The 54,940-nt window shown below is 71.5% G+C and carries 56 protein-coding genes and 1 tRNA gene (1 of these 57 cut by a window edge); 28 read left to right on the plus strand and 29 right to left on the minus strand.

Annotated elements, in window-relative coordinates; translation table 11 throughout:
• The 6 genes from ACIG36_RS28780 to ACIG36_RS28805 form a co-directional block, all read right to left on the minus strand.
• Nucleotides 1–84 (minus strand): biotin carboxylase N-terminal domain-containing protein (locus ACIG36_RS28780; RefSeq protein WP_355335748.1); only part of this gene is annotated, 84 nt, incomplete at its 3' end.
• Between the two features lie 36 nt (nt 85–120).
• Nucleotides 121–1,272 carry a sensor histidine kinase gene (locus ACIG36_RS28785; protein ID WP_399933976.1) on the minus strand — a complete coding sequence of 384 codons (1,152 nt, stop codon included), beginning with the start codon at nt 1,270–1,272 and terminating at the stop codon, nt 121–123.
• Between the two features lie 155 nt (nt 1,273–1,427).
• Nucleotides 1,428–2,012, minus strand: coding sequence for a TetR family transcriptional regulator (locus ACIG36_RS28790; protein WP_399933978.1), 585 nt, complete (start codon nt 2,010–2,012; stop codon nt 1,428–1,430).
• Between the two features lie 78 nt (nt 2,013–2,090).
• Nucleotides 2,091–2,804, minus strand: a complete 714-nt coding sequence (locus ACIG36_RS28795; protein ID WP_399933980.1) for an HAD family hydrolase — start codon at nt 2,802–2,804, stop codon at nt 2,091–2,093.
• Nucleotides 2,801–3,955 carry an oxidoreductase gene (locus tag ACIG36_RS28800; RefSeq protein ID WP_399933983.1) on the minus strand — a complete coding sequence of 385 codons (1,155 nt, stop codon included), beginning with the start codon at nt 3,953–3,955 and terminating at the stop codon, nt 2,801–2,803. Before ACIG36_RS28800 ends, ACIG36_RS28795 begins: the two co-directional genes overlap by 4 nt.
• Nucleotides 3,949–4,893, minus strand: coding sequence for a ScbA/BarX family gamma-butyrolactone biosynthesis protein (locus tag ACIG36_RS28805; protein WP_399933986.1), 945 nt, complete (start codon nt 4,891–4,893; stop codon nt 3,949–3,951). The genes ACIG36_RS28800 and ACIG36_RS28805 overlap by 7 nt, the downstream gene beginning before the upstream one ends.
• 210 nt (nt 4,894–5,103) lie before the next feature.
• Here ACIG36_RS28805 and ACIG36_RS28810 point away from each other — a divergent pair, with 210 nt between their 5' ends.
• Nucleotides 5,104–5,754 carry a ScbR family autoregulator-binding transcription factor gene (locus ACIG36_RS28810; RefSeq protein WP_399933989.1) on the plus strand — a complete coding sequence of 217 codons (651 nt, stop codon included), beginning with the start codon at nt 5,104–5,106 and terminating at the stop codon, nt 5,752–5,754.
• 29 nt (nt 5,755–5,783) lie between these two features.
• Here ACIG36_RS28810 and ACIG36_RS28815 read toward each other — a convergent pair whose 3' ends face one another.
• Entirely contained in the window at nt 5,784–6,569 is a 786-nt protein-coding gene (locus tag ACIG36_RS28815; protein WP_399933991.1) for an SDR family oxidoreductase, read from the minus strand.
• Between the two features lie 256 nt (nt 6,570–6,825).
• On the opposite strand from ACIG36_RS28815, the gene ACIG36_RS28820 reads away from it, so the two are divergent.
• Both ACIG36_RS28820 and ACIG36_RS28825 read left to right on the plus strand, forming a co-directional pair.
• Nucleotides 6,826–7,497 carry a 4'-phosphopantetheinyl transferase gene (locus ACIG36_RS28820; protein ID WP_399933994.1) on the plus strand — a complete coding sequence of 224 codons (672 nt, stop codon included), beginning with the start codon at nt 6,826–6,828 and terminating at the stop codon, nt 7,495–7,497.
• Between the two features lie 174 nt (nt 7,498–7,671).
• Entirely contained in the window at nt 7,672–8,454 is a 783-nt protein-coding gene (locus ACIG36_RS28825; RefSeq protein ID WP_399933996.1) for a BTAD domain-containing putative transcriptional regulator, read from the plus strand.
• A 95-nt stretch (nt 8,455–8,549) separates the two neighbouring features.
• On the opposite strand, the gene ACIG36_RS28830 is transcribed toward ACIG36_RS28825, so the two are convergent.
• Both ACIG36_RS28830 and ACIG36_RS28835 read right to left on the minus strand, forming a co-directional pair.
• Nucleotides 8,550–10,130 (minus strand): MFS transporter, encoded by a 1,581-nt coding sequence (locus ACIG36_RS28830; protein ID WP_399933998.1) that lies wholly within the window; start codon nt 10,128–10,130, stop codon nt 8,550–8,552.
• Between the two features lie 135 nt (nt 10,131–10,265).
• The gene (locus tag ACIG36_RS28835; RefSeq protein WP_399934000.1) at nt 10,266–11,561 is read right to left on the minus strand and encodes an alpha/beta hydrolase; all 1,296 of its coding nucleotides are present in this window, start codon (nt 11,559–11,561) and stop codon (nt 10,266–10,268) included.
• 169 nt (nt 11,562–11,730) lie between these two features.
• Between ACIG36_RS28835 and ACIG36_RS28840 the strand changes: the two genes are divergently transcribed.
• Nucleotides 11,731–12,312 (plus strand): TetR/AcrR family transcriptional regulator, encoded by a 582-nt coding sequence (locus ACIG36_RS28840; protein ID WP_399934002.1) that lies wholly within the window; start codon nt 11,731–11,733, stop codon nt 12,310–12,312.
• Nucleotides 12,313–12,432: 120 nt separating this feature from the next.
• Here the strand turns inward: ACIG36_RS28840 and ACIG36_RS28845 are convergent, their stop codons facing one another.
• The 4 genes from ACIG36_RS28845 to ACIG36_RS28860 form a co-directional block, all read right to left on the minus strand.
• Nucleotides 12,433–12,876, minus strand: a complete 444-nt coding sequence (locus ACIG36_RS28845) for an ester cyclase (protein ID WP_399934005.1) — start codon at nt 12,874–12,876, stop codon at nt 12,433–12,435.
• Nucleotides 12,877–12,937: 61 nt separating this feature from the next.
• Entirely contained in the window at nt 12,938–13,642 is a 705-nt protein-coding gene (gene fabG / locus ACIG36_RS28850; protein ID WP_399934007.1) for a 3-oxoacyl-ACP reductase FabG, read from the minus strand.
• Between the two features lie 48 nt (nt 13,643–13,690).
• The gene (locus ACIG36_RS28855) at nt 13,691–14,341 is read right to left on the minus strand and encodes an HAD-IA family hydrolase (protein ID WP_399934010.1); all 651 of its coding nucleotides are present in this window, start codon (nt 14,339–14,341) and stop codon (nt 13,691–13,693) included.
• Nucleotides 14,338–15,336: a ScbA/BarX family gamma-butyrolactone biosynthesis protein gene (locus ACIG36_RS28860; protein ID WP_399934012.1), complete on the minus strand. Its 999-nt coding sequence runs from the start codon at nt 15,334–15,336 to the stop codon at nt 14,338–14,340. The genes ACIG36_RS28855 and ACIG36_RS28860 overlap by 4 nt, the downstream gene beginning before the upstream one ends.
• Nucleotides 15,337–15,641: 305 nt before the next feature.
• Here ACIG36_RS28860 and ACIG36_RS28865 point away from each other — a divergent pair, with 305 nt between their 5' ends.
• Both ACIG36_RS28865 and ACIG36_RS28870 read left to right on the plus strand, forming a co-directional pair.
• Nucleotides 15,642–16,862: a beta-ketoacyl-[acyl-carrier-protein] synthase family protein gene (locus tag ACIG36_RS28865; RefSeq protein WP_399934014.1), complete on the plus strand. Its 1,221-nt coding sequence runs from the start codon at nt 15,642–15,644 to the stop codon at nt 16,860–16,862.
• Nucleotides 16,862–18,001: a beta-ketoacyl synthase N-terminal-like domain-containing protein gene (locus tag ACIG36_RS28870; protein ID WP_399934017.1), complete on the plus strand. Its 1,140-nt coding sequence runs from the start codon at nt 16,862–16,864 to the stop codon at nt 17,999–18,001. Before ACIG36_RS28865 ends, ACIG36_RS28870 begins: the two co-directional genes overlap by 1 nt.
• 75 nt (nt 18,002–18,076) lie before the next feature.
• On the opposite strand, the gene ACIG36_RS28875 is transcribed toward ACIG36_RS28870, so the two are convergent.
• Nucleotides 18,077–18,727 carry a DUF5324 family protein gene (locus ACIG36_RS28875; protein WP_399934019.1) on the minus strand — a complete coding sequence of 217 codons (651 nt, stop codon included), beginning with the start codon at nt 18,725–18,727 and terminating at the stop codon, nt 18,077–18,079.
• A gap of 226 nt (nt 18,728–18,953) precedes the next feature.
• Between ACIG36_RS28875 and ACIG36_RS28880 the strand changes: the two genes are divergently transcribed.
• Complete coding sequence (locus ACIG36_RS28880; protein ID WP_399934021.1) at nt 18,954–19,481, plus strand: peptidylprolyl isomerase; 528 nt, start codon at nt 18,954–18,956, stop codon at nt 19,479–19,481.
• 117 nt (nt 19,482–19,598) lie between these two features.
• The gene (locus tag ACIG36_RS28885) at nt 19,599–20,459 is read left to right on the plus strand and encodes a rhomboid family intramembrane serine protease (protein WP_399934024.1); all 861 of its coding nucleotides are present in this window, start codon (nt 19,599–19,601) and stop codon (nt 20,457–20,459) included.
• Nucleotides 20,460–20,819: 360 nt separating this feature from the next.
• On the opposite strand, the gene crgA is transcribed toward ACIG36_RS28885, so the two are convergent.
• A complete protein-coding gene (gene crgA, locus ACIG36_RS28890; RefSeq protein ID WP_399934026.1) occupies nt 20,820–21,074 on the minus strand; it encodes a cell division protein CrgA in 255 nt (84 codons plus the stop codon).
• Nucleotides 21,075–21,219: 145 nt separating this feature from the next.
• On the opposite strand from crgA, the gene ACIG36_RS28895 reads away from it, so the two are divergent.
• The 6 genes from ACIG36_RS28895 (at nt 21,220) to ACIG36_RS28920 (ending at nt 25,413) form a co-directional block, all read left to right on the plus strand.
• A complete protein-coding gene (locus tag ACIG36_RS28895; protein WP_399934028.1) occupies nt 21,220–21,981 on the plus strand; it encodes a DUF881 domain-containing protein in 762 nt (253 codons plus the stop codon).
• 18 nt (nt 21,982–21,999) lie between these two features.
• Nucleotides 22,000–22,827 carry a class E sortase gene (locus ACIG36_RS28900; RefSeq protein ID WP_399934031.1) on the plus strand — a complete coding sequence of 276 codons (828 nt, stop codon included), beginning with the start codon at nt 22,000–22,002 and terminating at the stop codon, nt 22,825–22,827.
• A 71-nt stretch (nt 22,828–22,898) separates the two neighbouring features.
• A complete protein-coding gene (locus ACIG36_RS28905; RefSeq protein ID WP_399934033.1) occupies nt 22,899–23,102 on the plus strand; it encodes a hypothetical protein in 204 nt (67 codons plus the stop codon).
• Nucleotides 23,099–23,737, plus strand: coding sequence for an aminodeoxychorismate/anthranilate synthase component II (locus ACIG36_RS28910; RefSeq protein WP_399934035.1), 639 nt, complete (start codon nt 23,099–23,101; stop codon nt 23,735–23,737). Before ACIG36_RS28905 ends, ACIG36_RS28910 begins: the two co-directional genes overlap by 4 nt.
• Entirely contained in the window at nt 23,734–24,648 is a 915-nt protein-coding gene (locus ACIG36_RS28915) for a class E sortase (protein WP_399934038.1), read from the plus strand. Before ACIG36_RS28910 ends, ACIG36_RS28915 begins: the two co-directional genes overlap by 4 nt.
• Before the next feature lie 33 nt (nt 24,649–24,681).
• Nucleotides 24,682–25,413, plus strand: coding sequence for a class E sortase (locus ACIG36_RS28920; protein ID WP_399934041.1), 732 nt, complete (start codon nt 24,682–24,684; stop codon nt 25,411–25,413).
• Nucleotides 25,414–25,479: 66 nt separating this feature from the next.
• Here ACIG36_RS28920 and pknB read toward each other — a convergent pair whose 3' ends face one another.
• The 6 genes from pknB to ACIG36_RS28950 all read right to left on the minus strand — a co-directional run bounded on the left by pknB (nt 25,480) and on the right by ACIG36_RS28950 (nt 33,537).
• Nucleotides 25,480–27,504, minus strand: a complete 2,025-nt coding sequence (gene pknB, locus ACIG36_RS28925; RefSeq protein ID WP_399934044.1) for a Stk1 family PASTA domain-containing Ser/Thr kinase — start codon at nt 27,502–27,504, stop codon at nt 25,480–25,482.
• Nucleotides 27,505–27,665: 161 nt separating this feature from the next.
• Nucleotides 27,666–29,117: a penicillin-binding transpeptidase domain-containing protein gene (locus tag ACIG36_RS28930; protein WP_399934047.1), complete on the minus strand. Its 1,452-nt coding sequence runs from the start codon at nt 29,115–29,117 to the stop codon at nt 27,666–27,668.
• Nucleotides 29,114–30,517, minus strand: coding sequence for an FtsW/RodA/SpoVE family cell cycle protein (locus ACIG36_RS28935; protein ID WP_399934049.1), 1,404 nt, complete (start codon nt 30,515–30,517; stop codon nt 29,114–29,116). Before ACIG36_RS28935 ends, ACIG36_RS28930 begins: the two co-directional genes overlap by 4 nt.
• 40 nt (nt 30,518–30,557) lie before the next feature.
• Entirely contained in the window at nt 30,558–32,078 is a 1,521-nt protein-coding gene (locus ACIG36_RS28940; protein WP_399934488.1) for a Stp1/IreP family PP2C-type Ser/Thr phosphatase, read from the minus strand.
• 75 nt (nt 32,079–32,153) lie between these two features.
• Complete coding sequence (locus ACIG36_RS28945; RefSeq protein WP_399934052.1) at nt 32,154–32,687, minus strand: FHA domain-containing protein; 534 nt, start codon at nt 32,685–32,687, stop codon at nt 32,154–32,156.
• A 10-nt stretch (nt 32,688–32,697) separates the two neighbouring features.
• Complete coding sequence (locus ACIG36_RS28950) at nt 32,698–33,537, minus strand: FhaA domain-containing protein (protein ID WP_399934054.1); 840 nt, start codon at nt 33,535–33,537, stop codon at nt 32,698–32,700.
• Between the two features lie 368 nt (nt 33,538–33,905).
• Here ACIG36_RS28950 and ACIG36_RS28955 point away from each other — a divergent pair.
• From ACIG36_RS28955 to ACIG36_RS28970, 4 genes are all read left to right on the plus strand, one after another.
• Nucleotides 33,906–33,989, plus strand: a tRNA-Leu gene (locus ACIG36_RS28955).
• A 164-nt stretch (nt 33,990–34,153) separates the two neighbouring features.
• Nucleotides 34,154–35,551 carry a DUF2252 domain-containing protein gene (locus ACIG36_RS28960; protein WP_399934057.1) on the plus strand — a complete coding sequence of 466 codons (1,398 nt, stop codon included), beginning with the start codon at nt 34,154–34,156 and terminating at the stop codon, nt 35,549–35,551.
• 88 nt (nt 35,552–35,639) lie between these two features.
• On the plus strand, nt 35,640–36,452 hold the full coding sequence (locus tag ACIG36_RS28965; RefSeq protein ID WP_399934491.1) for a hypothetical protein: 813 nt from the start codon (nt 35,640–35,642) through the stop codon (nt 36,450–36,452).
• Nucleotides 36,453–36,462: 10 nt separating this feature from the next.
• Nucleotides 36,463–36,810, plus strand: a complete 348-nt coding sequence (locus ACIG36_RS28970) for a rhodanese-like domain-containing protein (RefSeq protein WP_399934060.1) — start codon at nt 36,463–36,465, stop codon at nt 36,808–36,810.
• Nucleotides 36,811–36,862: 52 nt separating this feature from the next.
• Here the strand turns inward: ACIG36_RS28970 and ACIG36_RS28975 are convergent, their stop codons facing one another.
• The 6 genes from ACIG36_RS28975 to paaA all read right to left on the minus strand — a co-directional run bounded on the left by ACIG36_RS28975 (nt 36,863) and on the right by paaA (nt 41,621).
• On the minus strand, nt 36,863–37,996 hold the full coding sequence (locus ACIG36_RS28975) for an acyl-CoA dehydrogenase family protein (protein ID WP_399934063.1): 1,134 nt from the start codon (nt 37,994–37,996) through the stop codon (nt 36,863–36,865).
• 109 nt (nt 37,997–38,105) lie between these two features.
• Nucleotides 38,106–39,191: a 2Fe-2S iron-sulfur cluster-binding protein gene (locus ACIG36_RS28980; protein WP_399934066.1), complete on the minus strand. Its 1,086-nt coding sequence runs from the start codon at nt 39,189–39,191 to the stop codon at nt 38,106–38,108.
• The gene (gene paaD, locus ACIG36_RS28985) at nt 39,192–39,692 is read right to left on the minus strand and encodes a 1,2-phenylacetyl-CoA epoxidase subunit PaaD (RefSeq protein ID WP_399934069.1); all 501 of its coding nucleotides are present in this window, start codon (nt 39,690–39,692) and stop codon (nt 39,192–39,194) included. It abuts the gene before it with no gap.
• Nucleotides 39,686–40,390, minus strand: coding sequence for a 1,2-phenylacetyl-CoA epoxidase subunit PaaC (gene paaC, locus ACIG36_RS28990; RefSeq protein ID WP_399934071.1), 705 nt, complete (start codon nt 40,388–40,390; stop codon nt 39,686–39,688). The genes paaD and paaC overlap by 7 nt, the downstream gene beginning before the upstream one ends.
• A complete protein-coding gene (gene paaB / locus ACIG36_RS28995) occupies nt 40,387–40,674 on the minus strand; it encodes a 1,2-phenylacetyl-CoA epoxidase subunit PaaB (protein WP_399934073.1) in 288 nt (95 codons plus the stop codon). The genes paaC and paaB overlap by 4 nt, the downstream gene beginning before the upstream one ends.
• Entirely contained in the window at nt 40,671–41,621 is a 951-nt protein-coding gene (gene paaA / locus ACIG36_RS29000; protein WP_399934075.1) for a 1,2-phenylacetyl-CoA epoxidase subunit PaaA, read from the minus strand. The genes paaB and paaA overlap by 4 nt, the downstream gene beginning before the upstream one ends.
• Before the next feature lie 204 nt (nt 41,622–41,825).
• On the opposite strand from paaA, the gene ACIG36_RS29005 reads away from it, so the two are divergent.
• From ACIG36_RS29005 to ACIG36_RS29015, 3 genes are read left to right on the plus strand one after another with little or no spacing between them, the layout of a single operon-like run.
• On the plus strand, nt 41,826–42,503 hold the full coding sequence (locus ACIG36_RS29005) for a DUF5819 family protein (RefSeq protein WP_399934079.1): 678 nt from the start codon (nt 41,826–41,828) through the stop codon (nt 42,501–42,503).
• Between the two features lie 44 nt (nt 42,504–42,547).
• The gene (locus ACIG36_RS29010) at nt 42,548–43,825 is read left to right on the plus strand and encodes an HTTM domain-containing protein (RefSeq protein WP_399934082.1); all 1,278 of its coding nucleotides are present in this window, start codon (nt 42,548–42,550) and stop codon (nt 43,823–43,825) included.
• A 5-nt stretch (nt 43,826–43,830) separates the two neighbouring features.
• Entirely contained in the window at nt 43,831–44,595 is a 765-nt protein-coding gene (locus tag ACIG36_RS29015; protein WP_399934084.1) for a TrmH family RNA methyltransferase, read from the plus strand.
• 46 nt (nt 44,596–44,641) lie between these two features.
• On the opposite strand, the gene paaN is transcribed toward ACIG36_RS29015, so the two are convergent.
• The gene (gene paaN, locus ACIG36_RS29020) at nt 44,642–46,348 is read right to left on the minus strand and encodes a phenylacetic acid degradation protein PaaN (RefSeq protein WP_399934086.1); all 1,707 of its coding nucleotides are present in this window, start codon (nt 46,346–46,348) and stop codon (nt 44,642–44,644) included.
• Between the two features lie 137 nt (nt 46,349–46,485).
• Here paaN and ACIG36_RS29025 point away from each other — a divergent pair, with 137 nt between their 5' ends.
• Nucleotides 46,486–48,006 carry a 3-hydroxyacyl-CoA dehydrogenase gene (locus ACIG36_RS29025; protein ID WP_399934089.1) on the plus strand — a complete coding sequence of 507 codons (1,521 nt, stop codon included), beginning with the start codon at nt 46,486–46,488 and terminating at the stop codon, nt 48,004–48,006.
• Nucleotides 48,007–48,008: 2 nt separating this feature from the next.
• Nucleotides 48,009–48,602, plus strand: coding sequence for a TetR/AcrR family transcriptional regulator (locus ACIG36_RS29030; RefSeq protein WP_399934092.1), 594 nt, complete (start codon nt 48,009–48,011; stop codon nt 48,600–48,602).
• A gap of 15 nt (nt 48,603–48,617) precedes the next feature.
• Here ACIG36_RS29030 and ACIG36_RS29035 read toward each other — a convergent pair whose 3' ends face one another.
• A complete protein-coding gene (locus ACIG36_RS29035; protein WP_399934095.1) occupies nt 48,618–49,142 on the minus strand; it encodes an Lrp/AsnC family transcriptional regulator in 525 nt (174 codons plus the stop codon).
• Nucleotides 49,143–49,312: 170 nt separating this feature from the next.
• On the opposite strand from ACIG36_RS29035, the gene pdhA reads away from it, so the two are divergent.
• From pdhA to ACIG36_RS29060, 5 genes are all read left to right on the plus strand, one after another.
• Nucleotides 49,313–50,482 (plus strand): pyruvate dehydrogenase (acetyl-transferring) E1 component subunit alpha, encoded by a 1,170-nt coding sequence (gene pdhA / locus ACIG36_RS29040; protein WP_399934098.1) that lies wholly within the window; start codon nt 49,313–49,315, stop codon nt 50,480–50,482.
• Entirely contained in the window at nt 50,479–51,525 is a 1,047-nt protein-coding gene (locus ACIG36_RS29045) for an alpha-ketoacid dehydrogenase subunit beta (protein WP_399934101.1), read from the plus strand. The genes pdhA and ACIG36_RS29045 overlap by 4 nt, the downstream gene beginning before the upstream one ends.
• The gene (locus ACIG36_RS29050; RefSeq protein WP_399934103.1) at nt 51,525–53,018 is read left to right on the plus strand and encodes a dihydrolipoamide acetyltransferase family protein; all 1,494 of its coding nucleotides are present in this window, start codon (nt 51,525–51,527) and stop codon (nt 53,016–53,018) included. The genes ACIG36_RS29045 and ACIG36_RS29050 overlap by 1 nt, the downstream gene beginning before the upstream one ends.
• Before the next feature lie 65 nt (nt 53,019–53,083).
• Nucleotides 53,084–53,935, plus strand: coding sequence for an NTP transferase domain-containing protein (locus ACIG36_RS29055; protein WP_399934105.1), 852 nt, complete (start codon nt 53,084–53,086; stop codon nt 53,933–53,935).
• A protein-coding gene (locus ACIG36_RS29060) for a molybdopterin molybdotransferase MoeA (RefSeq protein ID WP_399934107.1) crosses the window boundary here: on the plus strand, nt 53,932–54,940 show its 5' portion. The gene runs 626 nt beyond the window's last position; the window shows 1,009 of its 1,635 coding nt (coding positions 1–1,009); it begins with the start codon at nt 53,932–53,934; the stop codon falls past the right edge of the window. The genes ACIG36_RS29055 and ACIG36_RS29060 overlap by 4 nt, the downstream gene beginning before the upstream one ends.

A 54,940-nucleotide genomic window follows, 5' to 3' on the forward strand; every position in this document is an offset into this window, starting at 1 on the left:
CACACTGGCGATCCCCGCGTCCCGGCACGCACGAGCGACACGGACAGCGATTTCGCCACGGTTGGCGATAAGCACCTTACGCACAACAAACTCCTGTAGGACTGTTCGTGGAATGGGCGCTCACGCGCGCCCATGCAGCGGGACGTGAATCTCGACGCAGGTGCCTTCGCCCGGCTCGCTGTCGATGCGGAGTCGTCCGCCGATGCCTTCGAGCCGTTCGTTCATCGAGCGAAGGCCATGGGACGTGGGCGTGGGGCAGCCGGGGCGGTCCGCAGGGAATCCGACGCCGTCGTCGGTCACGCGCGCGTGGAACCAGCGGCGGGTGACGCGCATGCTGACCTTGACCCGGTTGGCCTCGCCGTGGGCGAAGGCGTTGCGCAGGCATTCGCGCACCACCAGGAAGATCTCATGCCGGTCGTTTTCGGGGACGATGAGTTCGTTGCCCGTCATCGTGATGTCGATGTCGACGCCTGTCGGCGCGGCCTTCGCCACGAAGGCCCTGAGCCCCTCACAGAGTGGGGGCGTGACCGCGTGGCTGCGGATGTTGAAGATCAGCTCCCGCGTGTGGTCCATGGCTTCCCGGACCGAGGACTTCGCTGCCATCAGGTGCTGTGAGCCCTTCGCCTCGGCCTCGTGCAGTTCGATGCGGCGCATGGCCACGGCCAGCTCACTGCCGAGTTGGTCGTGCAGATCGCGGGCGAGCCTGCGGCGTTCGCTGCGGAGACTGTCGTCGATCCTGGCCGCTTGGTCCTTCAGACGCTGCTTTATGGCCGAGTTCAGCGCACGCAGAACGCCGAATCCCCGTGTCAGAGTCGCCTTGTCGGCGTCGCGTTCCTCGTCGACGATCTGCAGCAGCGCACACTCCTTGAGCAGGGTGCAGGCCGTGGCGATCTGATCCATCCGGAGGCCCGACCACGGCGCGGCAGACGGAGCCCGGCCGCCGGTGGCGGTGCTCCCCGGGCGCGACGTCCCGGCGTTGTCCTGAGTGTCGGCGAGCAGCTGTCGGGCACCTTCCGTGAGTGCCGATCGGACCTCGGGCGACCGGCGGTCCTCGGCGTCCAGCTCGCTGGGGAGCAGGAAGTGGAAGCGGTGCAGGATCAGTTCGGCTTCGCCGGGCAGCAGTGTTGCGTGGGGCCGCGACGTGGTGATGGACGGAACGGACGCCAAGCGCCTGACTGTTCCGCTGTGCCCGGTAGTTGGAGCGGTGATCGCTCGCGTCAGGCCATCACGCAGTGCCTCGGCGAAATCCCTCCCCAGGGCGGCTTCCGACATCTTTCCCCCTTGATGTGAGGCGCCGGTAGGCGAAGCCTTCTGCCTTCACCGGCGCTTCGTTCGGTACACCTCTGTCGGTGTCGCCGCCCCCTCCAGCCCCAAGGCGCCGACTGGCGGAAAAGTAACATACCTTTGAGTAGGTATGTTTCGCGCCGTCAATGTTCCGTCAATGCGGCCGCCGCCATGCTCCAGGCGAACTCGGGCCAGGTTGAATGGATTTGATCGCCGATCGCCAGCGGCACCGACTGCTGCGCCATGACGATGGCGAGCAGCAGACGGGCGGCCGACTCCGGAGGATGGTGCCGCCCCACCTCCCCGGCGCCCTGGGCGGAGAGGATCCGGCTCGCGAAGTTCCGGTGCACGCTGCCCAGGAGTTCTCCGCCGGGATGCCCGGCGGCGGTGCGGTCCCTGCTGAGGCGGAACGCCGCCCGCACCCTGGTGTCGCTGCTCATGCTTCCGGCCAGCCCCAGGACCAGCGCCCGGAGTACCGTCACGGGCCCCGTACCCGCTGCGTCGGCCTGGCCGTTCAGCTCATCCCACACGGCCTCCCCGTGTCGCACGAGCTCGTCCGCGAGGTCGTCCTTCGTTGGGAAGTGTCCGTAGAGGGCGCCCTTGGTCATGCCGGTACGTGCCGCCACGGCCTGCATGGTCGTGTGCGCGTATCCATGTGCGGAGAACTCCTCCGCGGCCGCGTCGAGCACCCCTTCGCGTGTGCGCAGGGCTCTTTCCTGCTTCGCCACCGTCACTCCTCGTTTCGGACGACCCGTCACGCAAAAACATACCTTTGCGACGGTATTTGTGCGCGACGGGTCCGTCACTCAGAGCGTCGACACGGCTGGTCTCTCCCCACCGCCTCCCGTGGGCGTGTCCAGTGGCCCCGCGACGGCCGGAAGGACGCGCCAGCCGGGCCGGCGGGCGTGCTCCACGAGAACCGGGTCGCCACCCACGACGACGGGATGGCCCACCGCGCTCAGCATGGGCAGGTCGCTGGAGTGGTCCCCGTAGGCGAAGCAGTCGCCCGGGGCGACCGCCCAGTCGGCGAGGGTAGCGGCGACGGCCGCGGCCTTGCCCTCACCGATGACCGGTCGCAGGACTTCGCCGGTGAGTACACCCTCGGGGTCCGTGAGCTGGCGTGTGCACAGCACCAGGTCTGCCCCCAGGTCCTCGGCGACGGGCGTCAGACAGGCGGAGAAGGACCCCGACACCAGCACCACCCGGTCGCCGCGCCGCTGATGCCGCCGCAGCTCCAGCAGGGTCGTGATGACGGCCGCGTCGGGGCGCGAGCGGTACTCGGCGTACCAGGACCGGCCGGCTTCCCCGAGCCGGTCCGCCGAGACCCCGGCGAACAGGCGGTAGTAGGCGCGGTTGGCATCCGCCCTGGTCAGCCGGGAGAGGTCGGGGAGCAGCTCGACGGGATCCCGCTCCACGGGACCTTCAGTGGTCGTGACGACCCAGTGGTTCCAGAAGCTCCACATGCTCTTGCCGCTGATCAGTGTCTCGTCGACATCGAAGAACGCCACACTTCCGGTCACCGGGCACCCTCCGCACCCAGCACCGCCTGCGCGTAGTGGTCGGCCGCCGCCTCGAAGCCCAGCGCGCCGTGGGCCGCCGCCGCGGTCACGTCCCGCCATCGGCGCTGCAACGGGTCGCCCTCGGCCTGGGCCCGCGCTCCGGCGGCCTTCATCAGGCGGCCGACGGCCGTGGCGCATTGGTGCACGGCCGCGGAGGCGTCGCGGACGTTCTCGGCCACAGTCACGGGGGTCACCTCCGCCGCGTCCGCCCGGTGGGCCGCGGCTTCCAGCATCAGGCCCGCCGCGTGGATCTCGGCCGATGCTAGGGCCAGCGTCCGCCGGGCACCGGCGGTGGGGGAGGCGGGGCTTCCGTCGGGACCGCGCCGGGCGGCGACACCCGCGGTCCAGTTCCGCAGCGCCGCGTGTGCGGCACCCAACACGGGCGCCGCGAACTGCAGGCCGGCGACCAACTGGTACGGAATCGCGTGGCAGCGGGCGGCACCCGGGTCCGTACGGGCCAGGTCCGGCAGGGTGAAGGTCCGGTGCCCGGGGACGAACGCGTCGTCCACGACCACCACATGGCTGCCGGTGCCCTTGAGTCCGGCGTTGCGCCAGGTGTCGAGGACCTCGACGGCGGCCCGCGGTAGGGCGAAGACCCGGACGACCCGCTCGGCACCGGTGCCGGTGAGGCTCGACAGGAGGATCCAGTGCGCGTGGTCGACGCCGCTGGCGTACGACCAGCGTCCGGCGAGACGCCACCCGCCGTCGGTCGCGGTGGCCTCGCCCGCCGGAGGGACCACGGCGGCGGCGATGCGGACGTCGGGCGTGTCGCCCCACAGCTCGTACTGCGCGGCTTCCGGAAGGTAGGCCGCCAGGCGCCCGTGCGCGGCGTAGAGGGCGGCGCACCAGGAGGTGGACGCACAGGTCTCGCCCACGGCCGCCACTGCCCAGAGGGCGGCGGTGAACGTTCCCGCTGTACCGCCCCACCGCCGGGGGACGAAGTGCCGGGCGAAGCCCGCGTCCGTGATGGCCTCGGCGAGTTCGGGCGTCAGCCTGTGCAGGCGCTCGACGTCCGTCACGGAGCGCTCGGTCAGAGCCACCAGCGGGTTCAGAGCGGCCAGGGGGTTCGCGGCGTCGATGTTCCCGGCGGGGCTGCTGGTGGCGGTCAGCACGTGCCGCTCCTCAGCGTCGCCTCGGCCAGCGTCACGCCGTCCTGAACGGCCGTCACCCGCTGGATTCCCCCGTCCGGCCGTCCGGCCGAGATGGTCACCGGTGCGTCCGGTTCGCCGAACGCCGTGAACCGCACCTTGGCTCCGTACGGCATTCGCGCACCGTGCCCGCCAGTGATCGATCCCGCCTGCCGGAACGCCTCGAGCAGGGCCATGCCGGGTACGTGGTCGCAGCTGTGGTCGAACAGCACCGGATGGCCGGGGTCGAGCCGAAGTCGCCAGTCTCCGTCGGTCAAAGGGGCCAGGACGACGTCCCGCGCGTTGGGGCGGCCCACGGTCTCCGGGGAGATCGCCTCCGACTCGTACACCATGGCCGCATCGGTGGGCGGCAGGGGCGCGGCCGCGGAAGGCGACGCACCGCGCCAGCGCATCCTGGCGTACTGCTCCCGATCAACGGCCCGCCAGCGCAGGCCCACCCGGGCGCGACGCCGGTGGTCCACGCTGACGACTGCCTCCATGGTCATATCGAGCCGGCCAGGCCGTGGGGAGTTGTGGGTGCAGGTGAGGTCGATGAAGACTGCCGGAGGCTCATCACCCGCGGGCCGGGTGGCCGCGCCGTCGATGTCGAAGTCCAGCTCGGTGAGGACGAAGGCATGGTTTGCCGGTACGTCGTAGTAGAGGTGGGAAACGCCGATCGCGGACTGACGAACCGTTTCCACGAGGAGAAGAGGGTCGAGTGTCCCGGGCGCGCTCGGGCGGAACATCACATGGTCCCGCGGCCACTGCGCGGCCACGGCGAACCGGCCGGACCCCAGTTGCGCCACATCCGTGAGGAAGACCTCGGAAACGGCACTCTTGTGCACCAATGTGCGCGGCAACGGCCGGTCGAACGAAAGGCCCGTCTCGTGATCTATTATGTCGCACTGACGAAAATCGAGCATTGGATGTGCGGTGACTGGCACCGTGATCCCCCCTGTTTTGCTTGGATCAAAGCACAGTCGATCGTGTGGTCGGGCCCAGCGGCCCACCCCCGTCGACCAGCAGGAAATATACCTTCCGGAAGGAATATTTCGATTGGGATATCGCTGTGATGCCAAGCACCCGCCCGGGACGCCCCGTTCGGCGCGCGTCCGTCGAAAGGAACGTTCAACGTGACGCGAGTCCCCGCCGAATGGACCAGGCGCCGCTCGTTGACCGAGCAGCGCCCCCACCCCAGCCAGGACCGGGCCGTGCAGACCCGGGCAGCGATACTGCGCGCGGCAGCGAAGCTCTTTTCGGAGCATGGTTTCTCGGGGACCTCCCTCCAGGGCGTCGCCGAGGAACTCGGCATGACTAAGGGGGCCGTGTACCACCACTTCACGAACAAGGAGAGCCTCGCCGTCGCGCTCGTCGAGGAGCACTACGCGCGCTGGCCGATCCTGCTGGAGGACGTGAAGGCCCTCGGTCTGCCCCCGCTGGAGACCTGCCGCGAACTGCTCGACCGCGTCGCCCTCGCGTTCCACAGGGACGTCGTGGTGCAGGCGAGCGCACGTCTGCAGCTCGAGCGGTCCTTGTTCAACGCTCCGCTGCCGGTGCCGTACGTGGGGTGGACGGAACTGCTGAGCAGCCTCCTCGCCGACGCCAAGGAGGCCGGCCAGCTCCGCGTCGACGTGGTGCCGGAGGTGGCGGCCGGCGCCATCGTCTCCGGGTTCTTCGGCGTCCAGCATGTCTCCGACGCCCTGCATCGGCGATCCGATCTGCCCGACCGTTGGCGGGAGATGGGTGACCTGGTGTTCCGCTCCATCAGCGCCGTCGCCGACTGACGCCACTCGGCCCCTGTGGGGTAAGTGGGTCAGACGGCCTTCAGTACCCCGCCGTCGACGCGGTAGTCCGCGCCGGTGATGCTCCCCGCCAGCGGTGACGCGAGGAACGCGACCAGCGCCGCTACCTCGGCGGGCTCGGCGAGCCGGCCGGTGCTGATGCCCATGGTCGCGGGGAGCCGCGCCATGAATTCGTCGTAACCGAGCCCGGCCGCCTTCGCCAGGTCCCCGGCATAACCCTCGGGGTCCTTCCAGTTCTGCGTCAGCGTCGGGCCGGGGGTGACGGTGTTGACCCGTACACCCCGGGGACCGAATTCCTCGGACAGTGCCTTGCTCAGATTGGTCAGTCCCGCCTTGGCGACCCCGTAGTCGACGGGATGGTAGGAAGCGCGGGCGCCGATCGACGAGATGTTCACGATCGCACCCCGTCGCTCGATGATGCTGGGCAGGGCGGCCCGGGTCACCCGCACCGCGCTCAGCAGGTTGATGTCCAGTGAGCGCTGCCAGGTCGCGTCGTCCAGGGAGAGGAATCCCTCGGCCAGGTCGACTCCCTCGACGCCGCCACCCACGTTGTTGATCAGCACGTCGATGCCGCCGAGCTCCTCGAGCGCGTGGGAGACGAGGCGCTTTCCGCCGTCGGGCCGGCTGAGGTCCACGGAGAAGGCTGGCCCGCCGAGCGCGGCCAGCTGGGGAGTAACGGTGCGGGCGGTGCCGAGTACTCGCATGCCCTCGGAGGTCAGGTATTCCGCGATGGCGAGGCCGATGCCGCGGCTCGCACCCGTTACGACGGCTGTCTTGCCGGTCAGTTGGAGGTCCATGACCCCATTCTCCCGGCGCGTGGCCTGGTGTACGCACCATGGACTACTCATAAAGTGGCATTGAAAACACGGTGGTTCCTCGGCGGTGAAACCCTGGCGGAGTGAAGGTCAAAGCCGCATCGTAGCGAGCTGAATCCTGGCCGCCCACAGTTCTCGAAACCCTGTCGGCAAGGCCCCTGAGGATTTACGCTCTTCTCGCGGGTTCCCTGCCGGGTCGCTGCCCGCAATCCCGCCGACCGCTGCCCTGGGAGGGCCTGTGCCCACGGCCGTCCTGTTCACCTCGAACGTCCGGGGCCGGGCGGCATGCGCGCTGATACGGTCCGAAACCCCCGCGGTGACGGCACCGCTGCATCCCGCTGAGGAGGCGCTCAGGCGCACCATGGCCCCCGGCCGACGGAGCGACTTCACCGTGGGCCGGCTGGCCGCGGCGCGTGCTCTGTCGGCCATCGGGGTCTCCGGGCCCGTGCTGCGAAACGGCCGGAGACCGCTGTTCCCCGCCGGGGTGAAGGGCGCGATCAGTCACAGCGCGGGCCATGTGGGCGCGAGCCTGGTCAGCGGCTGCCGGGACGTCGTCAGCGTCGGTGTGGACGTCGAACGCACCGACCGGCTGAGCCGGGAGGCCGAGGGCATCGTGTGCACCCCGTGGGAACGCGACTGGGTGGCCGGCGCCCGACGCCCGCAGAGCAGGCTGTCGGTGCTCTTTTCCGTGAAAGAGGCCGTCTACAAGGCGATCGCCGCCCTCAGCCTCGACCGCCGGCCCACGTTCCAGGACGCCGAAGTACGCTTCGACAGCACGCGATTGCGCATCAGGATCGCCCCCGGGCTGCTTCCGCACGGATTCCGGCTGACCGGTGAGGTCAGGCTCGTCAAGGGCAGCTACGCCGTGGCGTCCGTCCTCGTACTGGCGCCGGGCGCCCGGCCCCGCTGACACCCGGACGGAGCCGGTCCGGCACACCGGGCGTTATTCCTTTCGACGTAGTGCTGTTCCTCCGGTGGCAGTGCGGTCCCTCCCTTTGGCCCGATTCGTTGTCGGGCCTTGTTCGGCGTTTGTATCGTCCGATGCGTCGGCCGAGGCGCCGGCGCGAAGCGAGGAGATCACCGCGTGCTTTCTTTCGGAGTCCTGGGCCCCTTGGAAATCTCCGCCGACGGCCGGAACCTGCCTGCGCCCCGCGGTCCCAAGGTGCGCCAGATCCTGTCGTTGTTGCTGCTGGAGCCCAGCCGCCATGTCAACAACTCGGCCATCCTCGAGGAATTGTGGGGCCAGGACGTTCCGCGCACGGCCGTATCGACGATCCGTACGCACATCTACCATCTGCGCCGGGCCCTCGAGCAGAGCGCTGCCGGCCTGACCCCGGCCGGAGCGGTCCCCGACGACCTGATCACGACACGGCCCTCCGGATACAGCCTGTGCCCGGACCGGGTACGGCTGGACAGCGTGCTGTTCCTCGGGCACGCCCGGGAAGGGGACCGGCTGCTCAAGACCGGCGACTACGCGGCGGCCTCCGAGCGGCTGCGGCAGGCGCTGGACGTATGGCGCGGTGCCGCGCTGGCGGACGTCACCTGCGGGCCGGTGCTGTTGCAGCACGTGCGGCATCTCGAGGAGATCCGCACCAGGGCGCTGGAGCAGCGGATCGAGGCCGACATGCACCTCGGCCTGCACCGTGAGCTCGTTCCCGAGCTGCGCAGCGTGGTCGCGGCCCATCCGCTGAACGAGTGGATGCACGCCCAGTTCATCACCGCCCTGCACCGCAGCGGCCGCCGCGGGGACGCACTGCACGCCTACCAGAACGTACGGAAGATCCTCGGCGACGAACTGGGCCTGGAGCCCTCGCCCGTGCTGCAGCGGCTGCAGCGACAGGTACTGACCGCCGCTCCCGTGGGCTGATCCCACCGTGAAAACACCGGTTGCCCGGTACGTGTGGTGTACCGGGCAACCGGGTCGGGGACGAGCGCGCCGGGGGATTACGCACTCGCCCGGTCCTATGCGGAGGCCGTGACCTTCTCGGCCTCCTGGGCCTCTCCGGCATCCGCCTGGGCGGCCTTCTGGCGGTCGGTGAGGACGGCGTAGAGGATCACCGCGGTGACGGCGCAGATGGCCGCGGCACCCCAGAGCACCACGCGCAGACCGTCGGTGTGACCCTGGGCGATGAAGTCCAGGAAGTCCGCACGGCTGCCCTCGGCCACCTTCTCGGCCGCATCCGTGGAGTTCCCGCTGGTCACGCTGTCGGCGACAGCGTGGGAATCACCGGCGCCGGCGAAGCGGGAGAGCCCGTCGGAGAGCTTGGACTGCACGAGGGAGACCGTCGCGGCCACCATGCCGGCCACGGCCACGGCCTCGCTGGCCAGGCGGATCGTGTTGAACATGCCGGTGGCCATGCCGACGCGGGCGGGCGGGACGGTGCTCACGGCGGCGCCGTCCATGAGGCCGAAGATCAGGCCGATGCCAATGCCGATGACCAGCAGCGGGCCGAAGAGCCCCAGCGCGCCGATGCCCGGGTGGATGACGGTGAGCCAGCCGCAGCCGATGCCGACCAGCAGCAGGGCACCGGAGAGCACGTTCCGCAGGGAGACGCCGGCGGCCACGAGCTTGCCCGCGACCAGCGGGAAGACGAAGACGGGCGCGGTCATCATCAGCAGGGTCAGTCCGGCCTCGTTGTCGGAGGCGCCGTTGGAGCCCACGAGGTAGGACGGCAGCAGGACCATCAGGCCGACGAAGCCGAAGGAAACGGCGGTCGCCAGCAGGTTCACGCCGACGAAGCGAGCGTCCTTGAAGAGGGAAAGGTCGAACATCGGCTGCGTCGCGCGGCGTTCCACCATGATGAAGGCGATCAGCATGACCACGCAGCCGGCGAACAGGCCCAGCGTCGCGCCGGAGGCCCAGCCCCACTGAGGTCCCTCGATGATGGCCAGGGTGAAGGCGAACAGCGCGAGGCTGAAGGTGATGGTGCCCGGCCAGTCGACACCGCTGGCCTCGGGGTTGCGCGATTCCTGGATGAAGCCGAAGCCCAGCAGCGCCACGACCGTGATCACGACCTGGAGGAGGAACACCGAACGCCAGCCGAGGCTGCTCACCAGCAGACCGGACAGCGTCGGGCCGAGGGCGAGACCGGCACCGATGGTGACGCCGACGAACGCGAACGCCTTGGCACGGGCGGCGCCGCTGAACATGTTCGCCATGACGGAGGCGCCGGCGGTCATGACCGCGCCGGCGGCCACACCGGCGAGGCCGCGGGCGATGTCGACGAGCACGATGTCCTGGGCGAGAGCGGCACCCAGCGAGGAGACGCCGTAGAGCGCGATGCCGAAGCCGAAGACCTTCTTGCGGCCGATCTGGTCGGCGATGGCGCCGGCGGCCATCATGCAACTGGCGGCCATGACGTTGTAGGCGTTGACGACCCACTGCAGCGGCACGACTCCGGCGTGGAGGTCCTGGCCGATGGCGGGCAGGGCCACGGGCGAACCGCTGAGCCCGAGCGGGACGATGAGCAGGGCGAGACAGACGATGAAGATCGTCAACCCCGCACGTGGGGGTGACTCGGGTGCGGCGGCGTCGGACGTCATCCGAGAACTCCTGTTCTGAAGATTCCGTGCGGGATGGACGGAAAGCAGGGGACGGAAAGCGGGCGCGAACGGAAGCGGGGGGTGGTGCCCCGGCTGCCTGCCGCGCGGCGCGGCAGGCAGCCGGGCGACTGTCGGTCAGCCGCGGGGGGCGCGGGCCGGCAGGTTCTCGATGAAGCGGGAGAGCGTCTGCAGGAAGCGGTTGTTCTCCCACTGCGCGTAGGTGACGTCCTGGTGGGCCAGGGCGAAGTCCGAGTGGACGGACACCTCGGGGATGCGGGAGGCGGCGGCGACCGAGGCGGCGGCCTGGCCGACCGTGCCGCCGGTCATGCCGGACTGGAAGGCGTACAGCGGGATGTCGATGTCCTTGCCGTGGGCCAGGCGCAGGCCCAGGTGGCGGGTGACGTCGTTCTCGGCCAGGTCCATGGCCGCGACGTAGTCGAGCATGACGCGGTTGAGGGTGTACCAGAGCCAGCTGCTGCGCCCCGGGCCGGCGAACGCCTCGGCGACGGTGGACAGGCGGACCGGGCCACCGTCGACCCAGGCGCCGTTGTCGTCCAGGTGGCCGGCGTGGACGGCGTACGGGGGGATGCGGCGCTCGGCGTCGAACAGCCAGCCCAGCAGGCCGGCGTTGGTCACCTTGCGGTCGGGGCGCAGGGCCTCGGGCAGGCGCTCGGCGAGGGTCGAGACGCCCTCCGGGTCCTCAACGGCGTGCCGCGCTGCCAGCTGGAACCAGACGGCCGCGGACTCGGGGCGCTCGCCCAGGCCGATGGCGGTGCTGGTGAAGTTCTCGAAGATCGCGTCGCCCTGGATCTGCGACAGCCAGCCCTTCGCGGCCTCCAGCGGAAGCTCGAACTCCATGCCGGCGCCGGAGAAGGCGTTGTGGACACCGCCGTCGACCACGACGAGACCGGCCAGCTCGGAGTAGCCGGGAGTGCCGTCGAAGTCCCAGGAGGCGTAGGAGAGCACGGCGGTGGCGCCGACGGACACGCCGCCCAGCACGACCTCGCGCTCGCCGCCGGCGGCGGCCTGGCGGACGACCTCGCGCACGTCGCCGACGAGGACGGACAGGCCCCACTCGGCCGCGTAGGGCGCGTCGGTGCCGGTCATGCTCTGGTAGTGGCCGTCGAGGTAGTACTCGGTGGCGTGCTCGAGGCCGCCCGCGAAGGTGGCGAGGTCGGCCAGGTTCTGCTCGCGCCGGTCGATGGCCCAGACCTGCAGGTCGGAGGAGGCCTTGGCGAGGCTGCGGGCCGTGTGCAGGAAGACGTTCGAGCCGCCCTCGCGGCCGCCCAGCAGTACCAGCACCCGGCGCGCGGCGGCGTTGCCGACCTTGAGGACACCAACCTTCTGCACCTCGGCCGGGCCGGCTGCCGGGGCGCCGGCGATGTGCTCGTACGTCTCGATCCAGCCGGGCTGGTCAGTCTGGGCGCTCATTACTCAATCCACTCCTCGTTAGCTGCGGGTTGACCCGCTGTCGCAACACGACGGTATCTGAAAATCCAGAAAGTGCAACAGCTCTGTAGCGCTAATGGGGGTGCATGTTACTTTGGTGTAGTGCTCGCGGCGGCTGGTGCCGCCGGCCCACAAGAGAGGCGGGACATTCGTGTCGAAGTCAGAGCAGGACCGGCCGCTGCGCGCGGACGCCGAGAGGACCGTGCGCACGATCCTGGAGGTGGCCGAGCGGGTGCTCGGCGACGATCCGACTGCGAGCCTCGGTCAGATCGCCGCCGCCGCAGGAGTGGCGCGCACCACCATCCACCGACGGTTCTCCTCGCGCGAGGCGCTGATCGACGCGATGGCGGGCTTCGCCTACCGCCAGGTGGCCGACGCCATCGAGGCCGGTCGGCCGCAGACCGCACCGCCGCTGGTCGCGCTGCACCAGATCACCGCGAACGTTGTCCAGATCAAGAGCGCGTGGCGGTTCACCATCGGCGACCAGGTCCCCGCGGACCCCGAGGCCGCTGCGGTCCGCGAAGGCATCTTCGACACCTGCCTGAATCTGCTGGACCGCGCCCAGCAGGCCGGCGTGCTGCGCACGGACGTCGACCTGATCTGGGCCCGCCGGGTCTACCACCTGCTGCTGGAGCAGGCGGCCGAGGAGCTCGCGGTACGCGGCGGTGAGCCCGACGCGCTCGCCGAGACCGTGGTCGACACACTGCTGCACGGGCTGGGCCGACCCGCGTAACGACGATGCCCGCCGACGCGACCGGCGTCGGCGGGCATCGGCCATGTGGCTCGCATACGACGACGGCGGGCGCGGAAACCCGAGGGTTTCCGCGCCCGCCGTCGTACGGGGCGTACGTGCTTACGCGGCCGCCACCGGGGCGCCGACCTTCGGGCGGTCCCAGACGCCCAGCTGACGGGCGAGCTCGATGTCGTCGCGCACGGCCCAGTGCTCGTGGACCTTGCCGTCGGCGATCCGGTAGATGTGGATGTGCTGCACCTCGACCCGCTTGTTGGTCGGCGCTATGCCCATGAACTCACCCACGTGGATGCCGGAGAAGACGACGCGCAGCGTCGCCTTGTCGCCGCTGGCGAAGGCGTCGACGATCTCCCAGCGGGCGTCCTTCCACACACCGCGCATCCAGCGAGCGGTGTTGGCGTAGGCGTCCGGGCCGGTCGGGGCACCCTCCGGGGCCTCGTAGTCGACAAAGCCCTCGGCCACCAGGCGCTGGGCCGTGCCCTCGTTGCCGTCGTTGAAGATCTCGCCCATGGCGATGGCGATCTCGAGAACTTCCTCGTTGGTCATGACGAACTCCTTATCGGGGAATGCGGGTTTATGAAGGACTGGAAGGGCAAGAGGAGCAGGGCTACGCGCCCATACCGAGGCCGCCGCTGACGGGCAGCGCGGCGCCGGTGACGAAGGCCGCCGCGTCGCTGGCGAGGAAGCGCACGGCGTCGGCAACCTCCTGGGCGGTACCGGTGCGGCCCAGCGGCGTCTGGCTCAGCAGGTCCTTGCGGCGCTTGTCCGTGACCGCCTCGATCATGTCGGTCTCGATGAGGCCGGGGGTGACCATGTTGACCGTGATGTTGCGCTTGCCCAGCTCCCAGGCCAGGGAGCGGGCCAGGCCGAGCATCCCGGACTTGGAGGCGGCGTAGTTGGTCTGCGCGCGCGAGCCCATGAAGCCCATCACCGAGGAGACGAACACGATCCGGCCGCGCTTGGCGGTGATCATGCCCGGCGCCACCAGCCGGGCCGCCCGGAAGGCGCCCACGAGGTTGGTGTCGATGACCTCCTCGAAGTCCTCCACGCGCATCAGCGGCGACAGCGAGTCGCGGGTGATGCCCGCGTTGGCCACCAGTACTTCGACCGGACCGAAGCGCTCCGTCACCTCCTCGACGCCGCGCCGCAGTGATTCGGAATCGGTGACGTCGCAGCGCACACCGGCGAGCCCCTCCGGAGGCTCACCCGAGCGGTGGGTGACGACTACCTTGTCGCCGTTCTCGGCGAAGGACTGGGCGATGGACAGCCCGATCCCGCGGTTGCCGCCGGTGACCAGGACGGTTCGGGACATCAGTGGGTACTCCTGGGGTCGTTGGTGGCGTCGGGCCGGCGATCCGGCTCAGGCCAGCAGCTGGTCGAGGCGCGCGATGGCGGCGTCGGTGTCGGTGAAGTGGATGGCCTGCCAACCGACGGCCTCGGCACCGGTGCAGTTGACCGCGGTGTCGTCGATCAGCACACATTCGTGCGGAGCCACGTTCGCCAGCTTCTCCGCCATCGCGTAGATCTCGGGGTCGGGCTTGCGGCAGCCGGTCTGGAAGGAGAGCAGCAGGTCGTCGAAGAGGCCCTCCGGCGCGACCATGGTGCGCCAGTGCCGGTCCCACTCGGGGGGCATGTTGGAGATCAGGCCGACGAACACACCGGCGTCATGGGCCCGCCGGATCCGCTCCAGCCAGGCCTCGTTGATCTCCCGGTGCTCGAACCATTTGACCCCGAAATCGCTGAGGTCAGCCTCCACGGCGTACCGCGAGGCCAGCTCGGCCTCGACCTGCCGCGCCCACTCCGCCTCGCTGACCAGCGGAATGTCCAGCGGGGCCATCATGTCCAGGCCGTAGGTGTCGCCGACCGCGCGCATGGCGCCGGTGAGCTGCTCCAGCGTCAGCCCGAGCCGGCGGCTGAACGCGTCCATGGTCTCGCGCAGCGGTGGGGTGAGGACGCCACGGAAGTCGGTCCAAATCGCCCGGACGCGAGGGATCCCGGTACCGCTGCTCATTCTGTGTCTCCTCGAAGGGTGAAGCCGATCTCGGCGATCGCCTGGCTGTCCTGGATGAAGGTCACCGGGAACTCGTGTTCACGCCTGCCGGAGCCGGTCGCGACAGGAGTGGTGACCTCGATCGGGCCGTCCAGCTCGGCGTAGCGGGTGAAGCGCGCCTCGACGCCTGTCACCACGGCGCGCCCGGCCGGGGTGCCGTCGCCTGCGGCCAGCGCCAGGAAGGACAGCTGACGCGCCGCCTCCATCAGCACCATCGCCGGGTAATGGTCGTAGACGTGGTCGAACAGGCTCCGGTTGTCGAAGCGCGGCGAGAGGGCGGCGGTGACGAACCCGTCCCGTACGACCGGCTCGCCGAGCACGACGTTGGCCGGGTTGAGGCGGCCGACCCGCGCCGCGTCCACCGGGGCGCCGCCCGGCCGGCCCGTCTGCTGCGAGGTGAGCGGAGCGGTCGTCCTGCGCTGCAGGAAGCGCAGCTTCTCGTACTCCTCGGACGTCGTCGCGCCGACCTCGATGTGGGCGCGGCCCACCGTGCGGTCGCGCATGGCCAGTTCCATGTCGAAGCGCAGCGCCCGCAGCCGACCGCCGCGGCCCACCGTCCGGGTGACGGTCTCGGTCAGCTCCAGCTCACCCGGGCGCTCCCCGATGAGCAGTGCGTCCGGCTCGTCCAGGTGCAGGGACCACCCGTTGACCAGGAACGTGGTGTTCAGCGGGAGGTCCAGGTGCAGATGCGCGCCATGGGTGGATGCCTGCCGGGCGGCCTCCAGCAGCAGGAGAACGTCGAACCGGGCCGGCGTCTGCAGGTGGTCCTGGTAGTAACCGTGGGACAGCGGCAGCTGCGCGGCCGCCCGGAACCGGTCCGTGCCGTTCGGCAGCGAGTCGGTGACGAACACCTCGGCCACCGAAGCGCGGTGGACGAGGTGCCGTTCAACGGTACGTGCGAAAGCGAGCCGGGCGTGGGACGCGGCTTCGGCGCCGGCTTCGGTAGTTGCGGTCATCCCTGCTTCCAGATTCGGTCGCTGTCACGACATGTGGAGGGCTGTCGGGAAGCGACTCTGCAGGGGCGGCATAAAAGTGAGGTGGACGACCGGTAAAAATGATTCCGAGAATGCCGATTGCGCTCTCAGCGCTGCCTGTATTACCTCCATGGGCACACGTCATGTCACTTTCGGCACCCCTCACCGTATCGATGGTCGAGCTTGTGCGGGCCGGTACCGGGGGCTTCGATCGAAGTGAATTGATTTCTCGGACGACTGGGTTCGGACCATTTCCTTACCGGGTCGGCGTCGAAAGGAACACGTAATTGGCTGAGAACACCACGCGCGTCGTGGTCACCGGTCTCGGCGCCGTCAGCAGCCTGGGCATCGGCGCCGCGGCCTTCACTGACGGCATCAAGCGTGCGAGCAGCGGCATTTCGCCGATCCAGGCCTTTGACGCCAGCGGATTCGAGCACTCCCTCGCTGGTGAGGTGCGGGACTTCCGCCCGGAGCTGCTGCTGGAGCGCGTGGGCCACGAGCGGTGGGGGCGCAGCGCGCAGTTCGCCGCCGCGGCTGCCCGGCTCGCAGTGGAGGATTCCGGCCTGAGCGCCGGAGAACTCTCCGAGGCGCGCGCCGGCAGCAGCATGGGCACCACCAACGGCGAGGCCCAGGTCTTCCAGCAGCTGACGGAGCAGTGGCTCGAGGGCGGCCTGGCCGGCCTGGATCCGTCCCTTGTCGAGCAGGCGCCCACCAACCGCATCGCCACGGCGGTCAACACCGAGCTGGGCCTGACCGGTGAGGCCCAGACGATCGGCACGGCCTGCTCGGCGAGCAACTACGCCATCGGCTACGGCTACGACATGGTGCGCAGCGGCGCCGCCGACTACATGATCTGCGGCGGCGCGGACGCCGTGAACCGCGCCACTCACGCCGGCTTCCACCGCCTGGGCGCCATCGCCGACGACGTGTGCCGCCCCTTCGACGAGCACCGCAGCGGCATCGTGACCGCGGAGGGCGGAGTGGCCCTGCTCCTGGAGCCGCTGGAGCGGGCTCTGGACCGCGGGGCGCGCATCTACGCGGAGGTTCTCGGCTACGGCATCACCTGCGACGCCAAGCACCCCACCCAGCCGGACCGGGACGGGATCGCGGAGTGCATCCGCCGCGCCCACCGCAACGCGGGCGTGGAGCCCGAGGACGTCGACTACGTGTGCGCTCACGGCACCGGCACCCGCGCCAACGACACCACCGAGGTCGCGGCGGCTCGGGCGGTCTTCGGTGACAAGGTCCCGCCGATCAGTTCCATCAAGTCGATGCTCGGGCACACCATGGGGGCCGCCAGCGGCTTTGGCGCGCTGATCTCGTGCATGGCGGTGTACGAAGGGTTCCTGCCGCCCACCGCCACTGTCCGCGACGTCGATCCGGAGCTCGGCCCGGACCTCGACTGCGTGCCGCGCGAGTCGCGACCCGCAAGGGTGCGGGTGGCCCAGAACCACGGCTTCGCCTTCGGCGGCAACAACGCGATCGTCATGCTCGGGGAGGTGGCGTGATGAACAATCCGATTACCACGGACATCGTCGGCTACGGAGTTCTCAGCGCGGCGGGAGCCGGGCTCAAGGTGCTGGCCGAGGCGGTGCGCACGGGCGAACTGGGCCGTGAGGCGGACGCCGACGACCTCGCCGCCGCGGGTTGTGAGGGCCGGCTGCCGCTGGATGTGCGGCCCGTTCCCGGATTCCACCCGGAGGAGTACCTGGGCCGCAAGGGGCTGCGCAACCACAGCCGGACCGCCAAGCTGGGCATGGCCGCCTGCGAGATGGCCCTGGACAGCCTCGTCGAGGAGATCCCGGACGAGCGCCGCGGCCACACCGGCGTGGTGCTCGGCTCGAGCACCGGCAGCGCCCGCGCCTTCGGCGAGTTCTTCCGTGAGACCTACGAGCAGGAGCGCCCGTACCTGGTCAGCCCCGCGCTGTTCCCCGGCATCCTGATGAACAGCCCCGCCAGCGCGTTCGCTATGCGGCACTCCCTGACCGGTGTGAACGCCAGCCTCGCGGGAGGCCAGCTCTCCAGCCTCACCGCCCTGCGCTATGCCCGCAACTCCCTGCTCAACGGGCACAGCGAGCGGCTGCTGGTGGGCGGTGTGGAGGAGCTGAGCCCGCACACCGCGTGGGCCTGGCACCGCAGCGGGGCGCTGGGCGCCGGAGGAGTGGTCGGCGAGGGCAGCGCGGTCTTCGTGCTGCAGCGTTCCGACGCCGCCCCGCCCCGCGCCACGGGCACGCTGGCCGGCGTGGTCGGCTGCGAGATCGGCTTCCGTGACCCGGAGCAGGGGCCGGCGGCTGTCGCCGAGGGTCTGGCCCGGTGCGTCGGGGACGCCCTGAAGGCGGCCGGTGCCACGGCGGACGAGGTCCGGGTGGTGTCGGCCGGGTCCACCGGCCGGCGCGGCTGGCGGGCCGTCGAGACCCGCGGGCGCGGCCGGGCGCTGGGCACGGGCTCGGACGCCCTCGTTCTGCGGGTGCAGGACGTGCTCGGCGAGACGTACAGCGCGAGCGGCGCGCTGCAGCTCGCGGCGCTCCTCGCGCACTGGGAGACCACCGAGGGCGAGCCCGGCGAGCTGGGGCTGGTGACCTCGGTGGGCCACGATGGCACGGTCGGCTGCCTCGCGGTGCGGCGCGGGCAGGGCGGTGTGCGCTGACGTGGCGTAGGTGAACGGCCCCGGGGCGGCGGGCAGTGGGCCCGTCGCCCCGGGGCCGGCCGGTGACCGCGTCGCTCAGCGCGTGGGGCCGTTGTCGTCCGGGGACGACGCCTCCGCGTCCGCCCGGTCCTGTTTGGCCTGCACCTCCGGGTCCAGGCCGGAGCGCGCGCTGCCGTCGACGGACGTCGGCGTGGAGCGGTCGGCGAGCTCGGTGGCCTCCGGGGGCTCGACGAGCCAGTCCGGGTTGGCCTGCTTGTCCCACCACTTCCACACGGCGACCGCGCCGCCGGCGAGGATGCCGAGCACCGCCAGCCGCCGGGCCACCCGGCCCGCCCGGCCGCACCGGCCGCGGCGGCGGGTCAGCTTCTCCACGTCCGCGGCCGAGATCTCGCCGCGCAGCGCGGCGAGCGCGGCGGTGCCCCGGGAGAGCGCCTCGTCCCGCACCGGCTCGGCGACCGCGCGGGCCCTGACCGCCGCATGGTCGATCTTGGGAGGCAGGGCATCCCGGGCGTGCTCGAGCCGGGGATGCAGATGTGCGTCGTACTGCGAGCGCGCCTGGTGCGCGGCCTCCGCGACCATGGGAGCGAGCCGGGTCCGGGCCTCATGCGCGTAGTGCACGGCCGCGTCCTTCGCGGTGCCGGCGTAGGGCGCCACCACTTCCGCGGCGTGGCGCACGCTGTCCTTGGCGGTGCTGGTCGCGGCGCGCACGCTGTCCTTGCGGGTCACGAGAACCTCCTCCTCGGTGGCGTATGGTTTGTCGCCTTTCCACCCATTGGAAGATCATGCCCCCCGATGGGCGGTGCGGCATGTGCGGGCGGGCATCCGGGTCAAAGGGGAGCTTCGGTCGACAATGCCATGGTTCGCCGCCGCGCGCCGGGCTTTGGTGGTTACTCGCCGCGAAGCCGCCGTGCGAGGATCGTCAGTCGTCAGCGAAGACTATGGAAGGTAGACCGTGGCCGAGCAGCTTTACGCCACCCTGAAGACCAACCAGGGCGACATCGAGGTTCAGCTTTTCCCGAACCACGCGCCCCAGACGGTCAGGAACTTCGTCGAGCTCGCCGAGGGCAAGCGGGAGTGGGTGAACCCGGAGACGGGCGCGAAGACCACGGACAAGCTGTACGACGGCACGATCTTCCACCGCGTCATCAGCGGCTTCATGATCCAGGGCGGTGACCCGCTGGGCAACGGCACCGGCGGCCCCGGCTACAAGTTCAAGGACGAGTTCCACCCGGACCTCGCCTTCACCAAGCCCTACCTGCTGGCCATGGCCAACGCCGGACCGGGCACCAACGGCTCGCAGTTCTTCGTCACCGTCGCCCCCACCGCGTGGCTGACGGGCAAGCACACCATCTTCGGCGAGGTCACCGACAAGGCGAGCCAGGTGGTCGTGGACAGGATCGCGACCACCGCGACCAACCCGCGCACCGACCGCCCGGTCAACGACGTGGTCATCGAGTCGGTGGTCATCGAGCGGCGCTGATCCCGGGGCCGCGAGGCCGCACGGGAACCTGCCGCCCCGCCCGTCCGTATGACGGGCGGGGCCGCGCCACGCAGACAGGGCACACCGGCCCGTGAGTGACAGGGGCAAGGGGAGAGCATGAACGACCAGGCCGTCTGCTGCTACCGGCACCCGGACCGGGAGACCGGCATCCGCTGCACCCGCTGCGACCGCCCGATCTGCCCGGAGTGCATGGTCGACGCCTCGGTCGGGTTCCAGTGCCCGGAGTGCGTGGGCAGCGGTTCGGGGACGGGCCACGGCCCGAGCGCGAACGCGCCGCGCACGATCGCCGGCGGCGTCCAGACGGCGGACCCCCGTCTGGTGACCAAGGTGCTGCTCGGTATCAACGTCGCCCTGTGGATCGCGGTGATGGCCACGGGCACCGTGCTGCTGGACGGCCTCGAGCTGTTCGGCCGCGCCGCCCTGTCGGACTTCGGCCCGCTGGAGGGCGTCGCCGAGGGGCAGTGGTACCGCCTGCTGACGGCGATGTTCCTGCACCAGGCGCCGATGCACCTGGCCTTCAACATGCTCTCGCTGTGGTGGCTGGGCCCGCCGCTGGAAATGGCCCTCGGCCGCGCCCGCTACCTGGCGCTCTACCTGCTCGCGGGGCTCGGCGGCAGCGCGCTGACCTACCTGGTCGCCGCCCCGAACCAGCCCTCGCTGGGCGCCTCCGGTGCGATCTTCGGCCTGCTGGGTGCCACGGCGGTGCTGCTGCGCCGGCTGAAGTACGACATGCGCCCGGTGATCATCCTGCTGGTGCTCAACCTGATCTTCACCTTCACCTGGAGCAACATCGCCTGGGAGGCGCACGTCGGCGGCCTGGTGGTGGGCACGGCGGTGGCGTACGGAATGGTGCACGCCCCCCGCGGGAAGCGGCTGCTCGTCCAGCGCCTCACCTGCGCGGTGGCGCTGCTGGCGATCGTCGCGGTGGTGGGCGTCCGCACGCTCCAGCTGGGCTGAGCGCGGGCGTGCGGGGCCGGCCCTGGCGCACGTCACTCACACCGGTGGACGCACAGGTTGTCCACAACGGGCGGGGAATCCTGTGCACAGTGTGGGGAACATGTGTTCGTGACGTCCGCTGCCCCGCTGAGCTGCGATTCCGCTGGAAGGCGCCGGTGTGACCATCGATACGCAACGCGTGCGATCAGTCACACCGGCGTCAACCTCGAGGAGGTTATCCACAGATCTTCTGAGTTTTTCCCCACTGTGGACGAGGGTGTGGATAACTCCGAGGGAAGCTCAGGGCAGAGCTTCGGCGGACGGTGGGGTCGTCCGCCGCTTCCCCTGTGTGGAACGACTGCTTCCCCTGGGTGGAGACGACTACTTCCACTGGGTGGAGACGACGAACCCCGCGGCGATGAATCCGAAACCGACCACGATGTTCCAGTTGCGCAGGGACTGGATCGGCATGTCGCCGCTCGTCACGTAGAAGATGACGATCCAGGCCAGTCCGATCAGGAACATCGCCAGCATCAGCGGTGCGACCCAGCGCCGGCCGGTGTTCAGCTTGATGTTCTGCTGCTTCGCCGGCGGCGGCGTGAAGTCGTCTTTCTTGCGGATCCGTGACTTCGGCACGAGGGAACTCTCCTGTCGATGCGCTGCGTGACCGCGCTGGGATTACATCGGGCTGTCCGCCGGGGCAGGAACGACGGGAACGCTTCCTTCCCCCGGGCGTCCGTTAGCGTAGTGCTTCCGCGGCGTCGGAGAGGATAAGGGTACGTTGAGCAACTCTGCGGACTCCACCAGCGCGCCCGTCCGGCGGTTCCGCCCGGTACGGCTGTTGACCGGCGGAGTCTTCGCGCTCGCCGGGCTCATCTTCTGGATGAGCTTCAACACGGCACAGGGCACCAACATCCGTACAGACGACTCCATGCTGCGTCTGTCCGATCTCATCCAGGAGCGCAGCCGCAAGAACGGCGACCTCGAGGACAGCGCCGCCACCGCCCGCGCCCAGGTCGACGCCCTCGCCCGGCGCGACAACGGCGGCAGCGCGCAGGACCGCAGGCTCACCGCCCTGGAGAACGCCGCCGGCACCCGCAGGCTCGACGGCACCGGACTGACCGTCACCCTCACCGACGCGCCGCCCAACGCCACCGCCCGGATCCCCGGCGTCCCCCAGCCGCAGCCCAACGACCTGGTCATCCACCAGCAGGACCTCCAGGCCGTGGTCAACGCCCTGTGGAAGGGCGGCGCCAAGGGCATCCAGGTGATGGACCAGCGGCTGATCTCCACCAGCGCCGTCCGCTGCGTCGGCAACACCCTCATCCTCCAGGGCCGCGTCTACTCCCCGCCCTACAAGGTGACCGCCATCGGCGACCGCGGCCTGCTGCGCAGGGCGCTCGCCGAGTCCCCCGCGATCCAGAACTACCAGCAGTACGTGGCCGCGTACGGCCTCGGCTGGAAAGTGGACGAGCACGACAAGGTGACTCTGCCCGGTTACTCGGGCACAGTGGATCTCCACTACGCCAAGCCCGTGGGGTGACCCGGGAGGGAGCCGGCGATGGGGTTACGACTCGTCGTCCGTACGCTCAGCGAGCTGTGCCTGACCATTGGCACGCTCATCGTCCTCTTCGTGGTGTACGTCCTGTACTGGACCGGCGTCCGCGCGGACAGCGCCATGGAGGACGAGCTCAGCCGCCTCCGGGACCGCTGGGCCGCGGGACCGGCGCCCGCGCCGGGACCGGAGGCCGGTGCGCGGGACGCCCGTCCGCCCGCCACGCCCTCCCCGCACGCCGCCGACCCGGGAGCGCCCCCCGGCGCGGGAACGCCCCCTGATCCTGGCGCCACCCCCGCACCGCCGCCCCCCGGCAGCGGGCAGCACCGCCTGACCGTCCCCGCCGGGCCCCGGACGGAGTACCGCCCCGGCGCGTCGTTCGCCGTCATGCGCATCCCCCGCTTCGGCGCCGGATGGGTCAAGCCCGTCCTCCAGGGCACCGGCACCGAGCTGCTCAAGAAGGGCCTGGGCCACTACGAGCGCACCGCCGGCCCCGGCGAGCAGGGCAACTTCGCGGTCGCCGGCCACCGCCGCACCTACGGCGACCCCTTCAAGGACCTCGACGAGCTGCGCCCCGGCGACGCCGTGGTGATCGGCGACGGGACGACCTGGTTCACCTACCGCGTCGACACCCGCCCCTACCGGACGCTGCCCGGCGACACCGCCGTGATCGACCCGGTGCCCGCGGCGGCCGGCTACCGGCAGCCCGGCCGCTATCTGACGCTCACCACCTGCGACCCGGAGTGGGGACACAGCCACCGGCTGATCGTCTGGGGCCATCTGGCGGAGACCCGGCCGGTCGGCGAGGGCGGGCCCACGGCTTTGTCCGGCTGACGCCCCGGTTCCGCCCCGCCGCCCCTTAGTCTGGTGCCGCACATTACTGACCATCGGCGAGTGGGTAGGGCATGTACGTCTGGATCTGGCGTCATCTGCCGGGCAACGCGTGGGTGAAAGCGCTGATCTCGCTGCTGCTTGTGCTGGGAGTCGTCTACGTCCTCTTCCAGTACGTCTTCCCCTGGGCGGAACCGCTGCTGCCGTTCAACGACGTGACAGTCGACAACGGCATGCCCGCCGACGGCGCACTGACGGAATGGCGGTACACGCGGTGAGCGCGCGCATCCTCGTCGTGGACAACTACGACAGCTTCGTCTTCAACCTGGTCCAGTACCTCTACCAGCTCGGCGCCGAGTGCGAGGTGCGGCGCAACGACGAGGTCGAACCGGGCCACGCCCAGGACGGCTTCGACGGCGTGTTGCTGTCCCCCGGTCCGGGCGCGCCCGAACAGGCCGGCGTCTGCATCGACATGGTCCGGCACTGCGCGAACACCGGGGTGCCGGTCTTCGGCGTCTGCCTGGGCATGCAGTCCATGGCCGTCGCCTACGGCGGCGTCGTCGACCGGGCCCCCGAGCTGCTGCACGGCAAGACCTCGGCGGTGACGCACGAGGGCAAGGGCGTCTTCCAGGGCCTTCCCTCGCCGTTCACAGCCACCCGCTACCACTCGCTGGCGGTGGAGCGGGAGAGCTGGCCGGACGAGCTGGAGATCACCGCCTGGACCGACAGCGGCATCGCCATGGGCCTGCGCCACCGCGACCTGCCGGTCGAGGGCGTGCAGTTCCACCCCGAATCGGTGCTCACCGAATGGGGCCACCGGATGCTCGCCAACTGGCTGGCCGCCTGCGGTGACACGGGGGCGGTGGAACGTTCGGCCGGGCTCGCCCCGGTGGTGGGCAAGGCCGGAGCGTGACCACGCTCCGGCCGGAGCACGAACCCCGGCCGACGGCGGCCGACCCCCGGCAGCCGTACGGCACCACAGGCCACACCCGTGGCACGGCGTCCCTCTCGCAGCCGCTGCCGCCCGAGGACGACCCGACGATGACGCTGCGCCGCGTCGAGCCCGCGCCGCCCGTCGTGACCGGCGGGCGCGCCGAGCGCCGCCGCGCCGCCCAGCGCGCCGCGCGCGCCCGCAGGGACAGCGTCGGCGTGGTCGTCAGCCGGGCGGTGGGCGAGCTGTTCATCACCCTCGGCGTCGTCATGCTGCTGTTCGTCGCCTACCAGCTGTGGTGGACGAACGTCATCGCCCAGCGGCAGGCGGGCGGCGCGGCCAAGGACCTGCAGCACAGCTGGGACACCAACGACGGTGACGCGGCCGCCCGCGCCGCGGGGGAGTTCTCGCCGGGCCAGGGCTTCGCCATCGTCTACATCCCCAGGCTGGACGTGAAGGCCCCGATCGCCCAGGGCGTCGGCAAGCAGAAGGTCCTGGACCGCGGCATGGTCGGCCACTACGCGGACGGACCCTTGAGGACCGCGATGCCCTGGGACAAGAAGGGCAACTTCGCGCTCGCCGGCCACCGCAACACCCACGGCGAACCGTTCCGGTACGTCAACCGGCTGAAGCCCGGCGACAAGATCGTCGTGGAGACCGGGAGCGCCTTCTACACCTATGAGATGACGAGCCGCCTGGACCAGACGTCCCCCGCGAATGTCCGGGTCATCGAGCCGGTCCCCGCCGGTTCCGGCTTCACCCGGCCCGGCCGCTACATCACGCTGACGACCTGCACCCCCGAGTTCACCAGTACGTACCGCATGATCGTGTGGGGCAAGATGGTCGACGAGCGCCCCCGGAGCAAGGGAAAGCCGGACGCGCTCGTCAACTGAGACACGCCATGACACGCCGGGCACGACACAGGCGTGCGGGAACAGCGAAGCGGGGGACGAACGTCCGTGGCACAGACCGACCGTGTACGGGGGCGTATCGCCGCGACCGTCAGCGTCATCGGCGAGCTGCTGATCACCGGAGGCGTGATCATGGCCCTCTTCGTCGTCTACTCGCTGTGGTGGACGAACGTCCTGGCCGACCGCGAGGCCAGGAAGCAGGGCAACCAGGTCCGCGACAACTGGGCGAAGTCCCCGGCGGCCACGGGCCCCGGCGCCCTGGACACCAAGGACGGCATCGGCTTCCTGCACGTACCGGCGATGCGCAACGGCGAGGTGCTGGTCAAGCCCGGCACCGGCGGCAAGGTCCTCAACGAGGGCGTCGCCGGCTTCTACCGCGAGCCGGTGAAGGCGGCCATGCCCTGGGACAAGCAGGGCAACTTCACCCTCGCCGCGCACCGCGACGGGCACGGCGCCAAGTTCCACAACATCGACAAGATCAGGACCGGTGACGCGGTCGTCTTCGAGACGCGCGACGTCTGGTACGTCTACAAGGTCTTCGCGGAGCTGAAGGAGACCTCGCGCTTCAACGTCGACGTCATCAACCCCGTCCCGAAGGAATCGGGAAAGACCAAGCCGGGCCGCTTCCTGACGCTGACGACCTGCACGCCGGTCTACACCTCCGACTACCGCTACGTCGTCTGGGCGGAGCTGGAACGCACGGAAAAGGTCGACGGCAAGCGCACACCGCCCAAGGAACTGCGCTAGCGGCACGCGAAAGCCCCGGCGTCCCTTCCGAGGGTGCCGGGGCTTTCGCGTACCGCGTGGTGGGGATCAGCTGCGTCGACCGCCGGTGAAGCCGCCGAAGAGGCCGCCGATGTCCTGGTTGCCGCCGGTCGTGCCACCGGTCTGGCCGCCGGTGGAGGGCGGGTTGGGGCCACCCGTGGTCGTGATGTTGACCGGGGTGTCCTTCGCGACCTGGGTGTTGGCCCCCGGGTCGGTGACGATGACCACGGCGTTGTCGTCCTGCGGACCGTTGATGGTGCCGATCTTCAGACCCGCGTCCGTCAGCGCCTTCTTGGCGTCCTTGAGCTTCTGGGTCACCACGCCCGGGACGGTGACCTTCGCGCCGCCCTTGGAGACGTAGAGGGTGACCGTGGAGTTCGCACGGGCGGACGTGTTGCCGTCGGGGCTCTGGCGGGCCACCGAGCCGGCCGGGACGGTCGTGGAGTCCTCTTCCTCCTTGACCACCTTGAAGCCGAGGTCGGAGAGCTGCTTCTTGGCCGTGTCGAAGGGCTGGCCGACCACGGACGGGACTGTCTTGGTCGCGGCGGCCATGGCGACCGTGAGGGTGATCTCCGAGCCCTTGGCGGCCTTGTCACCGCCCTTGGGGTCCTGGGCGGTGACCACGCCGGGGGTCCGCTCGGACTCCTCTTCCTTCTTGGTGACCGTGAAGCCCTTGTCCTCGAGCTCCTTCTTGGCGGCGTCGAACTGCTGACCGGTGACGTCCGGGACGGCGATCTTCTCCGCCCCCTGCGACACCGCGACCTTCACGTCGCCGCCGCGCTTGACCTTGGCGCCGACGCCCGGGTCCTGCTCGCAGATCTTGCCCTTGTCCTGGTCGCAGAACTTCTTCTCGCCCTCGACGACCTTGAAGTCGCCGTTCTCGCCCAGCTTCCGGGCGTCCGCGAGCGTCTCGCCTACCAGCTTCGGGACCGTCACCTCGTCGTTGTTGCCGCCCCCGCCGAAGAGCGAGCGGCCGATGAAGATGGCGCCGACGAGCACCAGGACGCCCGCGACGACCAGCAGGATCGTCGAGAGGTTGCTCTTCCTGCCGCCACCGGCGCCCCGGCGGCCGCCGGAGTGGTCGTTGTAGCCGCCGTAGCCGCCGCCGTCGGCGACGGGCGGCATCATCGACGTCTGGCCGGGCCCGCCCGCGTGGTCCTGCGAGCGCAACATGGTGGTGGGCTGGTCGTCGCCGTAGCCCACGACACCCATGGAGGCCGTGGCGGCCACCGGCTGGCCCTCCAGGGCCGCCTCGATGTCGGCGCGCATCTCGTCGGCCGACTGGTAGCGGTAGTCCGGGTCCTTGGTCAGCGCCTTGAGGACGATGGCGTCCATCTCGGGCGTGATCTCGGGGTCGTGGATGCTCGGCGGGTTCGGTTCCTCCCGCACGTGCTGGTAGGCCACGGCCACCGGTGAGTCGCCGACGAACGGGGGCCGGACGGTCAGCAGCTCGTAGAGCAGGCAGCCCGTGGAGTAGAGGTCGGAACGCGCGTCGACCTGCTCGCCCTTGGCCTGCTCGGGCGAGAGGTACTGGGCGGTGCCGATGACGGCCGCGGTCTGGGTCATCGTCATGCCGGAGTCGCCCATCGCACGGGCGATGCCGAAGTCCATGACCTTCACCTGTCCGGTGCGGGTCAGCATGACGTTGGCGGGCTTGATGTCGCGGTGGACGATGCCGGCGCGGTGGGAGTACTCCAGCGCCTGCAGCACGCCGATGGTCATCTCCAGCGACCGCTCGGGCAGCAGCTTGCGGCCGGAGTGCAGCAGCTCCCTGAGCGTCGACCCGTCGACGTACTCCATGACGATGTACGGGATCGAGACCCCGTCCACGTAGTCCTCGCCGGTGTCGTACACGGCGACGATCGACGGGTGGTTGAGGGAGGCGGCCGACTGGGCCTCACGGCGGAACCGGGCCTGGAAGGACGGGTCGCGGGCCAGATCCACCCGCAGCGTCTTCACGGCGACGGTGCGGCCGAGCCGGGTGTCGTGGGCGAGGTAGACCTCGGCCATGCCACCGCGGCCGAGCACCGAGCCCAGCTCGTACCGGCCGCCGAGGCGACGCGGCTCTTCCATAGCTCCAGCCCTTCCGTGTTCCTGACCTCACCGGCGTGGGTCCGGCGGTGTGCTGTCCGGCATACCGTACCCGGCGCGATGGGCGCCTTCCGGGCGCCACCGTCACCCGATATACGACCGGTACAGATGGAGGCGCCCGCGGAAGCGGTGGGTGAGCCGGATCACTTCTCCGTGGCGAGCACCGCCTGCATCACGCTCTTCGCGATCGGCGCGGCGAGCTTGCCACCGGCGATGTCGTCGCGGACGGTCTCCGAGCCCTCGATGACGACCGCGACGGCGACCGGCGAGCCGTCGCCGGTCTTGGCGTAGGAGATGAACCACGCGTAGGGGTTACCGCTGTTGTCGACACCGTGCTGGGCGGTACCGGTCTTTCCACCGACCGTGACGTCCTTGATCTGGGCCGCGGTTCCGGTGCCCTCCTTGACCACCGTCTCCATGATGCTCTGCAGCTTCTGCGCGTTCTCCGAGGAGAGCGGCTGGCTCATCTGCTTCGGCTGGTGGGTCTCGATGACGTTGAGGTTGGGGGCGCGCAGCTTGTCGACCATGTACGGCTCCATGAGCTTGCCGTTGTTGGCGACGGCCGCGGCCACCATGGCCATCTGCAGCGGGGTGGCGCGGTTGGAGGCCTGGCCGATGCCGGCCATGGCGTTCTGCGGGCGGTTGTCCTTGGGGTAGACGCTGGGGACGGCGCGCACGGGCGTGTCGACCGGCTTGTTGAAGCCGAACTTCTCCGCCGTCTCCATCATCTTCTTGTTGCCCAGGTCGGCGCTGACCTTGCCGAAGACGGTGTTGCAGGAGTACTGCAGGGCGACCCGCAGCGAGGCGTCCTTGCAGGGGATGTTGCCCTCGTTCTCCAGCGCCACCCGCGTGTCCGGCAGGATCCACGGCAGCGGCGAGTCCGTCTTGGAGTCGACGTTGCTGTACAGGCCGTGCTCGAGCGCGGCGGCGGCGGTGACGACCTTGAAGGTCGAGCCCGGCGGGTAGGTCTGCTTCAGCGCCCGGTTGAGCATGGGCTGGTTCTTGTCGGAGTTCAGGTCCTTCCAGGCCTTCTCGTCCTGCGCTCCGGCGATCTTCGACGGGTCGTACGAGGGCGTGGAGGCCAGGGCGAGGATCTTGCCGGTGCGCGGGTCGAGCGCGGCGACCGCGCCCTTCTTGTCGCCGAGGCCCTTGAAGGCGGCCTCCTGGGCCTTGGTGTTGAGGGTGGTGATCACGTCACCGCCCTTCTTGCCCTTGCCGGTGATCATGTCGACCGTGCGGTTGAAGAACAGCCGGTCGTCGTCGCCCGTGAGGACCTTGTCCTCGAGCTTCTCGATCTGGTTGGCGTCGAACACCTGCGAGCTGTAGCCCGTTACCGGAGCCCACATCTCGCCGTTCTTGTAGGTGCGCTTGTACTTGAAGTCGATGCCGTTGGTCTCCTGGGAGCCCGTGACGGCCTGCCCGTCGACGATGATGTTGCCGCGCGGCTGGCTGTAGCGGGCGATGGTCACCCGGCGGTTGTGCTTGTTCGACTTCAGGTCCTCGGCCTGGACGAACTGGATCCAGTTGTCCCGGATCATCAGCGCGAGGATGAGGAGACCGCAGAAGATGGCGATCCGGCGCACGGGCTTGTTCACGGGCGGACCACCTGGGTCATCTCGGCGTCGGGGGACGGGGCGGGGGCGGGTGCGGGACGCCGAGCGGTGTCGCTGATCTTGATGAGAACGGCGATCAGCGCCCAGTTGGCGATGACCGACGAACCGCCCTGCGCCATGAACGGCATGGTCATACCGGTCAGCGGGATGAGGCCCATGACGCCGCCGGCGACCACGAACACCTGGATGGCGAACGCGCCGGACAGGCCCGTGGCGAGCAGCTTGCCGAAGGGGTCGCGGGCGGCCAGCGCGGTGCGCACGCCGCGCTCCACGATCAGGCCGTAGACCAGGAGTATGGCCATGACGCCCGCCAGGCCCAGCTCCTCGCCGACCGTGGCCAGGATGAAGTCGGAGTTGGCGGCGAAGCCGATCAGGTCCGAGTGGCCCTGGCCCCAGCCCGTGCCGAACACCCCGCCGGAGCCGAAGGCCATCAGGGCCTGGGCGATCTGGTCGGAGCTGCCGTCCTTGAACGCGTCGAAGGGGTGCAGCCAGGCGTCGACGCGCTGCTGGACGTGGTGCTCGAAGGTCGACACCGCGACCGCGCCGACGGCCGACATCAGCAGACCGAAGACGATCCAGCTGGTGCGCTCGGTCGCGACGTAGAGCATCACGACGAACATGCCGAAGAACAGCAGCGAGGTGCCGAGGTCGGTCTCGAAGACCAGGATCAGGATCGAGAACGCCCAGACCGCCAGGATCGGGCCCAGGTCACGGCCGCGCGGCAGGTACAGGCCCATGAAGCGGCGGCTGGCCAGGGCCAGCGCGTCCCGTTTCACCATCAGATAACCCGCGAAGAAGATCGCTAGGACGATCTTGGCGAACTCACCCGGCTGGATCGAGCCCAGGCCGGGGATGGTGATCCAGATGCGCGCGCCGAACTTCGCGGGGAAGAACATCGGGGCGACCAGCAGGATCAGCGCCGCCACCATGGAGATGTAGGTGTAGCGCTGCAGGATGCGGTGGTCCTTCAGGACGATCAGCACCGCCACGAACAGCGCGATGCCCAGTGCCGAGAACAGCAGCTGGTTGGTGGCGCTGGCGTGGAAGAACTTGCGGGCCTGCAGCCGCGGCGACTGGTCGAGCCGCCAGATGATGACCAGGCCGATGCCGTTGAGGAACGTGGCCATCGGCAGCAGCAGCGGGTCGGCGTACTTGGCGAACTTCCGCACCACCAGGTGGCCGACGCCCGCCAGCAGGCCGAGGCCGATGCCGTAGCCGAGCATGCCGGTGGGCATCTCGCCGTCGAGGGCCAGGCCCACATTGGCGTACGCGAAGCAGGGGATGAGCACGGCGAAGGCCAGCAGCGCGAGCTCGGTGTTGCGCCGGCTCGGGGGGCCCTCGGTGCTGATCGTCGTCGTGTTGGTGGTGTTCGGGTTCGGCATGGGAGAAATGGCTGACATGGCTTGATGGCCCCCTACGGCTTCACTGCGATGCGCTGCTGCACTGCGGGACCAACTTCTGCTCTTCCTCGCTGAGGGTGGGGCCCGGGGACGGTGCCGGGGTGGCCTGGACGGCGTTGTTGCGGGCTTCGGGGGAGTTGGGGTCCTTGGCGGCGCCCCCCGTGCGGTCGCTGTTCTGCTTCTCGCTCTCCCGCTGCTGCGCCTCGGCCTTGCGGCGCTCGTCCTCCTTCTTGCAGGCGCCGGCGAGCGTGCCCAGTTCCTTGGCCTTCTGCAGGGCCTGGTCGCGGCTGCCGACGGTGATGGTGTCCACCACGCGGCTGCGCTGGTCCACCGGGAGGTACTTGAGTTCGATGTCGGGGCGGTCCTGGTAGAGCCTGCTGAGGCTCACCCATGCCAGGTCCTGGTTGATGCCCTGGTAGACGGCCACGTGGTCGTTGTCCTTGACGCCCACGTAGTACTGCGTCTGCGTCCACTGGTAGCCGCCGTAGAGGCCGCCGCCGACGACGCCCAGCGCCAGCGCGATGATCAGCGAACGCTTGATCCACCGGCCCTTGCGCCGCGGCTTGACGAAGTCCTCGTCCGTGAACGGGCCGAAGGAACCGTCCGGCATGCCGCCCATCGCCGGATCCCCGCTGCCGGGGGGCCCGAAGCCGCCGGCGTCGCCCTGCGGCGGTACGGGCCGGTGGGCGCGGGCGTGCTCGGCGGCCCGTCCGGCCGGGGTCTGCATGGCGCCGTTGTCGCCGAGCTGCATTTGGTTCTCGGCGACCGCGCCCACGATCACGGGCGTGTCGTTGAGCTGGCCGGCCAGGGTGTCGCCGCCGTCGACGTCGAGGACGTCGGCGACGATGCAGGTGATGTTGTCCGGGCCGCCGCCGCGCAGGGCGAGCTGGATCAGGTCCTGGACGGTCTCGTGGGGGCCCTGGTAGCTGGCGAGGGTCTCCTCCATCGTCTGGTGGCTGACGACACCGGAGAGCCCGTCGGAACAGATCAGGTAGCGGTCGCCGGCCCGTACCTCGCGGATCGAGAGGTCCGGCTCCACGTGGTCGCCGCTGCCCAGCGCGCGCATCAGCAGGGAGCGCTGCGGGTGGGTGGTGGCCTCTTCCTCGGTGATGCGCCCCTCGTCGACCAGGCGCTGCACCCAGGTGTGGTCCTGGGTGATCTGGGTCAGCACGCCGTCGCGCAGCAGGTAGGCGCGCGAGTCGCCGACGTGCACCAGGCCCAGGCGCTGCCCGGTCCACAGCAGGGCGGTCAGGGTGGTGCCCATGCCCTCGAGCTGGGGGTCCTCCTCGACCATGACGCGCAGCTGCTCGTTGGCGCGCTGCACGGCGCTGCCGAGGGAGGTGAGGATGTCCGAGCCCGGGACGTCGTCGTCGAGCTGGACCAGGGTGGAGATCACCTCGGAGGAGGCGACCTCGCCGGCGGCCTGGCCGCCCATGCCGTCGGCGATGGCGAGCAGGCGGGGGCCGGCGTAACCGGAGTCCTCGTTGCCCTCCCGGATCATGCCCTTGTGCGATCCGGCGGCGAAGCGCAGTGAAAGACTCATGCGCACCTCGCCCGTCGGCTCCGGGTACAGCCCCTTCCCAGCCACGCTGCCCACCCTCCGGTCGTCATGGTCCTACTACTTCCGCAGCTCGATGACGGTCTTGCCGATGCGGATCGGCGCGCCGAGCGGGATCGGGGTCGGAGTGGTCAGCCGGGTCCGGTCGAGATAGGTGCCGTTGGTCGACCCGAGGTCCTCGACGATCCACTGGCCGTCGCGGTCGGGGTAGATCCTGGCATGCCTGCTGGAGGCGTAGTCGTCGTCCAGCACGATCGTCGAGTCGTGCGCGCGGCCGAGGGAGATGGTCTGGCCCTGCAGGGCCACCGTGGTGCCGGTCAGGGTGCCTTCCGAGACCACGAGCTTGGTGGGCGCGCCGCGGCGGCCGCGGTCCGCGCGGCGGCCGCCGCCGGAGGGCTGCTGCTGGCGCTGCTGCGGCGGCGCGGCCTGGGCGCGCTGGGCGCGCCCGTCACCGGCGCCGCCCCGGCGGGAGCCGCGCTGGGTCACCCGGGTGCCGAAAAGATCGCTGCGAATGACCTGTACGGCCACGATGACGAACAGCCACAGTACGGCGAGGAAACCCAACCGCATGACCGTGAGGGTCAGCTCTGACATTGCCCCCGCTTCACCCTTCGGCTTGCCGATAAACGATGGTGGTGCTGCCCACGACGATGCGTGAGCCGTCGCGGAGCGTAGCGCGCGTGGTGTGCTGCCCGTCCACCACGATGCCGTTGGTCGACCCCAGGTCCTGGATCGTCGCGGGGGTGCCGACCCGGATTTCGCAGTGCCGGCGGGAGACGCCGGGGTCGTCGATGCGTACGTCCGCTTCGGTGCTGCGGCCCAGCACCAGGGTGGGCCGCGAAATCTGGTGACGGGTGCCGTTGATCTCGATCCAGCGGCGCGTCTGGGTGCCCGGCACGGCTCCCGGCCCCGGACCGCCGGTGCGCGGCAGGGGGCGGACGCCGGGCGGCGGGGAGGTGGGCATGGGCGGCGCGCCGGCGGGGGCCGCCGGGTAGCCGGCCCCGCTGGTCACGGCACTGGGGCCGGAGCGCGGCGCGGCCTGCGGCCGGGCGTGCGGGTCCTGCGACTCGCTGGAGGCGAGAGTGCGGCTGCGGACCCGGTACAGACCGGTGTCGAGGTCGTCGGCCTTCTCCAGGTGGACCTTGATGGTCCCCATGAAGGTGTACCGCTGCTGTTTGGCGTAGTCGCGGACCATGCCGGACAGCTCGTCGCCGAGCTGCCCGGAGTACGGGCTGAGCCGCTCGAAGTCCGGGGCGCTCAGCTCCACGATGAAGTCGTTCGGGACGACGGTGCGGTCGCGGTTCCAGATGGTGGCGTTGTTGTCGCACTCCCGCTGGAGTGCGCCCGCGATCTCTACAGGCTGCACCTCGGACTTGAACACCTTGGCGAAGGTGCCGTTCACGAGACCCTCGAGTCGCTGCTCGAAGCGCTTCAGTACTCCCACGGGGCACCTCCTTCCCTCAGTGACGTCTCTGATGCTCAGTGTCGTTCCTGATACTGCTTACTGATCGTATCCACGCGTCGGGAAAACGGCTGGTTCCCCTTCGGCGCCATGAGTGACGAGTGTCGCCCTGCCTCGGTTGCCTGCTTGTGCCTGCTTGCCTCGGTCGCCTACGGGGGATCGTAGAGGCGTCCTGCAGCCAGTGTCCCGCAACCGGAGCCCTCCCCGCGGCCCCCCGGAGTGCGGGCCGCGGGCCATGGGTGTGAAGGCACCCTCCGGAGCGTGCTAATGTTCTGCATGTCGGAAGGCGAACGGACAAGAACCGGGCGGAAACGCCGGGGGAACGGTCCAGAACCGGAAGACGCACCCATGCGCGGGTGGCGGAATAGGCAGACGCGCTGGATTCAGGTTCCAGTGCCCGCAAGGGCGTGGGGGTTCAACTCCCCCCTCGCGCACCGTACGGAACGGGCCTCTTCGGAGTGACGCAAGTCACCCGAAGGGGCCCGTTTCGCGTTTGCCGGTTTCCCCTTTGTGATCTTGAACTCCTCGCCCTCCTTCGCGGCTCCGCCGTCGCCGGTACCGTCGTGGGCAGTTGACGCCGAAGGGGAGGGGCGCCGTGATGGTGCGACTGCCGTATGTGCCCGGGTTCGCGCGGCCGGTGGCCGAAGGGGGCGGGCGCGGGGGCGCCAAGGCCGCGGGGAAGGCGTTGCGGGCGCGGGTGCCGCGGTTCGCGCACGCCGAGTGGAAGCCGGCGGACGGGCGGCCCGGTGCGGTGGAGTCGGTCGAGGCCGCGAACGCCGGGCGGCTGCCCGCCCTGACACCGATACGCGTCGGCCGCATGGCCGCCTCGCCCTTCGCCTTCCTGCGCGGCTCGGCCGGGCTGATGGGCCACGACCTCGCGGAGACGGACGTCACGGGCGTCGGCGCGCAGCTGTGCGGGGACGCCCACGCGGCCAACTTCGGGCTCTACGGCGACGCCCGCGGCGAACTGATCATCGATCTGAACGACTTCGACGAGACCGTGTACGGGCCGTGGGAGTGGGACGTGAAGCGGCTCGCCGCCTCGCTGGTGCTGGCCGGGCGCGAGGCGGGGGCGGACGAGCTGACCTGCCGCGCGGCGGCGCGGGACGCGGTGGGCGCGTACCGGCACACCATGCGGCTGCTGGCCCGGATGCCCGCCGTGGAGGCGTGGAACGCCATCGCCGACGAGCAGCTCGTCTCCCACGCCGACGCCCATCAGCTCGTGGGCACGCTGGAGCGGGTCGTGGAGAAGGCCCGGCGGAACACCGGAGCGCGCTTCGCCGCGCGGGCGACGGAGAAGGACGGCACGGGCGGCCGCCGGTTCGTGGACGCGCCCCCGGTGCTGCGGCGAATACCGGACCGCGAGGCGGCGGCCGTCGCCGCGGCGCTGGGCGAGTACCGGGGGACCGTGCCCGGTGAGCTGCTGCCGCTGCTGGCCCGCTACGAGGTGCAGGACGTGGCGTTCCGCGTGGTCGGCACGGGCAGCGTGGGGCTGCGCTCGTACGTGGTGCTGCTGCTCGACCACCGGGGCGAGGCGCTGGTGCTCCAGGTGAAGGAGGCCCGTCCCTCGGTGCTGCTGCCGTACGCGCGGAAGGCGGGCTTCGAGGCGCCCGAGGACGGCCACGAGGGGCGGCGCGTGGTGCTGGGGCAGAAGTCGATGCAGGTGGTCAGCGATGTGCTGCTGGGGTGGACGACGGTCGAGGGGCGGCCGTACCAGGTGAGGCAGTTCCGCAACCGCAAGGGCAGCGTCGACCCGGCGGCCCTGGCGCCCGGCGAGCTCGACGACTACGGGCGCATGACGGGTGCGCTGCTGGCGCGGGCGCACGCCCACAGCGCGGACCCGCGCGTCATCGCCGGCTACTGCGGCAAGAGCGAGGAGCTCGACGACGCGGTCGCCGCGTTCGCCGTGGCCTACGCGGACCGCACGGAGGCGGACCACGCGGAGCTGCTGGCCGCGGTGCGTGCCGGACGGGTGGCGGCCGAGACGGGGGTGTAGCCGGGGAACGGGGTGTGGTTGGGTAACGGGGGTGCAGCCGGGGATTGGCGCCGGTGCCGGTGCGGCGAGCTCGTACTCTGGGCGGGTGATGAACCCGGAAGCTGAGCAGAGCGCCGAGCAGGGGCACGCCGAGGACACCGCGCGGCTGGAACAGGCCGTGCGGGCCGCCGAGCAGGCGCTGATCGAGTTCGAGATCGCGGTGGAGACCTTCCGGGTGGAGGTGGAGAACTTCTCCCGGCTGCACCACCAGCGGCTCGGCCCGATGTACGCCCGCCTCGACGAGCTGGACGCGCTGATCGCGGAGGCGGTCGCCGCGCGCACCGGCGCCGCCGAGGACCAGCGGCGGGCGCGGGAGATGCGGGCCATGGTGCAGCCGATGCCCGGGGTGGAGGAGCTGCTGGGCGGCTGGATGGACGGCGAGGGGCTCTCGCCCGAGGCGTCCGCGATGCTCACCGAGAGGCCGGTGCAGCCCCCGCGGCGGGTGCGGGCCAGCGACGAGGCCCGGCGGGCCTACCGCGAGCTGGTCCGCAAGGCCCATCCCGATCTGGCGCTCGACGAGGCCGACCGGGTGCGCCGCGAGGCCTTCATCGTGCGGGTCAACGCCGCCTACGGCGAGGGCAACGAGGCGCTGCTGCGGGAGCTGGCCGAGGAATGGTCGGCCGGACCGGTGCCCGCCCAGCGCCGGCCCAGCCGCAGCGAGGAGCTTTACGCGCGACTGGAGTGGCTGGCGGACCGCAAGGAACTGCTGTCGCTGGTGGCCGCCGAGCTGGAGTCCTCCGCCATCGGATCGATGATCAAGATGGCGCCGGACGACCCGGACGGTCTGCTGACCGAGATCGCCGACGGGCTGGTGGCCCAGATCGCCGAGCGCGAGGCCCATCTGGCCTCCCTGGTCGGGTAGCGTCGGGGACATGATGTTTGGTTCCGGGATTCCCACGGTCGGCGTCGACGCTCTCTCGTCGGACGATTTCCTGCTGGACGTGCGGGAGGACGACGAGTGGCAGGCGGGGCACGCCGAGGGCGCCCTGCACATTCCGATGAGCGACTTCGTGGCGCGCTTCGGCGAGCTGACGGAGAAGGCGCCCGACGGCGGCCGCATCAACGTCATCTGCCGCTCCGGCGGCCGCTCCGCGCAGGTCACCATGTACCTGGTGCAGCAGGGCCTGGACGCCGCGAACGTCGACGGCGGCATGCAGAGCTGGGAGGCCACCGGGCGCCCGGTCGTCTCCGGTGACGGCGCGCCCGGGGTCGTCATCTAGCCGGTTCGGTTGCCTCGTCGGTCGTCCGGCCGGTTTTGTTCGGTCGCGGGGGTCAGCCCAGGTCGTGGGCGGCCAGCAGGTCGCCCAGCGCCTCCTCGTGGGCGGCGGCCGGGCCGAGCGAGAGCTCCAGCTGCTTCGCCCAGGCGTGATAGCGGTGCAGGGCGTACTCGGTGTCCGCGCCGAAGCCGCCGTGCAGGTGCTGCGCGGTCTGGACTACGCGGCGCACGCCCTCCGAGGCCCAGACCTTGGCGACGGCGATGTCGGCCGCCGCCGGCAGCGGGCCGCCCGCCCCCGACTCCAGCCGCCAGGCGGCCTGCCAGAGCGTTGCCTCCATCGCCCGCAGGTCGATGTAGCGGTCGGCGGCCTGTACGGCCACGGCCTGGAACGTGGCGAGGGGGTGGCCGAACTGTTCGCGCTCGCTCGTGTACGCGCCCGTCATCGCGGCCGCCGCCTCGCCCAGGCCCAGGGCCAGCGCGCAGGTGCCGGTGACCAGCAGGCCGCGCAGCAGCTCCCAGGCACCCTCCGCGGTGATCAGCTCGTCGACGCGGACACGTACGGACTCCAGCGCCACGCGCGCGTAGCGCTCGCCGTTGGTGGAGACCTGGTCGGCGAGGGTGACGCCGGGGCGCTCGCGGGGGACGAGAGCGAGGACGGCCCGGCCCGCGGGGGTGTGCGCGGGCAGCAGCAACCGGTCGGCGCACGGGGCCCAGGGAACGGCCGTCTGCAGCCCGTCGAGGACCCAGTGGGCGCCGCCGTCGGGGCGGGCGGCGACGGCAAGTTCGGCCCCGTCATGGCCGGTGCGGCCACCGGCGGCGACGGTGACGACCAGCTCACCGCGCCCGATCGACGGCAGCAAGCGGTCCGCCGCCGCGCCGCCGTGCGTGCGCAGGGTCAGGGCCGCCGCGCTGCTCTCCAGCAGGGGGACGCGCGCCAGCACTTTGCCCGCCTCGCGCAGCACCAGGCACAGCGCGATGGGTCCTAGCCCCGCGCCGCCGTGGGCGGGCGGAACCATCAGGCTCAGCAGGCCGGCATCGGCCAGCCGGCGCCACAGGGCGCGATCGAAGTCCTCGGCGACGGCGCCCGGCACCAGCGCCGGGCTGGGCACGGCGTCCGGGGCGACCCCGGACAGGACGGCCCGCGCCGCCTCGGCGGCGGCCTGCTGCTCCTCGGTGAAGGTGAAGTCCACTGCCCGGCCCCTCCGTTCGCACCCGTCAGTTGATCCGACGAGCTGACGGGCCGTCACGGTAGAGCAGTGACGCCGAATTGAGAACGGGAGCGGGAGAGGGGAGGAGGCGTCAGCGGTCGAAGTCCAGCTCCACCTCCTCCGTGGCCGGGTGCGACTGACAGGCCAGCACATACCCGGCGTCCAGCTCCTCCTGCTCCAGGGCGAAGTTCCGCTCCATCCGCACCTCTCCCGACACCAGGTACGCCCGGCAGGTGCCGCACACCCCGCCCTTGCACGCGTACGGGGCGTCGGGCCGGTTGCGCAGCACCGTCTCCAGCAGCGACTCCCCCTCCCGCACCGGCCAGCTGCCGCTGCGCCCGTCCAGCTTCGCGGTCACCGCGCTGTGCTCGGGGCCCCGCGCCGGCCCGGCCGCGGCGTGCGACCTCGTCGGCACCTCCGCCACGTGGAAGATCTCCTCGTGGATCCGCTCCCGGGACACCCCGAGCCCGCGCAGCGCCCGCTCGGCGCCCTGCACCAGGCCGTGGGGGCCGCACAGGAACCAGCCGTCCACGGTGTCCACCGGCAGCAGCGCGGGCAGCAACCGGGTCAGCCGCTCCTCGTCCAGCCGCCCGGACGCGGGGCCGGCCTGCTGTTCCTCGCGGGAGAGGGTCTGCACGAGCTGCAGCCGTCCGGGGTAGCGGTCCTTGAGGTCGGCCACCTCGTCCAGGAACATCGTGGACGCCGTCGTGCGGTCGCTGCGTATCAGGCAGAACCGGGCACTGGGCTCCCTGGCCAGCAGCGTCGAGACGATGGACAGGACGGGCGTGATGCCGCTGCCACCGACGATCGCCGCGAAGTGGCCGGGGCGCGGCTCCAGCACGAACCGCCCGGCCGGTGCCATCACTTCGACCGTGTCTCCGGACGTCAGCTCCTTGAGCGCGTAGGTGGAGAACGCGCCGCCGTCCACCAGCCGCACCGCCACCCGGAGGGTGTGTGGCCCGTCGGTGCCGGGCGCCTGCCCGCAGATGGAGTAGGTGCGGCGTATCTCGGCGCCGTCCACCACGCGGCGCAGGGCCAGGTGCTGACCGGGGGTGTGGCGGAAGTCCTCGCGCAGGGCGGGGGGCACGGCGAGGGTCACGGCGACCGAATCGTCGGTGAGGGGTTCGACGGCCGCCACTCGCAGGGAGTGGAAGGCGCCATGGCGGGCCGCTGCCATCTACAACTCCTTGAAGTGGTCGAACGGTTCGCGGCATGCCTCGCAGCGGCGCAGGGCCTTGCAGGCGGTGGAGGAGAAGCGGCTGAGCAGTGTGGTGTCGGTGGATCCGCAGTGGGGGCACCGGATGGCGAGCGCAACCGGCACCGGGCCGGCGGCTGCGGAGGCGGGGCCCGGCGGAGCTATGCCGAACTCGGCCAGTTTGCGCCGCCCTTCGGCGGTGATGTCGTCCGTGGACCAGGCGGGGGAGAGCACGGTGCGGACGGTCACCTCCGCCTGACCCCGCTCGTGCAGGACCCGCTCGATGTCCGCCGCCATCGCCTCCAGCGCGGGGCAGCCGGTGTAGGTGGGGGTCAGCTCGACCTCCACCCGGCCGGGGCCGGTGATGTGCAGGGCGCGCAGGACGCCGAGCTCGGCCAGGGTGAGCACCGGCAGCTCCGGATCGGGGACGGACCCGGCCAGCGCGCGGAGTTCCTCCTCGAGGGCGGTGGGTGTGGTCACCATGACGCCCCCGGGTGGCTGCGGTGCAGGTGCTGCATTTCCGCGAGCATCCTGCCGAAGGGTTCGGTGTGGATGCCCTGCCGGCCCGCGCCGGCCGTCCACGCGCCCACCTGCGGGCCGCTGGGCAGGGTCAGCGTGGCGCGGCCGATGACGTCGGTCACCCTGGTCAGCCAGCCGTCGCGCAGCGCTGCCCAGTCCACCGGCAGGCCTTCGACCGGCTCGAAGAGCTCGCCCGTGTACCGCCACAGGGCGTCCAGGCCGCGCTGCATCCGCTCGTGGCTCCCGTCCGTCCCGTCGCCCAGGCGCAGCGTCCAGTGCTCGGCGTGGTCGCGGTGGTAGGCGACCTCCTTGACCGCCTTCGCGGCGACCGGCGCGAACGCCGAGCGGCCCTCTTCGGCCAGCTGCCCGTACAGCAGCTCCTGGTAGGAGGAGAAGTACAGCTGGCGGGCGATGGTGTGCGCGAAGTCGCCGTTGGGCTGCTCGACGAGCTGGACGTTGCGGAAGGCGCGTTCCTCGCGGAGGTAGGCGAGCTCGTCCTCGTCGCCGACGAGGGAGAGCAGCACCCGGGCCTGGCCGAGCAGGTCGAGGGCGATGTTGGCGAGGGCGACCTCCTCCTCCAGCACGGGGGCGTGCCCGGCCCACTCCCCCAGCCGGTGCGAGAGCACGAGGGCGTCGTCGCCCAGCGCCAGTGCGGCGGTCATAGGTGCCGCACCCCCTCGGGGATGTCGTAGAACGTCGGGTGCCGGTAGGGCTTGTCGGCCGCGGGCTCGAAGAAGGGGTCCTTCTCGTCCGGCGAGGAGGCGGTGATCGAGGTGGAGGGCACCACCCAGATCGAGACGCCCTCGTTGCGCCGGGTGTACAGGTCGCGGGCGTTGCGCAGGGCCATCTCCGCGTCCGGTGCGTGCAGGCTGCCGGCGTGGGTGTGCGACAGGCCGCGCCTGCTGCGCACGAACACCTCCCACAGCGGCCAGTCGGTGCCGGTCATGCCGTTGCCTCTCCGTGCCGGGCCGCGTACGCCGCGGCCGCCTCGCGCACCCAGGCGCCTTCCTCGTGGGCCCGCCGGCGCTGGGCGAGCCGCTGGTCGTTGCAGGGGCCGTTGCCCCGGAGGACTTCGTGGAACTCGTCCCAGTCGATGGCGCCGAAGTCGTGGTGTCCGCGCTCCTCGTTCCACCGCAGGTCGGGGTCGGGGAGGGTCAGGCCGAGCGATTCGGCCTGCGGGACGCAGATGTCGACGAAGCGCTGGCGCAGCTCGTCGTTGGAGTGCCGCTTGATCTTCCAGGCCATGGACTGGGCGGAGTGCGCGGACTCGTCGTCGGGCGGGCCGAACATCATCAGTGAGGGCCACCACCAGCGGTCCACCGCGTCCTGGGCCATGGCGTGCTGGGCCTCGGTGCCCCGGCTCAGGGCCAGCAGCAGCTCGTAGCCCTGGCGCTGGTGGAAGGACTCCTCCTTGCAGACGCGGATCATGGCGCGGGCGTACGGCCCGTAGGAGCAGCGGCACAGCGGGACCTGGTTGGTGATGGCGGCGCCGTCCACGAGCCAGCCGATGGCGCCGACGTCCGCCCAGGTCAGCGTGGGGTAGTTGAAGATCGAGGAGTACCGCTGGCGGCCGCTGTGCAGCTTGTCGAGCAGTTCGTCGCGGCCGGTGCCCAGCGTCTCGGCGGCGCTGTAGAGGTACAGGCCGTGGCCGGCCTCGTCCTGGACCTTGGCCATCAGGATCGCCTTGCGGCGCAGCGAGGGCGCGCGGGTGATCCAGTTGGCCTCGGGCTGCATGCCGATGATCTCGGAGTGGGCGTGCTGGGCGATCTGCCGGACGAGGGTGGCGCGGTAGGCGTCGGGCATCCAGTCGCGCGGTTCGATGCGCTCGTCGGCGGCGACGGCCGCGTCGAACACCGCCTCCAGCGCTGCCGTCTCCGGCGCAGTGGTCGTCATGCCGTGCCCCCTCGTGCTCGTGCTGCCGAATCTCCCTACCGACCGATCGTTCGGTTCAATGGTGGGGCGAGCCCCAGGGCGTGTCAACCCTGTGGATAACCCGTGGGCGCTGTGCCCGGTGGGGCGTCGTCGGTACCGTTCGGGTGCACGCCGGAGACCCGGCGTGCACATGGCAGCGAGCCGGCACGGCGAATCGGGGCGGGTATGGACAGGGACGACGGACACGGACGGGCCGGCGGCGACGCCGTGCTGGAGGGGCTGTCCTTGCCGTCACGCTTCGTCGTCGCGGCCGGGGCCGCGGTGGTGGCGGTGGCCGCGGCCGTGCACCTGGTGATGATGTTCCTGCACGTGGCGCCCCCGAACACCCTCAGCAAGCAGCATGCCGCGGAGATCGACGACTACGTCCTGCCGGAGTTCGAACAGAACTGGAAGTTCTTCGCCCCCAACCCCCTCCAGCAGAACATCGCCGTCCAGGCCCGCGCCGAGCTGCGCGGCCCCGGCGGCCGCACCACCGTCACCCCGTGGACCGACCTGTCCGCCCGCGACGGCGCCGACATCCTGCACAACCCCCTCCCCAGCCACACCCGCCAGAACGAGCTGCGCCGCGCGTGGGACTACTACGCCGGCACCCACGACGCCCGTGAGCAGCCCAACGGCCTGCGCGGCCGCCTCTCCGAGCAGTACCTCCGCCGCCTCGTGGTCTCCCGCCTGGGCGCCTCGCAGCAGGGCCGTCCGGTCGACCGGATCCAGGTGCGGTCGGTGACCGTGCCCATCGCCCCGCCGCCGTGGAGCGACGAGAAGGCCGACACCAGGCCCGTCCACCGGGTGCTGCGCTGGTGGCCGGTCACCAGCGCCGACGTCGCGGAGGGGAAGAACCGATGAGTGAACCGACGAGCGGACCCGTGAGCCGACAGATCAGCCGACCGATGAGTGCTTCCCCCGCGCGTGGGCTCGCCCGCGTCCTCGGCTCCTCCCTCGGGCCGTACCAGACGGCCGTCGTCCGCATCGGGCTCTCCTTCACCTGGCTGTGCTACCTGCTGCGGGAGTGGCCCAACCGCCACGAGCTCTACGGGCCCGACTCGTCCTGGAGCTGGGACCTGGCTCGGCAACTGACCGACGACAACCACGCCTTCACCGCACTGATGTGGTCCGACGGCACCGTGTGGTTCGAGACCGTCTACGCGCTGTCCATCGTCTCCAGCGCACTGCTGATGCTCGGGTGGCGCACGCGGACCATGTCGGTCCTCTACATGCTCGGCGTGCTCTCGCTGCAGAACCGCAGCGTCTTCATCGGCGACGGTGGCGACAACGTCATCCACCTCATGGCCCTGTACACGGTGTTCACCCGCTGTGGCCGGGTCTGGTCGCTCGACGCCCGGCGTGCCGCCCGGCGCGGAACGGACGGCGAGGGGGACGCGGCCGGCCGGGACGTGACCGGCATCGTGCTGTGGGTGGCCTGCGGCCTCGCGCTCCTCGCCGCGCAGACGCTCGGCGGGAGGGGGCTGTCGTGGACGGACCACGGCCCGCTGCCCGGCCTCGGCTGGGCGACGGCCCTGTGGGGCCTGTGGCTGGTCCACCTCCTGTGGTGGCTCGCCGGACGGTACGCGCCGGGCGAGCCGCGTGCGGTGCTGGACACGCTCGCCCATGTCGCCCACAACGCCGCCCTATTGGTGATCATGGCGGAGGTCTGCCTGATCTACGCCACGGCCGGCTGGTACAAGGTGCAGGGCTCGCGCTGGCAGGACGGCACCGCGCTGTTCTACCCGATGCACCTCGACTACTTCTCGCCCTGGCCCGGCCTCTCGCACGCCCTCGCGGCCAGCGGGATCATCGTGCTGCTGCTGACCTACGGCACGGTGGCCGTGCAGGTGGCCTTCCCCTTCACCCTGCTCAACCGGCGGGTCAAGAACGTTCTGCTGGCCGTGATGATGGCCGAGCACGTGGGCATCGCCGTGCTGCTCGGGCTGCCGTTCTTCTCGCTGGCGATGATCGTGGCGGACGCCGTGTTCCTGCCGACCGGCTTCCTGCGGCGGGTGGGCGCGGCCGTTGCGGGGTTCTTCCCCCGCCTTGCCCCTTCCCGTAACCGGGGCCCGGCCCCTGACCCCGCCCCGGGGGCGCCGGACGGGATGGACGCGGTGCCCGGCCAGGCCGATCCCGCGCCCGGACGGGCCGGGTCCGTGCCCACGGACAAGACCCTAGGCTGAGCACCATGACCTCGGACGACGCCAGGGCCGCCGCCGCACTGCGGCAATGGGCGGCCACCGCCCCCGACGCCGTGCTGCTCGACGGCTTCCACGCGCTCAAGCACGCCCTGCGCTTCGGGGCCGGGGTGCGGGTGGCCCTCACCAGCGACCGGGCCGCCACCCTGACGCTCGCCGACCGGCTGGCCGGGGACCTGACGGACGTCCTCGACGGCCTGCTGGTCGAGGTGCCCGCCGCGACCCTGCGCGAGCTGGTGCCCAGGATCCACACGACGGGCGTGGCCGCCCTCGCCGGCCGGCGCGACCGCCGGGCCAACCTCGACGCCATGTCGGCCCTGCCCCGGAAGGCGCCCGTCGTCGTCCTGGACAACCCGCGCAACCTCGGCAACGTCGGCGCGGTGATCCGCCTGGCCGCCGGGTTCGGGGCCACGGGCGTGGTCACCACCGGCGACATCGACCCCTGGCACCCCAACGCCGTGCGGTCGGGCGCCGGCCTGCACTACGCCACGGCCGTCGAGCGGCTGCCCCTGGAGGAGCTGCCGCCGGGACCGCTGTACGTCCTGGACCCGGAGGGCGACGACATCCGGTCCGTGCCCGTCCCCGACGACGCGCTGATCGCCTTCGGCTCCGAGCGCCACGGCATCTCGCCCGAGCTGCGGGAGCGGGCGACCCGGCTGGTCGCCCTTCCCATGCGGCCCCAGGTCTCCAGCTACAACCTGGCCACCAGCGTCGCCATGGCGCTCTTCCACTGGGGCGGCCCCGCACCCGCCTGAGCGGACGGACAGCCGGGCCCGGCGGCCCGGACCGGGCCCTCGCGGGTCAGGACGGGCGGCGCACCTCCACCGTCCGGAAGCGGCTCGCCACGAACGCGCTGTCGCACAGGCTCGCGTTGGCCGCCGGGTTGCCGCCCGAGCCGTGGAAGTCGGAGAAGGCCGCCGTCTGGTTGACGTACACGCCGCCGGTGAGGTTGAGGGAGAGCTGCGCGCACTCCTCCAGGCAGGCCTCCTCCACCAGCCGCTCCACGTCCGCCGAGGTGGTGTACGCGCCGACCGTCATCGCGCCCTTGTCGCGCACCGTGCGGCGCAGCAGCGCCACGGCGTCCGCCGCTGAGTCGACGGCCACCGCGAACGACACGGGACCGAAGCACTCGGAGAAATAGGCCGCTTCGCTGTCCGGCTTGGCCCCGTCCAGCTTGACGATCACGGGCGTACGGACCGTGGCGGCGGGGAAGTCGGGGTTGGTCACGGACCGGGAGGCCAGCGCGACCTCGCCGAGCTGCGCGGCCGACTCCAGGCGGGCCTTCACCCCGTCGTTGACGATGGCGCCGAGCAGGGCGTTGGCCCGTGCGTCGTCACCCAGCAGCTTGTCGACGGCCGTGGCCAGGTCGCCGACCACCTCGTCGTAGGTCTTGTGGCCGGCGTCGGTGGCGATGCCCCCGCGCGGGATGAGGAGGTTCTGCGGGGTGGTGCACATCTGGCCGCTGTAGAGCGACAGGGAGAAGGCCAGGTTGGAGAGCATCCCCTTGTAGTCGTCGGTGGAGTCGACGACGACCGTGTTGACCCCGGCCTTCTCCGTGAAGACCTGCGCCTGGCGGGCGTTGGTCTCCAGCCAGTCGCCGAAGGCGGTGGAGCCGGTGTAGTCGATGATGCGGATCTCCGGGCGGACGGCCAGCTCCTTGGCGATGCCCTCGCCGTCCCGTTCGGCGGCCAGCGCCACCAGGTCGGGGGAGAAGCCGGCCTCCCGCAGCACCTCGCGGGCGATGCGCACGGTCAGCGCGAGCGGCAGCACCGCGCGCGGGTGGGGCTTGACCAGCACGGCGTTGCCGGTGGCGAGGGAGGCGAACAGGCCGGGGAAGCCGTTCCACGTGGGGAAGGTGTTGCAGCCGATGACGAGCGCGACACCGCGCGGTACGGCCGTGAACTCCTTGCGCAGCTCCAGCGGGTCGCGCTTGCCCTGCGGCTTGACCCACTGGGCGGAGCCGGGCGTCGCGTCCTGGGCCTCGTAGGCGTAGGCGACGGCCTCCAGGGCGCGGTCCTGGGCGTGCGGGCCGCCGGCCTGGAAGGCCATCATGAACGCCTGGCCGCTGGTGTGCATGACAGCGTGCGCGAACTCGTGCGTACGGGCGTTGATCCGCGCGAGGATCTCCAGGCAGACCGCCGCCCGCGCCTTCGGCCCGGCGTCCCGCCACGCGGGCATGGCCGCGCGCTGGGCGGCCAGCAGGACATCGATGTCGGCGTGCGGATACTCCACGCCCAGCTCGAGGCCGAAGGGCGAGACCTCCGTGGCCGTCCAGCCGTCCGTGCCCGGCTGGTCCAGCTCGAAGCGCTTGCCGCGCAGGGCGTCGAAGGCGGCCTGGCCCTCGGCGGCGCCCAGGCTGCCCGGCACGCCCTGGCCGTCGGCGCCGTAGGCCTTCGGATGCTCGGGGTAGGGGGACCAGTAGGCACGCGTACGGATCGCGGCCAGCGCCTGGTCAAGGGTGGGGAGGTGCTTGTCGATCAGCTGGGCGGTGGTGAGTGCGGCGGTCACGTAGACCAACTCCTCGTCGAGCGGGGCTCCGATACGGGGGACCGACAGCACCCCCGATGGATACAGTAACCGAACGATCGGTCGGGACAAGGGGGCCCGGCGAACCTGTGGACAACTCATCGGGGAGGATCACTGCCATGACCGCAATCGACCCGGCCCGCACCGTCTCGGTCGTCGGTACCGGGACCATGGGCCAGGGCATCGCCCAGGTCGCCCTGCTCGCGGGCCACCCCGTGCGGCTGTACGACGCCGCACCCGGCCGCGCCGCGGAGGCCGGGCGCGGCATCGCCGCCCGCCTCGGCCGCCTCGTGGACAAGGGCAAACTCGACGCGGCCCGCCGGGACGCGGCCCTCGAACGCCTGCGCCCCGCCACGGACCTGGCCGAACTCGCCGACTCGGCGCTCGTCATCGAGGCGATTCTCGAACAACTCGAGGCCAAACAGAAGCTGTTCGGCGCGCTGGAATCGGTCGTTCCGGACGACTGCCTGCTCGCCACCAACACCTCCTCGCTCTCCGTGACCGCCGTAGGCGGCACCCTGCGCCTGCCCGGCCGCCTCGTCGGCCTGCATTTCTTCAACCCGGCCCCGCTCCTGCCGCTGGTGGAGGTCGTCCGCGGCTTCGCCACGGACCAGGCCGCCGCCGACCGTGCGCGCGCCACCGTTGCCGCTTGGGGAAAGATGCCGGTGAGCTGCGCCGACACCCCCGGCTTCATCGTCAACCGCGTGGCCCGCCCCTTCTACGCCGAGGCCTTCCGCGTCCTCGAGGAGGGCGGCGCGGACCCCGCCACCATCGACGCGGTGCTGCGCGAGAGCGGCGGCTTCGCCATGGGACCCTTCGAGCTGACCGACCTCATCGGCCAGGATGTGAACAACGCCGTCACCCGTTCGGTCTACGAGGCGTTCTTCCACGACCCGAAGTTCGCCCCCTCCCTGGCCCAGCAGCGGCTGGTGCAGGCGGGCCTGCTGGGGCGCAAGACCGGCCGCGGCTGGTACGACCACGCGGAGGGCGCCGAGCGACCCGCGCCGCACACGGCGGAGCCCTGCGACGCCCCGGCCGCGCTCGTCCTGCACGGCGAGCTGCCCGGCCCGGCCGCGGCGCTGCGCGCGATGGCCGAGGAGGCCGGCATCAAGGTCACCCAGGTGACCGGCAGCCCGTCCGCGGGGTTCTTCGAGCTCCCGGGCGGGACGCCGCTGCACCTGACCAACGGCGGCTCCGCCACCACCAACGACCCCTCGCGCCCCCGCATCCACTTCGACCTGGCCCTCGACTACCGCACCTGCGCGCGCGTGGCGCTCGCCCCGTCCGATGCCGCCCCGCCGCAGGACGTACGGGCCGCCACCGGCCTGTTCCAGGCGCTCGGCAAGCGGGTCAGCGTCATCGACGACGTCCCCGGGATGATCGTCGCCCGTACCGTCGTCATGCTGGTGGACCTGGCCTTCGACGCGGTCGGACGGACGGTGGCCGCAGCCGAGGACGTCGACACCGCCATGCGGCTGGGCGTGAACTACCCGCTCGGACCGCTCGAGTGGGGCCGTGCGCTGGGCGCCGGCTGGGTCGAGACGGTCCTGTCCTATCTGCACGAGGAATACCCCGGCGGCCGCTACGCCGCCTGTCAGCCCCTGCGCCGCCGTGCGGCCGTCGAAGAGAGCCTGTTGTAATCATGACCATGGCCAAGCGCGACACCTACACGCCCGAATCGCTGCTCGCGGTCGCCGTCACGGTGTTCAACGAGCGGGGCTACGACGGCACCTCCATGGAGCACCTCTCCAAGGCTGCCGGGATCTCCAAGTCCTCGATCTACCACCACGTCAAGGGCAAGGAGGAGCTGCTCCGGCTCGCCATAAGCCGGGCGCTCGACGAGCTCTTCGCCGTCCTCCAGGAGCCGGGCGCCACCGGCGGCCGGGCGATCGACCGGCTGGAGTACGTCACCCGGCGCACGGTCGGGGTGCTCATGGCCGAGCTGCCCTATGTGACGCTGCTGCTGCGGGTGCGGGGCAACACGGACACCGAGCGCTGGGCCATGGAGCGCCGCCGCGAGTTCGACCACCAGGTCGCCGAGCTCCTGAAGGAGGCCGCCGCCGACGGCGACCTCCGGGAGGACGTGGACGTCCGGCTGGCGACCAGGCTGCTCTTCGGAATGATCAATTCGATCGTGGAGTGGTACCGGCCGGGCCGCGGCGGCGCGGCCACCAGCGACGAGGTCGCCGACGCCGTCGTCCACACGGCGTTCTCAGGCCTGCGCACGTACCGCTGACCCATCGGACACCCCCTAGCGGCCCTCGTCGAGGGGACGGTCCTCCCTGGGCCGCCGGTCCTCCTTGAGGTCCGTCTCCTCGAAGACCAGTAACGTCCGGGTGCTGAGCACCTCGTCGATGGCCTGGATGCGGGTGAGGACCAGTTCGCGCAGCGCTCGGTTGTCCCTGGTGTGCACGAGCAGCAGGACGTCGAAGTCGCCGCTGACCAGCGCGATGTGGGCGACGCCGGGCAGCTCCCGCAGCTGCTCGCGAACCGTCCGCCAGGAGTTCTGGACGATCTTCATCGTGATGTACGCCGACGCGCCGTGGCCGGCCCGCTCCTGGTCCACCCGGGCGCCGAAGCCCCGGATCACCCCGTCGTCGATGAGCCGGTTGACCCGCGCGTAGGCGTTGGCCCGCGAGACGTGGACGCGCTCGGCCACGGACCGTATGGACGCCCGTCCGTCGCTCTGGAGCATGCGCAGGATCGAGCGATCGATGTCGTCGAGCGGTCGGGCCGGCGCCCTGCCGCCCGAAAAGGCCATCTGTTCGTCCGGCATACCGCCATGCCTCCCCTTCATGGACGCCCTGTCCATATCTCAGGTTGTGGAGAACCGTTTGTCCACAGGCTCGGGCCGCCTGTAGCCAAAAAGTGCCGTCGACCGAACAATCGGTAGGGAGAGCGCAGGACGCTTTCCGGTCAAGCTCGTCCCAAGAGGAGGTGCTCGTCATGACGGTTCTGGAGCAGCCCGGCTCGTACCGGCCGACCCCGCCGCCGGCCTGGCAACCCCGTACCGACCCCGCGCCGCTGCTGCCCGACGCGGAGCCCTACCGTCTGCTGGGCACCGAGGCCGCCGCCGCGCTCGACCCGGCCCTGCTGAAGCGGCTGTACGGGCACCTCGTGCGCGGCCGCCGCTACAACGCCCAGGCCACCGCGCTCACCCGGCAGGGCCGGCTCGCCGTCTACCCCTCCTCCACCGGCCAGGAGGCCTGCGAGGTCGCGGCCGCCCTGGTCCTCCAGGAGCGCGACTGGCTCTTCCCCAGCTACCGCGACACCCTGGCCGCCGTCGCCCGCGGCATGGACCCCGTGCAGGCCCTGACCCTGCTGCGCGGCGACTGGCACACCGGCTACGACCCGCACGAACACCGCGTCGCCCCCCTGTGCACCCCGCTGGCCACCCAGCTCCCCCACGCGGTCGGGCTCGCCCACGCCGCGCGGCTCAAGGGCGACGACGTCGTCGCGCTCGCCATGGTCGGTGACGGAGGCACCAGCGAGGGCGACTTCCACGAGGCGCTCAACTTCGCCGCCGTCTGGCGCGCACCCGTCGTCTTCCTCGTCCAGAACAACGGCTTCGCCATCTCCGTCCCCCTCGCCAAGCAGACCGCCGCCCCCTCCCTCGCCCACAAGGCCGTCGGCTACGGCATGCCCGGCCGACTGGTCGACGGCAACGACGCCCCCGCCGTCCACGCGGTGCTCTCCGAGGCCGTGCACCGCGCCCGCGCGGGCGGCGGCCCCACGCTGGTGGAGGCCGTCACCTACCGCATCGAAGCCCACACCAACGCCGACGACGCCACCCGCTACCGCAGCGACGCCGAGGTCGAGGCCTGGCGCGCCCACGACCCGATCACCCTCCTGGAGCGGGAACTGACCCGCCGCGAGCTGCTGGACGAGAACGCGATACGGGCCGAACAGGACGCGGCCGAGCGCATGGCAGCCGATCTGCGCGAGCGGATGAACCAGGACCCCGCGCTCGACCCGATGGAATTGTTCACACATGTTTACGCCGAACAGACTGCCCAACTGCGCGAGCAAGCAGCACAATTGCGTGCTGAGCTGACCGCGGCGGGGGAGCTCGCGGGCCCCCTGGAGGGCGGCCCCCAGGAAGGAAGGCAGCGATGACCACCGCGCCTGTCGAAGCCGGCCGCAAGCCCGTCACCATGGCGCAGGCCCTGGGCCGCGCCCTGCGCGACGCCATGGCCGACGACCCGGCCGTCCACGTCCTCGGCGAGGACGTCGGCACCCTGGGCGGCGTCTTCCGGGTCACCGACGGGCTGGCCAAGGAGTTCGGCGAGGACCGCTGCACGGACACCCCCCTCGCCGAGGCCGGCATCCTCGGCACGGCCGTCGGCATGGCCATGTACGGGCTGCGGCCCGTGGTGGAGATGCAGTTCGACGCCTTCGCCTACCCGGCCCTCGAGCAGCTGATCAGCCACGTCTCCCGGATGCGCAACCGCACGCGCGGCGCGATGCCCATGCCGATCACCGTGCGCGTGCCCTACGGTGGCGGCATCGGCGGCGTCGAGCACCACAGCGACTCCTCCGAGGCCCTCTACCTGGCCACGCCCGGCCTGCACGTGGTCACCCCGGCGACCGTCGCCGACGCCTACGGGCTGCTGCGCGCCGCGATCGCCTCCGACGACCCCGTGATCTTCCTGGAGCCCAAGCGGCTCTACTGGTCGAAGGCCGATTGGGATCCCGGACGGCCGGAACCCGTCCCCGGCATCGGACAGGCGCTCGTCCGCCGCCCCGGCACCTCCGCGACGCTCATCACCTACGGGCCGTCGGTGCCGGTCTGCATGGAGGCGGCCGAGGCCGCCACCGCCGAGGGCTGGGACCTCGAGGTCGTCGACCTCAGATCGCTGATGCCCTTCGACGAGGAGACCGTCTGCGCCTCCGTGCGCCGCACCGGACGCGCCGTCGTCGTCCACGAGGCACCCGGCTTCGGCGGCCCCGGCGGGGAGATCGCGGCCCGGGTCACCGAGCGCTGCTTCCACCACCTGGAGGCGCCGGTGCTGCGCGTCGCCGGGCTCGACATCCCCTACCCGCCGCCCATGCTGGAGAAGCACCATCTGCCCGGCGTGGACCGGGTGCTGGACGCCGTGGCGCGCCTGCAGTGGGAATCGGAATGGACCGTTGACGAATATGAGAGTGGTGCGCGCTGATGGCTGTGGTGCGCGAGTTCACGCTGCCCGACCTGGGTGAAGGACTCACGGAGGCACAGGTCGTCCGCTGGCTGGTGAACGTCGGCGACGTGGTCGTCGTCGACCAGCCCGTGGTCGAGGTCGAGACGGCGAAGGCGATGGTGGAGGTCCCCTGCCCCTACGGGGGCGTGGTCACCGCCCGCTTCGGCGAGGAGGGCACCGAACTGCCCGTCGGGGCCCCGCTGCTGACGGTGGCGGTCGGCGAGCCGGCAACACCGTCGGCGGCCGAGCCGGCCGGCGGATCCGGGGCGGGCTCGGGCCGCCGTCACGGCGACGGCTCGGGTGCAGGCGCCGGTGACGGTTCGGGCGACAGCGCGGGCAGCCGCGGATCGCACGAGGCCGCCGGCCGGAGCCAGGACGCCGGTTCGGGCAATGTGCTGGTCGGCTACGGCACCCAGGCGCCCGCGGCACGGCGCCGCAGGGTCCGTCCGACGAGCCGCGAGACCGCCCGCCCCGCCGAGCGGACGCCCGCGCCCACGTCGATCGCGGTGATCTCCCCGCTCGTACGGCGCCTCGCCCGCGAACGCGGCGTCGACCTCGGCCAGGTGCGCGGCACCGGCCCGGACGGGCTGATACTCCGGGCCGACGTCGACCGGGCGGCGGAAGCGGCACAGGCGGCGGCACGGACGGCCCACACCGCCCAGGCGGTGCCGGCCGGCCAGGCGGCGGCCGCGGGTGCGGGGTCCGCCCAGGCGCCCCGTCCCGCCACGCGCCCCGAGGCGGCCGGGGCCGGACGCCGCGTCGCGGCCGGCCGCCCGAGGACCGACGGGCTGCGCGTACCGCTGCGCGGCATGCGCGGCCTGGCCGCCGAGAAGCTCAGCCGCAGCCGCCGGGAGATCCCGGACGCGACGTGCTGGGTGGACGCGGACGCCACCGAGCTCATCGCCGCCCGCCGCGCGATGAACGCCTCCGGCGGGGCCAAGGTCTCCCTGCTGGCCCTCCTGGCGCGCATCTGCACGGCGGCCCTGGCGAAGTACCCCGAGCTCAACGCCACCGTGGACGTCGAGGCCCAGGAGATCGTCCGGCTGCCCGACGTGCACCTGGGCTTCGCCGCCCAGACCGACCGGGGCCTGGTCGTGCCCGTCGTACGGGACGCCAACGCGCGCAACGCGGTCGAGCTGTCGGTGGAGATGGCCCGGCTGACCGAGGCCGCGCGGGCGGGCAAGCTCAGCCCGGCCGAGCTCACCGGCGGCACGTTCACCCTCAACAACTACGGGGTGTTCGGCGTCGACGGCTCCACGCCGATCATCAACCACCCCGAGGCGGCCATGCTCGGCGTCGGCCGGATAGCACCCAAGCCCTGGGTCCACGAGGGCGAGTTGGCCGTCCGGCAGGTGGTGCAGCTGTCCTTCACCTTCGACCACAGGGTGTGCGACGGAGGCACGGCGGGAGGGTTCCTGCGGTACGTCGCCGACTGCGTCGAGCAGCCGGCGGTGCTACTGCGCACCGTCTGACCGACGGCCGCCGTGGGGCCTCCGGCCGACGGCTCCCGCGGGGCGCCGTTGGCCATACTCGACGGATGACGGTTTACGACGCGGTAGTGCTCGCCGGAGGCGCCGCACGGCGCCTGGGCGGGGCGGACAAGCCCGGCGTCCGTGTGGGCGGGCGGGCCCTCCTCGACCGGGTGCTGGGCGCCTGCGGCGGCGCCGGGCGCACCGTGGTGGTGGGGCCACGCCGTCCCACGGTCCGCCTGGTGACCTGGTGCCGCGAGGAGCCCGCCGGCGGCGGCCCCCTGGCCGCGCTGGACGCCGGTCTGCGCCGCGTCCGGGCCGAGCGGGTGCTCGTCCTCTCGGCCGACCTGCCGTTCCTGGACGCGCGGACCACAACGGACCTGCTCGCGGAGCTCGAGACTGCGGCAGCGGCCGACGGCGTCGTCCTGACCGACCCCGGCGGGCGGGAGCAGCCGCTGGTGGCCGCGTACCGCACCGAGTCGCTGCGGCGCGAGCTCGGGCTGCTCGCCGCCGAGCACGGCACGCTCACCGGCCTGCCGGTGCGGCTGCTCACCACCGAGCTCTCGCTCGCCCGCGTCCACCACCCCACCGCGTCCTTCGACTGCGACACCTGGGAGGACATCGGCACCGCCCGCGCGCGCATCAGGGACGATGGGAGCGTGCTGGATGAATGGATCTCCGCTGCCAAGGCCGAGCTCGGCATCGAACTCGACGTCGACACGGCCGGCCTCCTCGACCTCGCCCGCGACGCCGCGCACGGCGTGGCGCGGCCCGCCGCGCCCCTGACGACCTTCCTCGTCGGTTACGTGGCCGCGCAACGCGGCGGCGGGCCGGAGGCGGTGGCCCAGGCGATCCGCGAGGCCGGGGCGCTGGCCGCGCGGTGGGCGGAAGAAGGCCGGAAGCCGGACGGCGCGTCATGAGCGGGCGGGAAGGCGACGCGGGCCTCGACCGGGCCACGGACGAGGCGCTGGCCCTCGTGGCCGACGAGCGCCGTGCCGGGCCCGGCGCCGTGCCGGGCTCGACCAGTGATCACCTCTCATTGGGCTCGGCCGGTTTCTTCGACTTCGTCGAGGACCCGTTCGAGGCCGAGACCGCCGCAGCGCCCACCCCCGCCCGAGCCGGCACCGCCGCAGCCGACACCCCCGGCGACGAGCTCGACGTGCCCTTCGCGGGCGTCCGGTTCTACGACACGATGCGGCGAAGCGAAGAGCGGGACGAAGAGCGGCAGCATAGGCATCCCGCCATTCCGGCCCTCCCCGCACCCGCCGTGTCTACCCCCCCGGCGGATCCCCCCATGTCAGACGCCACGCCAGACGCCACGCCGGACGCCATGCCACAGACGCACCCCTCCTGGGCCGCAGCCCGCCGTACCGCCGCCCAGGCCGCCCGGCCCCTCGCACCCTCCGTGCGTCCCCTGGGGGACGCCCTCGGGCATCTGCTCGCCGTGCGGCTGACCGCGCTCACCGACCTGCCGTCCTTCGACACCTCCGCCATGGACGGCTGGGCCGTCGCCGGCCCCGGCCCCTGGCGGCTGCCCAAGGACGACGCCGGGGTCCTCGCCGGCCGCGCCGACGCCGGCCCGATCGGCGACGGCGAGGCCGTGCGCATCGCCACCGGCGCCCGCGTACCGCCCGGCGCCACCGCCGTCCTGCGCAGCGAGCACGGCACCGTGCGGCTCGACGAGGAGCTGTACGCGAGCCGGCACCTCACCCAGGGCCAGGACATCCGCCCCAAGGGCCAGGAGTGCCGCACGGGCGACGAACTGCTGCCCGCCGGCACGCCCGTCACCCCCGCCGTGCTCGGGCTGGCCGCGGCCGCCGGGTACGACCAGCTGCGCGTCGTCCCCCGGCCCCGCGTCGAGGTGCTGGTCCTCGGCGACGAACTGCTGCGCGAGGGGCTCCCCCACGACGGGCTCATCCGCGACG

The sequence above is a fragment of the Streptomyces sp. NPDC053048 genome (assembly GCF_044547045.1).
In the GTDB taxonomy this organism is placed as follows: domain Bacteria; phylum Actinomycetota; class Actinomycetes; order Streptomycetales; family Streptomycetaceae; genus Streptomyces.

What these genes read in the sequence shown, in the direction of transcription:
- ACIG36_RS28785 (WP_399933976.1), bottom strand. Translation starts at nt 1,272, where the DNA reads ATGTCGGAAGCCGCCCTGGGGAGGGATTTCGCCGAGGCACTGCGTGAT.
- ACIG36_RS28805 (WP_399933986.1), bottom strand. Translation starts at nt 4,893, where the DNA reads ATGCTCGATTTTCGTCAGTGCGACATAATAGATCACGAGACGGGCCTT.
- ACIG36_RS28815 (WP_399933991.1), bottom strand. Translation starts at nt 6,569, where the DNA reads ATGGACCTCCAACTGACCGGCAAGACAGCCGTCGTAACGGGTGCGAGC.
- ACIG36_RS28830 (WP_399933998.1), bottom strand. Translation starts at nt 10,130, where the DNA reads ATGACGTCCGACGCCGCCGCACCCGAGTCACCCCCACGTGCGGGGTTG.
- ACIG36_RS28835 (WP_399934000.1), bottom strand. Translation starts at nt 11,561, where the DNA reads ATGAGCGCCCAGACTGACCAGCCCGGCTGGATCGAGACGTACGAGCAC.
- ACIG36_RS28845 (WP_399934005.1), bottom strand. Translation starts at nt 12,876, where the DNA reads ATGACCAACGAGGAAGTTCTCGAGATCGCCATCGCCATGGGCGAGATC.
- fabG (WP_399934007.1), bottom strand. Translation starts at nt 13,642, where the DNA reads ATGTCCCGAACCGTCCTGGTCACCGGCGGCAACCGCGGGATCGGGCTG.
- ACIG36_RS28855 (WP_399934010.1), bottom strand. Translation starts at nt 14,341, where the DNA reads ATGAGCAGCGGTACCGGGATCCCTCGCGTCCGGGCGATTTGGACCGAC.
- ACIG36_RS28860 (WP_399934012.1), bottom strand. Translation starts at nt 15,336, where the DNA reads ATGACCGCAACTACCGAAGCCGGCGCCGAAGCCGCGTCCCACGCCCGG.
- ACIG36_RS28870 (WP_399934017.1), top strand. Translation starts at nt 16,862, where the DNA reads ATGAACAATCCGATTACCACGGACATCGTCGGCTACGGAGTTCTCAGC.
- ACIG36_RS28885 (WP_399934024.1), top strand. Translation starts at nt 19,599, where the DNA reads ATGAACGACCAGGCCGTCTGCTGCTACCGGCACCCGGACCGGGAGACC.
- ACIG36_RS28900 (WP_399934031.1), top strand. Translation starts at nt 22,000, where the DNA reads ATGGGGTTACGACTCGTCGTCCGTACGCTCAGCGAGCTGTGCCTGACC.
- ACIG36_RS28905 (WP_399934033.1), top strand. Translation starts at nt 22,899, where the DNA reads ATGTACGTCTGGATCTGGCGTCATCTGCCGGGCAACGCGTGGGTGAAA.
- pknB (WP_399934044.1), bottom strand. Translation starts at nt 27,504, where the DNA reads ATGGAAGAGCCGCGTCGCCTCGGCGGCCGGTACGAGCTGGGCTCGGTG.
- ACIG36_RS28935 (WP_399934049.1), bottom strand. Translation starts at nt 30,517, where the DNA reads ATGCCGAACCCGAACACCACCAACACGACGACGATCAGCACCGAGGGC.
- ACIG36_RS28940 (WP_399934488.1), bottom strand. Translation starts at nt 32,078, where the DNA reads ATGAGTCTTTCACTGCGCTTCGCCGCCGGATCGCACAAGGGCATGATC.
- ACIG36_RS28945 (WP_399934052.1), bottom strand. Translation starts at nt 32,687, where the DNA reads ATGTCAGAGCTGACCCTCACGGTCATGCGGTTGGGTTTCCTCGCCGTA.
- ACIG36_RS28960 (WP_399934057.1), top strand. Translation starts at nt 34,154, where the DNA reads ATGGTGCGACTGCCGTATGTGCCCGGGTTCGCGCGGCCGGTGGCCGAA.
- ACIG36_RS28965 (WP_399934491.1), top strand. Translation starts at nt 35,640, where the DNA reads ATGAACCCGGAAGCTGAGCAGAGCGCCGAGCAGGGGCACGCCGAGGAC.
- ACIG36_RS28970 (WP_399934060.1), top strand. Translation starts at nt 36,463, where the DNA reads ATGATGTTTGGTTCCGGGATTCCCACGGTCGGCGTCGACGCTCTCTCG.
- ACIG36_RS28980 (WP_399934066.1), bottom strand. Translation starts at nt 39,191, where the DNA reads ATGGCAGCGGCCCGCCATGGCGCCTTCCACTCCCTGCGAGTGGCGGCC.
- paaD (WP_399934069.1), bottom strand. Translation starts at nt 39,692, where the DNA reads ATGGTGACCACACCCACCGCCCTCGAGGAGGAACTCCGCGCGCTGGCC.
- paaC (WP_399934071.1), bottom strand. Translation starts at nt 40,390, where the DNA reads ATGACCGCCGCACTGGCGCTGGGCGACGACGCCCTCGTGCTCTCGCAC.
- paaB (WP_399934073.1), bottom strand. Translation starts at nt 40,674, where the DNA reads ATGACCGGCACCGACTGGCCGCTGTGGGAGGTGTTCGTGCGCAGCAGG.
- paaA (WP_399934075.1), bottom strand. Translation starts at nt 41,621, where the DNA reads ATGACGACCACTGCGCCGGAGACGGCAGCGCTGGAGGCGGTGTTCGAC.
- ACIG36_RS29005 (WP_399934079.1), top strand. Translation starts at nt 41,826, where the DNA reads ATGGACAGGGACGACGGACACGGACGGGCCGGCGGCGACGCCGTGCTG.
- ACIG36_RS29010 (WP_399934082.1), top strand. Translation starts at nt 42,548, where the DNA reads ATGAGTGCTTCCCCCGCGCGTGGGCTCGCCCGCGTCCTCGGCTCCTCC.
- ACIG36_RS29015 (WP_399934084.1), top strand. Translation starts at nt 43,831, where the DNA reads ATGACCTCGGACGACGCCAGGGCCGCCGCCGCACTGCGGCAATGGGCG.
- ACIG36_RS29025 (WP_399934089.1), top strand. Translation starts at nt 46,486, where the DNA reads ATGACCGCAATCGACCCGGCCCGCACCGTCTCGGTCGTCGGTACCGGG.
- ACIG36_RS29030 (WP_399934092.1), top strand. Translation starts at nt 48,009, where the DNA reads ATGACCATGGCCAAGCGCGACACCTACACGCCCGAATCGCTGCTCGCG.
- ACIG36_RS29035 (WP_399934095.1), bottom strand. Translation starts at nt 49,142, where the DNA reads ATGCCGGACGAACAGATGGCCTTTTCGGGCGGCAGGGCGCCGGCCCGA.
- pdhA (WP_399934098.1), top strand. Translation starts at nt 49,313, where the DNA reads ATGACGGTTCTGGAGCAGCCCGGCTCGTACCGGCCGACCCCGCCGCCG.
- ACIG36_RS29045 (WP_399934101.1), top strand. Translation starts at nt 50,479, where the DNA reads ATGACCACCGCGCCTGTCGAAGCCGGCCGCAAGCCCGTCACCATGGCG.
- ACIG36_RS29050 (WP_399934103.1), top strand. Translation starts at nt 51,525, where the DNA reads ATGGCTGTGGTGCGCGAGTTCACGCTGCCCGACCTGGGTGAAGGACTC.
- ACIG36_RS29055 (WP_399934105.1), top strand. Translation starts at nt 53,084, where the DNA reads ATGACGGTTTACGACGCGGTAGTGCTCGCCGGAGGCGCCGCACGGCGC.